This window comes from Ruegeria sp. BJ6 (genome assembly GCF_056537885.1).
The window spans coordinates 518524-574640 of record NZ_JBQFSG010000001.1; the positions used below are offsets into that span (position 1 = coordinate 518524).

55 protein-coding genes, 3 tRNA genes and 1 pseudogene (2 of these 59 only partly in view) are annotated in these 56117 nt (G+C 58.8%); 22 read left to right on the forward strand and 37 right to left on the reverse strand.

The window, feature by feature from the left end; genetic code table 11:
- A protein-coding gene (locus ACR0D6_RS02430; RefSeq protein WP_480764330.1) for a BaiN/RdsA family NAD(P)/FAD-dependent oxidoreductase crosses the window boundary here: on the forward strand, positions 1–907 show its 3' portion. The gene continues 275 nt to the left of window position 1, outside the view; only the last 907 of its 1182 coding nucleotides appear in the window; its start codon lies off the left edge, out of view; its stop codon occupies positions 905–907.
- 99 nt (positions 908–1006) lie between these two features.
- Here the strand turns inward: ACR0D6_RS02430 and murD are convergent, their stop codons facing one another.
- The 8 genes from murD to mraZ form a co-directional block, all read right to left on the reverse strand.
- Entirely contained in the window at positions 1007–2407 is a 1401-nt protein-coding gene (gene murD / locus ACR0D6_RS02435) for a UDP-N-acetylmuramoyl-L-alanine--D-glutamate ligase (RefSeq protein ID WP_480764723.1), read from the reverse strand.
- Positions 2408–2559: 152 nt separating this feature from the next.
- Positions 2560–3642: a phospho-N-acetylmuramoyl-pentapeptide-transferase gene (gene mraY, locus ACR0D6_RS02440; protein ID WP_170650768.1), complete on the reverse strand. Its 1083-nt coding sequence runs from the start codon at positions 3640–3642 to the stop codon at positions 2560–2562.
- A gap of 24 nt (positions 3643–3666) precedes the next feature.
- On the reverse strand, positions 3667–5061 hold the full coding sequence (locus tag ACR0D6_RS02445; protein WP_480764331.1) for a UDP-N-acetylmuramoyl-tripeptide--D-alanyl-D-alanine ligase: 1395 nt from the start codon (positions 5059–5061) through the stop codon (positions 3667–3669).
- Positions 5058–6539: a UDP-N-acetylmuramoyl-L-alanyl-D-glutamate--2,6-diaminopimelate ligase gene (locus tag ACR0D6_RS02450; protein WP_480764332.1), complete on the reverse strand. Its 1482-nt coding sequence runs from the start codon at positions 6537–6539 to the stop codon at positions 5058–5060. Before ACR0D6_RS02450 ends, ACR0D6_RS02445 begins: the two co-directional genes overlap by 4 nt.
- 20 nt (positions 6540–6559) lie before the next feature.
- Positions 6560–8347: a peptidoglycan D,D-transpeptidase FtsI family protein gene (locus ACR0D6_RS02455; protein WP_170650771.1), complete on the reverse strand. Its 1788-nt coding sequence runs from the start codon at positions 8345–8347 to the stop codon at positions 6560–6562.
- Positions 8344–8712, reverse strand: a complete 369-nt coding sequence (gene ftsL, locus ACR0D6_RS02460; protein ID WP_170650772.1) for a cell division protein FtsL — start codon at positions 8710–8712, stop codon at positions 8344–8346. Before ftsL ends, ACR0D6_RS02455 begins: the two co-directional genes overlap by 4 nt.
- Positions 8709–9701, reverse strand: coding sequence for a 16S rRNA (cytosine(1402)-N(4))-methyltransferase RsmH (gene rsmH / locus ACR0D6_RS02465; protein ID WP_480764724.1), 993 nt, complete (start codon positions 9699–9701; stop codon positions 8709–8711). The genes ftsL and rsmH overlap by 4 nt, the downstream gene beginning before the upstream one ends.
- Before the next feature lie 4 nt (positions 9702–9705).
- Positions 9706–10173, reverse strand: a complete 468-nt coding sequence (mraZ, locus tag ACR0D6_RS02470) for a division/cell wall cluster transcriptional repressor MraZ (protein ID WP_480764333.1) — start codon at positions 10171–10173, stop codon at positions 9706–9708.
- 939 nt (positions 10174–11112) lie between these two features.
- On the opposite strand from mraZ, the gene ACR0D6_RS02475 reads away from it, so the two are divergent.
- Positions 11113–11337: a DUF1127 domain-containing protein gene (locus ACR0D6_RS02475; RefSeq protein WP_170650774.1), complete on the forward strand. Its 225-nt coding sequence runs from the start codon at positions 11113–11115 to the stop codon at positions 11335–11337.
- A gap of 366 nt (positions 11338–11703) precedes the next feature.
- Positions 11704–11994: a DUF1330 domain-containing protein gene (locus ACR0D6_RS02480; protein WP_480764334.1), complete on the forward strand. Its 291-nt coding sequence runs from the start codon at positions 11704–11706 to the stop codon at positions 11992–11994.
- Here the strand turns inward: ACR0D6_RS02480 and ACR0D6_RS02485 are convergent.
- Positions 11991–14387: an ATP-dependent helicase gene (locus ACR0D6_RS02485; RefSeq protein ID WP_480764335.1), complete on the reverse strand. Its 2397-nt coding sequence runs from the start codon at positions 14385–14387 to the stop codon at positions 11991–11993. The genes ACR0D6_RS02480 and ACR0D6_RS02485 overlap by 4 nt on opposite strands.
- Positions 14388–14521: 134 nt before the next feature.
- Here ACR0D6_RS02485 and ACR0D6_RS02490 point away from each other — a divergent pair, with 134 nt between their 5' ends.
- Together ACR0D6_RS02490 and ACR0D6_RS02495 are read left to right on the forward strand one after the other, a co-directional pair.
- Positions 14522–15685 (forward strand): alpha-hydroxy acid oxidase, encoded by a 1164-nt coding sequence (locus ACR0D6_RS02490; RefSeq protein ID WP_480764336.1) that lies wholly within the window; start codon positions 14522–14524, stop codon positions 15683–15685.
- Positions 15686–15805: 120 nt separating this feature from the next.
- The gene (locus ACR0D6_RS02495; RefSeq protein ID WP_480764337.1) at positions 15806–19243 is read left to right on the forward strand and encodes a pyruvate carboxylase; all 3438 of its coding nucleotides are present in this window, start codon (positions 15806–15808) and stop codon (positions 19241–19243) included.
- 82 nt (positions 19244–19325) lie between these two features.
- Here ACR0D6_RS02495 and ACR0D6_RS02500 read toward each other — a convergent pair whose 3' ends face one another.
- Complete coding sequence (locus ACR0D6_RS02500; protein ID WP_480764338.1) at positions 19326–20306, reverse strand: hypothetical protein; 981 nt, start codon at positions 20304–20306, stop codon at positions 19326–19328.
- A gap of 276 nt (positions 20307–20582) precedes the next feature.
- Between ACR0D6_RS02500 and ACR0D6_RS02505 the strand changes: the two genes are divergently transcribed.
- The 3 genes from ACR0D6_RS02505 (at position 20583) to ACR0D6_RS02515 (ending at position 21718) form a co-directional block, all read left to right on the forward strand.
- Positions 20583–20657 (forward strand) — tRNA-Gly (locus tag ACR0D6_RS02505).
- Between the two features lie 34 nt (positions 20658–20691).
- Positions 20692–20766, forward strand: a tRNA-Gly gene (locus ACR0D6_RS02510).
- A gap of 85 nt (positions 20767–20851) precedes the next feature.
- Positions 20852–21718, forward strand: coding sequence for a GNAT family N-acetyltransferase (locus ACR0D6_RS02515; protein WP_480764339.1), 867 nt, complete (start codon positions 20852–20854; stop codon positions 21716–21718).
- A gap of 3 nt (positions 21719–21721) precedes the next feature.
- Here the strand turns inward: ACR0D6_RS02515 and ACR0D6_RS02520 are convergent, their stop codons facing one another.
- Complete coding sequence (locus ACR0D6_RS02520) at positions 21722–21961, reverse strand: Lrp/AsnC family transcriptional regulator (RefSeq protein ID WP_170650781.1); 240 nt, start codon at positions 21959–21961, stop codon at positions 21722–21724.
- A 163-nt stretch (positions 21962–22124) separates the two neighbouring features.
- Between ACR0D6_RS02520 and hisB the strand changes: the two genes are divergently transcribed.
- On the forward strand, positions 22125–22712 hold the full coding sequence (gene hisB / locus ACR0D6_RS02525) for an imidazoleglycerol-phosphate dehydratase HisB (protein WP_480764340.1): 588 nt from the start codon (positions 22125–22127) through the stop codon (positions 22710–22712).
- A complete protein-coding gene (gene hisH, locus ACR0D6_RS02530; protein ID WP_480764341.1) occupies positions 22713–23351 on the forward strand; it encodes an imidazole glycerol phosphate synthase subunit HisH in 639 nt (212 codons plus the stop codon).
- Positions 23352–23372: 21 nt separating this feature from the next.
- Here the strand turns inward: hisH and ACR0D6_RS02535 are convergent, their stop codons facing one another.
- Entirely contained in the window at positions 23373–23777 is a 405-nt protein-coding gene (locus ACR0D6_RS02535) for a DUF2147 domain-containing protein (protein ID WP_170650784.1), read from the reverse strand.
- A 133-nt stretch (positions 23778–23910) separates the two neighbouring features.
- Here ACR0D6_RS02535 and hisA point away from each other — a divergent pair, with 133 nt between their 5' ends.
- Positions 23911–24639: a 1-(5-phosphoribosyl)-5-[(5-phosphoribosylamino)methylideneamino]imidazole-4-carboxamide isomerase gene (gene hisA / locus ACR0D6_RS02540; RefSeq protein ID WP_480764342.1), complete on the forward strand. Its 729-nt coding sequence runs from the start codon at positions 23911–23913 to the stop codon at positions 24637–24639.
- Positions 24640–24664: 25 nt separating this feature from the next.
- On the opposite strand, the gene ACR0D6_RS02545 is transcribed toward hisA, so the two are convergent.
- Complete coding sequence (locus ACR0D6_RS02545; protein WP_480764343.1) at positions 24665–25039, reverse strand: hypothetical protein; 375 nt, start codon at positions 25037–25039, stop codon at positions 24665–24667.
- 118 nt (positions 25040–25157) lie between these two features.
- Entirely contained in the window at positions 25158–25604 is a 447-nt protein-coding gene (locus ACR0D6_RS02550; protein ID WP_480764344.1) for a DUF302 domain-containing protein, read from the reverse strand.
- 117 nt (positions 25605–25721) lie between these two features.
- On the opposite strand from ACR0D6_RS02550, the gene hisF reads away from it, so the two are divergent.
- The 3 genes from hisF to ACR0D6_RS02565 all read left to right on the forward strand — a co-directional run bounded on the left by hisF (position 25722) and on the right by ACR0D6_RS02565 (position 27450).
- Positions 25722–26483, forward strand: coding sequence for an imidazole glycerol phosphate synthase subunit HisF (gene hisF, locus ACR0D6_RS02555; protein WP_480764345.1), 762 nt, complete (start codon positions 25722–25724; stop codon positions 26481–26483).
- Positions 26480–26797 carry a phosphoribosyl-ATP diphosphatase gene (locus ACR0D6_RS02560; RefSeq protein WP_480764346.1) on the forward strand — a complete coding sequence of 106 codons (318 nt, stop codon included), beginning with the start codon at positions 26480–26482 and terminating at the stop codon, positions 26795–26797. The genes hisF and ACR0D6_RS02560 overlap by 4 nt, the downstream gene beginning before the upstream one ends.
- 77 nt (positions 26798–26874) lie before the next feature.
- Positions 26875–27450, forward strand: a complete 576-nt coding sequence (locus ACR0D6_RS02565) for a hypothetical protein (RefSeq protein WP_480764347.1) — start codon at positions 26875–26877, stop codon at positions 27448–27450.
- 11 nt (positions 27451–27461) lie between these two features.
- Here ACR0D6_RS02565 and ACR0D6_RS02570 read toward each other — a convergent pair whose 3' ends face one another.
- From ACR0D6_RS02570 to rlmB, 4 genes are all read right to left on the reverse strand, one after another.
- Positions 27462–27932 carry a CoA-binding protein gene (locus ACR0D6_RS02570; protein ID WP_480448848.1) on the reverse strand — a complete coding sequence of 157 codons (471 nt, stop codon included), beginning with the start codon at positions 27930–27932 and terminating at the stop codon, positions 27462–27464.
- Between the two features lie 200 nt (positions 27933–28132).
- Complete coding sequence (locus tag ACR0D6_RS02575; RefSeq protein ID WP_480764348.1) at positions 28133–28579, reverse strand: YHS domain-containing (seleno)protein; 447 nt, start codon at positions 28577–28579, stop codon at positions 28133–28135.
- Between the two features lie 103 nt (positions 28580–28682).
- Entirely contained in the window at positions 28683–28967 is a 285-nt protein-coding gene (locus ACR0D6_RS02580; protein ID WP_480764725.1) for a hypothetical protein, read from the reverse strand.
- A gap of 12 nt (positions 28968–28979) precedes the next feature.
- Positions 28980–29753, reverse strand: coding sequence for a 23S rRNA (guanosine(2251)-2'-O)-methyltransferase RlmB (gene rlmB / locus ACR0D6_RS02585; protein WP_480764349.1), 774 nt, complete (start codon positions 29751–29753; stop codon positions 28980–28982).
- Between the two features lie 117 nt (positions 29754–29870).
- Between rlmB and ACR0D6_RS02590 the strand changes: the two genes are divergently transcribed.
- A tRNA-Tyr gene (locus ACR0D6_RS02590) sits at positions 29871–29954 on the forward strand.
- A 362-nt stretch (positions 29955–30316) separates the two neighbouring features.
- On the opposite strand, the pseudogene ACR0D6_RS02595 reads toward ACR0D6_RS02590, so the two are convergent.
- The 5 genes and pseudogenes from ACR0D6_RS02595 to ACR0D6_RS02615 all read right to left on the reverse strand — a co-directional run.
- Positions 30317–30439: pseudogene (locus ACR0D6_RS02595) on the reverse strand (IS6 family transposase); the annotation flags it as partial.
- Positions 30440–30498: 59 nt separating this feature from the next.
- Complete coding sequence (locus tag ACR0D6_RS02600; protein ID WP_480764350.1) at positions 30499–31647, reverse strand: acyl-CoA dehydrogenase family protein; 1149 nt, start codon at positions 31645–31647, stop codon at positions 30499–30501.
- A gap of 19 nt (positions 31648–31666) precedes the next feature.
- Entirely contained in the window at positions 31667–32833 is a 1167-nt protein-coding gene (locus ACR0D6_RS02605; protein ID WP_480764351.1) for an acetyl-CoA acetyltransferase, read from the reverse strand.
- Positions 32834–32836: 3 nt separating this feature from the next.
- Positions 32837–34042, reverse strand: a complete 1206-nt coding sequence (locus tag ACR0D6_RS02610; protein WP_480764352.1) for an acetyl-CoA acetyltransferase — start codon at positions 34040–34042, stop codon at positions 32837–32839.
- A gap of 39 nt (positions 34043–34081) precedes the next feature.
- Positions 34082–35521 (reverse strand): hydroxymethylglutaryl-CoA synthase family protein, encoded by a 1440-nt coding sequence (locus ACR0D6_RS02615; RefSeq protein WP_480764353.1) that lies wholly within the window; start codon positions 35519–35521, stop codon positions 34082–34084.
- 132 nt (positions 35522–35653) lie between these two features.
- Here ACR0D6_RS02615 and ACR0D6_RS02620 point away from each other — a divergent pair, with 132 nt between their 5' ends.
- From ACR0D6_RS02620 to ACR0D6_RS02650, 7 genes are read left to right on the forward strand one after another with little or no spacing between them, the layout of a single operon-like run.
- Entirely contained in the window at positions 35654–36574 is a 921-nt protein-coding gene (locus ACR0D6_RS02620; protein ID WP_480764354.1) for an SDR family NAD(P)-dependent oxidoreductase, read from the forward strand.
- An 8-nt stretch (positions 36575–36582) separates the two neighbouring features.
- Complete coding sequence (locus tag ACR0D6_RS02625) at positions 36583–37446, forward strand: MaoC family dehydratase (protein ID WP_480764355.1); 864 nt, start codon at positions 36583–36585, stop codon at positions 37444–37446.
- 32 nt (positions 37447–37478) lie between these two features.
- Positions 37479–38615 carry a CaiB/BaiF CoA transferase family protein gene (locus ACR0D6_RS02630; RefSeq protein ID WP_480764356.1) on the forward strand — a complete coding sequence of 379 codons (1137 nt, stop codon included), beginning with the start codon at positions 37479–37481 and terminating at the stop codon, positions 38613–38615.
- A 23-nt stretch (positions 38616–38638) separates the two neighbouring features.
- The gene (locus ACR0D6_RS02635; RefSeq protein ID WP_480764357.1) at positions 38639–39124 is read left to right on the forward strand and encodes a MaoC family dehydratase; all 486 of its coding nucleotides are present in this window, start codon (positions 38639–38641) and stop codon (positions 39122–39124) included.
- Positions 39121–40269, forward strand: a complete 1149-nt coding sequence (locus tag ACR0D6_RS02640; protein WP_480764358.1) for a CaiB/BaiF CoA transferase family protein — start codon at positions 39121–39123, stop codon at positions 40267–40269. The genes ACR0D6_RS02635 and ACR0D6_RS02640 overlap by 4 nt, the downstream gene beginning before the upstream one ends.
- A complete protein-coding gene (locus ACR0D6_RS02645) occupies positions 40269–41075 on the forward strand; it encodes a citrate/2-methylcitrate synthase (protein ID WP_480764359.1) in 807 nt (268 codons plus the stop codon). The genes ACR0D6_RS02640 and ACR0D6_RS02645 overlap by 1 nt, the downstream gene beginning before the upstream one ends.
- Before the next feature lie 3 nt (positions 41076–41078).
- Positions 41079–41546, forward strand: coding sequence for a MaoC/PaaZ C-terminal domain-containing protein (locus ACR0D6_RS02650; RefSeq protein ID WP_480764360.1), 468 nt, complete (start codon positions 41079–41081; stop codon positions 41544–41546).
- Here ACR0D6_RS02650 and ACR0D6_RS02655 read toward each other — a convergent pair.
- The 14 genes from ACR0D6_RS02655 to ACR0D6_RS02720 form a co-directional block, all read right to left on the reverse strand.
- Positions 41543–42352, reverse strand: coding sequence for an enoyl-CoA hydratase/isomerase family protein (locus tag ACR0D6_RS02655; protein ID WP_480764361.1), 810 nt, complete (start codon positions 42350–42352; stop codon positions 41543–41545). The genes ACR0D6_RS02650 and ACR0D6_RS02655 overlap by 4 nt on opposite strands.
- Positions 42352–43881, reverse strand: a complete 1530-nt coding sequence (locus ACR0D6_RS02660) for an AMP-binding protein (protein WP_480764362.1) — start codon at positions 43879–43881, stop codon at positions 42352–42354. The genes ACR0D6_RS02655 and ACR0D6_RS02660 overlap by 1 nt, the downstream gene beginning before the upstream one ends.
- Positions 43878–45470, reverse strand: a complete 1593-nt coding sequence (locus ACR0D6_RS02665; RefSeq protein WP_480764363.1) for an AMP-binding protein — start codon at positions 45468–45470, stop codon at positions 43878–43880. The genes ACR0D6_RS02660 and ACR0D6_RS02665 overlap by 4 nt, the downstream gene beginning before the upstream one ends.
- 3 nt (positions 45471–45473) lie before the next feature.
- Entirely contained in the window at positions 45474–46445 is a 972-nt protein-coding gene (locus tag ACR0D6_RS02670) for a DMT family transporter (RefSeq protein ID WP_480764364.1), read from the reverse strand.
- 3 nt (positions 46446–46448) lie between these two features.
- On the reverse strand, positions 46449–47792 hold the full coding sequence (locus ACR0D6_RS02675; protein WP_480764365.1) for a TRAP transporter large permease: 1344 nt from the start codon (positions 47790–47792) through the stop codon (positions 46449–46451).
- A gap of 6 nt (positions 47793–47798) precedes the next feature.
- Entirely contained in the window at positions 47799–48347 is a 549-nt protein-coding gene (locus ACR0D6_RS02680; RefSeq protein WP_480764366.1) for a TRAP transporter small permease, read from the reverse strand.
- On the reverse strand, positions 48347–49405 hold the full coding sequence (locus tag ACR0D6_RS02685) for a C4-dicarboxylate TRAP transporter substrate-binding protein (RefSeq protein WP_480448826.1): 1059 nt from the start codon (positions 49403–49405) through the stop codon (positions 48347–48349). Before ACR0D6_RS02685 ends, ACR0D6_RS02680 begins: the two co-directional genes overlap by 1 nt.
- A gap of 152 nt (positions 49406–49557) precedes the next feature.
- A complete protein-coding gene (locus ACR0D6_RS02690; protein WP_480764367.1) occupies positions 49558–50346 on the reverse strand; it encodes an IclR family transcriptional regulator in 789 nt (262 codons plus the stop codon).
- 118 nt (positions 50347–50464) lie between these two features.
- Entirely contained in the window at positions 50465–51253 is a 789-nt protein-coding gene (locus tag ACR0D6_RS02695) for an SDR family oxidoreductase (RefSeq protein ID WP_480764368.1), read from the reverse strand.
- Positions 51254–51255: 2 nt separating this feature from the next.
- The gene (locus tag ACR0D6_RS02700) at positions 51256–52056 is read right to left on the reverse strand and encodes an enoyl-CoA hydratase/isomerase family protein (protein WP_480764369.1); all 801 of its coding nucleotides are present in this window, start codon (positions 52054–52056) and stop codon (positions 51256–51258) included.
- A 12-nt stretch (positions 52057–52068) separates the two neighbouring features.
- Positions 52069–52983 carry an SDR family oxidoreductase gene (locus tag ACR0D6_RS02705; protein WP_480764370.1) on the reverse strand — a complete coding sequence of 305 codons (915 nt, stop codon included), beginning with the start codon at positions 52981–52983 and terminating at the stop codon, positions 52069–52071.
- Positions 52984–52993: 10 nt separating this feature from the next.
- Entirely contained in the window at positions 52994–53848 is an 855-nt protein-coding gene (locus ACR0D6_RS02710) for a MaoC/PaaZ C-terminal domain-containing protein (RefSeq protein ID WP_480764371.1), read from the reverse strand.
- 9 nt (positions 53849–53857) lie between these two features.
- On the reverse strand, positions 53858–55015 hold the full coding sequence (locus ACR0D6_RS02715; protein WP_480764372.1) for an acyl-CoA dehydrogenase family protein: 1158 nt from the start codon (positions 55013–55015) through the stop codon (positions 53858–53860).
- Positions 55016–55019: 4 nt separating this feature from the next.
- Positions 55020–56117: the 3' portion of an acyl-CoA dehydrogenase family protein gene (locus tag ACR0D6_RS02720; protein WP_480764373.1), read on the reverse strand. 24 nt of this gene lie beyond the right edge of the window; 1098 of the gene's 1122 nt are visible here — the last part of the coding sequence; its start codon lies beyond the right edge, outside the window — the gene reads right to left on this strand; the stop codon is at positions 55020–55022.

Sequence of the window (56117 nt, forward strand, 5' to 3'; positions counted from 1 at the left end):
GACACTGGGGCAACTGTTCTGCGATGGCTCGTCAAAACAGATCATCGCCATGCTGCTGGCCGAGATGGAGCGCGCCGGGGCCGAGCTTTGGGTGCGCACCGAGGTCTGCGACCTGCGCAAGATGGAAACCGGCTTTGCGCTGGAACTGGAGCGCGACGGCAAGCGGCAAAACCTGACATGCACCAATCTTGTGCTGGCGACTGGTGGCAAATCGATCCCCAAGATGGGCGCGACCGGACTGGCCTATGACATTGCCCGCCAGTTCGGCTTACGCATGACCGACACCCGCGCCGCCCTTGTTCCCTTCACATTCCCAGATGGCCGGTTCAAAGACCTGTCCGGTGTTTCTCTGCCCGCGCGCCTTTCAAACGCCCGCACCGGTTTTGACGAGGCGTTGCTGTTCACCCATCGCGGCCTCAGCGGACCTTCAGTTTTGCAGTTGTCATCATACTGGCGTGAAGGCGAAGCCATTACCGTCAACCTGATCCCCGACCTGCCGCTACTGGACCTGCTGCGCGAGCAACGACAGGTTTCAGGGCGCAAGGCGCTGACGACGGAACTTGCGCGTCACCTGCCCACCCGGCTGGTGGACTACCTTCAGGGGGAAATCCCGATGAACGGCAATCTGGCGGACCAGTCCGATACCAGCCTGACCGAGCTTGCCGAGGCTCTGAGCGCGTGGTCCCTGACCCCATCCGGAACCGAGGGCTATCGTACCGCCGAGGTCACGCTGGGCGGGATCGATACGGATGACCTGTCATCAAAGACCATGGCGGCAAAGAACGTACCGGGTCTATATGCCATCGGAGAAGCGGTAGATGTCACTGGCTGGCTGGGCGGCTACAACTTCCAATGGGCCTGGTCGTCGGGCCATGCCGCCGGAACAGCAATAGCCTCGGGGCCCTGATCCCTCTTCTTCTCGCAACAAAATACGGCGGGGTGAATTGGCCGAAGGTCAAGACGGGGGCAGCGACCCCGGTGGCGTTTCAGAGCAATCAGACGCGTCTTAGCCCGCCAGCCGCTTACGAACCTCGGCCACAAAATCCTCGCCCCGCTGCTCGAAATTGTCGTATTGATCAAAACTTGCGGCTGCGGGTGCCAGCAGTACGGTTTCGCCTTCCTGAGCATCCGCCATCGCGCGGTCCACTGCCTCGGCCATGGTGGTGCAGACTTCGGCCTCGGCCTCCAGCTGCATGGCGAACCCTGCCGCCTCTCGCCCAATCACATAGGCTTTCAGCACTTCGCTGCTTGCGCCATTCAAGGCCGACAGCCCACCCTCTTTCTCCAGGCCGCCGCAGATCCAGCGTATCTTCCTGAAGGCGCTCAGTGCCTTTACCGCGCTATCCACATTGGTCGCCTTGGAGTCGTTCACGTAAGTCACGCCCTCTGCCTCCGCAATGATCTGGCTGCGATGAGGCAGGCCCGGATAGCTATGCAACGCAGCCTCGATCACCCGCGGCGCCAGCCCCAACGAGCGGCAGGCCGCATAGGCGGCGCAGGCATTCTGGTGATTATGGGAACCCGGCAACCCCTTGATGCCGCGCAGGTCGATCGATCCGGTCTGACGCCCTTTGCGGTATTCCGACAGAAACCCCTTGCGCGCAAAAACCTGCCAGCCGGGGCCGGTCAGTTTCCGCTCGACCGAGATGCGGATGACCCGATCATCCGACGGCCCCTCGGACATCTGCCCCGCCAGAAAGGCGCCTTCGGCCTCATCAACGCCAATCACGGCACGATCCGGCCCGCCTTCGGAAAACAACCGGCGTTTGGCGGCAAAGTACCCACCCATACCGCCATGCCGATCCAGATGATCGGGGGAAAGGTTGGTGAACACAGCCACATCCGGCGTCAGCGCGCGCGCCAGCTCGGTCTGATAACTGCTGAGTTCCAGCACCACGACCGATCCGTCGTCGCCGGGGTCGATATCTAACACGCCGCGCCCGATATTTCCGGCCAGCTGTGCCTCGCGCCCCGCCTCGGTCAGGATGTGATGGATCAGGGCGGCGGTGGTCGATTTGCCGTTCGAACCGGTCACGGCAATTACCCGCGGTGGCGTGTCGAACTTTTCCCATTCCGGCCCCGCAAACGAGCGGAAAAACAGGCCGATGTCGTTGTCCACCGGCACCCCGGCATCCTGCGCGGCTGCCACGACCGGGTTGGGTTCGGGATAGAGGTGCGGGATGCCCGGCGACACGATCAACGTCTCGATATCCTCAAAAGCGCCCTGCCGCCGTAAATCGGCGCAATCGAACCCTTCACCCGCAGCCGCATCCCGCGCCGCCGGATTGTCGTCCCAGCATATTGGCGTGGCGCCCCCAGCGCGCAGAGCCCGCGCCGCCGCCAGACCTGACCGGCCAAGCCCCAGAACCGCTACTTTCTGCCCTGAAAACCCTTTGACCGGGATCATATTGCCCATCCTTAAACTCTGAGAATTCCGCCGCCACACTGCACCGGGGCGATTTCGCTTGGCAAGATGTGAAAAGGCTCACGCGACAGCGTGAGCCGGGCCCAACAGGTGGCAGGCGGGCGCCAGCCCGCCGAACCTGGCGGGAGATCCCCTCACCGTACCTTCAGCGTCGCCAGACCGATCATCGCGAGGATCAGGGAAATGATCCAGAACCTGATCACGATGGTCGGCTCTGCCCAACCCTTTTTCTCATAATGATGGTGGATCGGCGCCATCAGAAACACGCGTTTGCCTGTACGTTTGAAGTAGAGAACCTGAATGATGACGCTCAGCGCCTCGACTACGAACAATCCGCCGACGACAGCCAGCACCAGCTCGTGCTTGGTCGCAACGGCGATAGCCCCCAGCGCGCCGCCCAACGCCAGCGATCCGGTGTCGCCCATGAACACGGCAGCTGGCGGGGCGTTGTACCAAAGGAATCCCAGCCCGGCGCCGAACAGGGCTGATGTGAAGATAAATATCTCACCCGTTCCCGGCACGTAATGCACATCCAGATATTCGGTAAAGTCGACCCGACCCACAGCATAGGCAATGATCCCGAGCGTCGAGGCCGCAATCATTGCGGGCATGATCGCCAGACCATCCAGACCATCTGTCAGGTTCACCGCATTCGCGGCACCGACGATCACGACGATGGCAAACGGAATATAGAAAAGACCCAGATTGATCAGCGTGTCCTTGAACACCGGCAGCGCCAGTTGGTTCTGCAAGTCAGCCGGATGGTGAAGCGTGGCCCAGAATGCGGCCAGCACGGCAATGATGACACCCAGCGCCAGACGCAACCGGCCCGGAACACCACTGGTGTTCTGCTTGGAAACCTTTGCGTAATCATCGGCAAAGCCGATAGCCGCATAGGCGAGCGTCACAAATAGCACCATCCAGACATATGGGTTGTCCCACCGCGCCCAGATCAGGGTGGATGTGACCAGCGCGCCGACGATCAGCAACCCGCCCATGGTTGGTGTGCCTGCCTTGGAAAAATGCGCCTCGGGGCCGTCGTCACGGATCGGCTGGCCCTTGCCCTGTTTCCTGCGCAACACGTTGATCAGCGGCTTGCCAAAGAGAAAGCCAAAGATCAGTGCGGTCAGAAAGGCGCCCCCTGCACGGAACGTGATATAGCGGAAGAGGTTCCAGAAATCCCCTCCGTCCGACAGGGCGGTCAACCAATAGAGCATCTCAAAACCTTTCCCAAACGCCGATCATGGTTCAAGCGCGCTCCCTTGCCCCATTTTCCGCAAACCGTCAACAATCCGCGCCAGCCCCATGCTGAGCGACCCTTTGGCCAGAACCGTGTCGCCCGCGCGGATCAGGTCCGGCAGGTGCCCCGCCATCTCGGTGCTGGTCTCGCTCCACCGCCCGCGCTTTTCGGCAGGCAGCGCGTCGTGCAGCGCCTTCATCAGCGGGCCAATGCAGTGGACCTGATCGACCTGAGCCATCGCCGCGACATCCGCCATACCGGCATGCATCGCGACTTCCTCCGCGCCCAGCTCTTTCATGTCACCCAGAAACGCAATCCGGCGCGCGCCTTGCGAGGCGGCCAAAACGTCCAGCGCAGCCTCCATCGAGGTCGGGTTGGCGTTATAGCTGTCGTCCAGCAACTCGATCTGCCCACCTGTCGTCAAAGGCAGTGTTTCGCGCACGCCGCGTCCTTTGACCGGTGACCATCGGCGCAGACCGGCAATGGCCTCATTCAGATCGACACCCGTCTCAACGCAGGCCGCCAGAGCGCCCAGCGCATTCATGGCAAAATGAGTACCCGCGGATTGCACGTCGTAGGTAATCAGCGTGTCCCCGACCGAAGCGCTTGCCTGAACCGAGTCGCCCCCTTGTGTCACATCCGTCAGACTGTAGTCTTTGGCATCGCGGCCAAAATCGACGATCCCGGCACCATGGTCCTGTGCGGTCTGACGAAGAATGTCCGCATGTTCGATGTCGGCGTTCACAATCGCGGCCCCGCCACTTTCCAGCCCTTCGAAAATCGCCGCCTTTTCATGGGCGATGCCCGCAACCGACTCGAACGCCTCAAGATGAACCGCCGCAACGGTCGTGACCAGCGCCACATGCGGGCGGGCCTGTCGGGCCAGAGGCGCAATCTCACCCGGATGGTTCATGCCGATCTCGATCACCGCGTATTCGGTGTCGCGCGGCATTCGCGCCAATGTCAGCGGAACGCCCCAATGGTTGTTATAGCTGGCGACACTGGCATGGGTCTTTCCCTGCATGGACAGGATTGTCGACAGCATTTCTTTGGTTGAGGTCTTGCCGACACTGCCGGTCACGCCGATGACGCGCGCATCGCTTCGGGCGCGGGCAGCCTGCCCCAGCGCCTCAAGCCCGGTCTGAACGTCGTCCACGATCAGCAGCGGCGCGTCCTCGGACACTCCGTCCGGAATGCGTGAGACCAGTGCAGCGCCCGCGCCTTTCTCAAGCGCCTGCGCCACAAAGTCATGGCCGTCCCGCACGTCCTTCAGCGCGACGAACAGATCACCCGGCTGGATCGTGCGGGTATCGATGGAGACGCCGTTTACCACCCAATCGGCGGTGGCACGTCCGCCGGTTGCATCGGCGGCCTCGGCTGCGGTCCAGAGCGTCATGCCACCCTCCCATCCAAAGCGGCCACGGCTATGCTGGCCTGTTCGGCATCGTCGAATGGCAAAACCTGATCACCGACGATCTGACCGGATTCGTGCCCCTTGCCCGCGATCAGCAACGCGTCTCCCGGCTGCAGGGCATCGACGCCGCGCAGGATCGCCTCGGCCCGATCTCCGACCTCGGTCGCTTCCGGTGCGCCCTGCATCACGGCAGCGCGGATTGTGGCAGGGTCTTCGCTACGCGGGTTGTCGTCGGTGACAAAGACGATATCCGCATTCTCAGCCGCCGCCTGGCCCATCAGCGGGCGTTTGGTGGCGTCGCGATCCCCGCCTGCGCCGACGATGGCGATGAGACGCCCCATCACATGTGGGCGCATGGCCCTGAGCGCGGTCGCCACGGCATCCGGCGTGTGCGCGTAATCGACAAAAACCGCCGCCCCGTTGTCGCGGGTCGCGGCCAGCTGCATTCGCCCGCGAACAGTGGTCAGGTGCGGCAGGGTTTCAAAGACCCGTTCCGGATCATCCCCGCTGGCAATGGCCAGACCACAGGCCAGCAACACGTTTTCGGCCTGAAACCCCCCGATCAGGTTCAGACGGGACTGGAGTGTTTTACCGCGCCATGAAAACCGCAGGTCCTGCCCGGTCGCGTCGAACCGCTGGTTCAGCAGGCAGAGGTCCGTGTCCGCCTGTCCGACCGTCAGCACCTTTTGTCCGCGTGACAGGGCTATGTCGCGCATCTCGGGGCCTTTGGGATCGCTGATGTTGATGACGGCCGTGCCATCGGGCGGCAGGACCCGCGTGAACAGGCCGGCCTTGGCGATGAAATAGGCCTCGAACGTGTCGTGATAGTCCAGATGATCCTGCGTGAAATTGGAAAACCCAGCCGCTGTCAGGTGCACGCCATCAAGGCGACGCTGTTCCAGCCCGTGGGACGATGCCTCCATCGCGGCGTGTGTCACGCCATTGTCTGCCGCCTCGGCAAGGCAGCGATGCAGGGTGATCGGCTCGGGCGTAGTATGGGCCAGCGGTGCGGTCCATGCCCCTTCGACACCTGTCGTGCCGAGGTTCACCGCGGCATGGTCAAGTTCGGTCCAGATCTGGCGTACGAAGGTTGCCACGGATGTTTTGCCGTTGGTCCCCGTGACCGCAACCATGGTCTGAGGCTGCGCCCCGAACCACAGCGCCGCCGTGTAGGCGAGCGCCTGCCGCGGGTCCTCGACGACAATCAACGCGGCATGGGATGCGGCCAGTTCGTCAGCCGCGATTTCTGCACCCTTGGCATCGGTCAGTATGGCAGCCGCCCCCATACGCAAGGCATATTGGATGAATTCACCGCCATGAACGCGCGTTCCGGGAAGGGCCGCGAACAGATAGCCATCCTTGACGTCGCGGCTGTCCACCGCCAGTCCGGTAATGTCCGGGTCCTTGCCGCCCCGCGCGGTCAGGGCCAGTTGGCTAAGTTTCGTTGACTTTGCGCCCATGACCCACCTTTTCGGACTGCCTAATTCGAGGTCAGCGTTATAGCAGCGCCCGCATCAGGCTCAAGCCGGGGACGCAGCCCCAGCAACGGAGCAACCCGACCGATCAGTTCTGCGGCCACGGGCACAGCGGTCCAGCCAGCGGTGCGCCGCTTTTCGCCGTAGGCCACGATCGAGGGTTCGTCCAGTGTAACCACCAGAACGTATTTCGGATCATATGCCGGGAAGATCGTGGCGAATGTCGCGATCACCCTGTCGTCGTAATACCCACCACGCGGTTTGGGCTTGTCGGCAGTGCCGGTTTTACCCGCAACGTCATAGCCCGGCACTTCGCCAAAGCTGGCGGTGCCGCTGGTGACGACCTTGCGCAGCATTTTCTGCGCCTGACGGGCTGCATTCTCGGACATCACGCGCGGGCCGTATTGCGGGCCGTTCCGGCGCAGGATCGTCGGGCTGACATAGTGGCCACCATTGGCGATGGCGGCATAGCCCGCCGCCAGATGCATCGGGCTGGTGGAAAGACCGTGGCCGTAAGAGATCGTGACGGTGCTAAGTTCGCCCCATTTTTTTGGCTTCAGAGGCTCGCCACCCGCAGCCTCGACAATCTCAAACGGGGTTGGTTCGAACATGCCCAGCCCGGCCAGAAAATCCTGCTGACGTAGCCCGCCGATTTGCAGGGCCAGCCGTCCGGTGCCCCGGTTCGAACTTTTGACGATGATGTCAGCGACGCTGAGATCGCCATAGTTCTTGCCCTGAAACTCGCCAATCGGGAACCGCCCGATTTTCATCGGGCCCGACGTGTCGATGATGGTTTCCGAGTTGACCAGACCCAGATCAACGGCCTGTGCCGCCGTGAAAATCTTGAAAACCGAGCCCAGTTCATAGACGCCCTGCACATAGCGGTTGAACAGCGGGCTGTCGGACGGATCAAACCCCGATGTCGGCGGTCTGGGCCGGTCATTCGGATCGAATGACGGCAGGGAAGCGGCGGAAATAACTTCACCCGTGTGGGCATTCATCAGCACTGCCGAAGCGCCTTTGGCGTTCATGATCTTCATGCCGCCATAGAGAACCTGTTCGACCGCCGCCTGAACGGTCAGGTCCAGCGAAAGCTGTAGGGGCTTGGTGCCGTTGGCGGGATCGCGAAGATACCCGTCGAACTGCTTTTCAATACCGGCAACGCCAATGACTTCAGCAGCATCCACCCCCTCGCGGCCAAACCCGGCCCCACCAAGGATATGGGACGCAAGGCGGCCATTGGGATAAAGGCGCATTTCACGCGGACCGAACAGGATGCCCGGATCGCCGATGTCGTGCACGGCCTGCTTCTGTTCCGGCGAAATGCGTTTCTTGATCCACAGAAACTTGCGCTTGCCGGTGAAATCCTTGACCAGACGATCCTTGTCCAGATCAGGGAATATCCTGACCAGCTGGTCTGCGGCTGCGACCGGGTCGATCATCAGAGGCGGCTGGGCGTAGACCGAATAAGTCTCGAGATTCGTTGCCAGAATGCGCCCTTCGCGGTCCACGATATCCGCGCGCTGCATCGCGATGGTTGCACCCGAGGCACTGGCAAGGGGTTCCTTTGCCTCGGACGTCGCCAACATGCCCATGCGTGCGCCGACCACCGCAAATGCCACAAAAAAGAATGCACCCAGAACCAGCAACCGGCCCTCGGCGCGGGCGCGGGACCGGTCCTTCATTTCCTCGTGGCGCTTGTGGATGTTCTCGCGCTCGATCAGGTCGGGGTTTTCGCCGCGCGCTCGGGCATCAAGCACCTGCGCCAGAGGACGGAGCGGTGTACGCGTCATGGGATCTGCACCTCACCCAGGGCCTGAACATCGGTGATCGCAGTCAGGTCATTCGGATCGATCTCCGGCAGGTCAGGATCTTCGGCATAAGCGATCTGATCCGCGCGCCCGAACTGTTCGGCACGCAGCGGCAGCAGGCCAAGGCGTTCAAAGTTCAGGTCTGCCAGCTCGCGCAACCGGTCGGGGCGGTTCAGATAGGCCCATTCGGCGCGCAATACGGCCAGCCGGGCCTGCGCGGCTCCGATCTGAGTTTGCAGAGACCGGGTTTCTTTCAGAACCTGCTGCGTACGGTAGTTTTCCTGATAGGCCCAGAGGGCCAGACCAAACACGGACAGAGCGGTCAACACATACAGAATACTCTTCATCTTGCCCTTCCCCCCAGTTGCGGCATGCCGATGGCGCGGGCGTCTATTTCCCCCGCCGGAGCGTCGGTGCGAACCGCGACCCGCAACTTGGCAGACCGCGCACGTGGGTTTTCATCCAATTCCTGCGCATCCGGTCCTACGGCCTTGCGCGTTTTCAATGTAAATTGCGGCTGTTCCTGCTGCACCTCGGGCGCATAACGGTTCGCACGGCCGGTTTTGCCCGCCCGAGACTGGAAAAACCGCTTAACCATCCGATCCTCGATGGAATGGAACGTGACCACCGCCAGTTGCCCGCCGGGTTTCAGAGCACGCTCAGCCGCCATGAGGCCCTGAAACAGCTCTTCGTACTCGGCGTTCACCGCGATGCGCAGGCCCTGAAAGCTGCGCGTCGCGGGATGCGACTGCCCCGGTTTGGGACGCGGCAGACAGGATTCGATAATCTCAACCAGTCGCAGCGTTGTGGTTATCGGCTCCTCAGCCCGTGCCTTTATGATCGCCTTGGCAATGCGGCGGCTGGCGCGTTCTTCGCCGTAGTGGAACAGAATATCGGCCAGCTGCGCCTCGGTCGCGGTGTTTACCAGATCGGCGGCGCTTTCGCCTTCCTGGCTCATCCGCATGTCCAATGGACCGTCCTTCATAAAGGAAAAACCGCGCTCGGCCTGATCCAGTTGCATGGACGAGACGCCAAGATCCAGCACAACGCCATCCAGGTCCTGGGCGTATTCATCCATACGCGAAAACACACCGGGCTGCATCACCAGCCGGTCGCCATATTCACCGGCCCAATCTGCCGCCATATCAAAGGCCAGCGGATCGCGGTCAACGCCGATAACCGTATCGGCGCCAGCCTCCAGCAAGCCGCGTGTATAGCCGCCGGCGCCAAAGGTTCCGTCAAGCCAGGTGCCCGAAACAGGTTCAACCGCGGCCAGCAACGGACGCAACAGAACAGGAATGTGAGGTTTGTCGGAAGGAGTTTGCGTACCGGCCATGCCGTCACGCATCCCCGGGACCATCGAGGAACTCCATCGGATCGAAATCGTCCGGCAGTTCGTCCAGCCATTCTTCGGCTTTGGCCAGTTCTTCGGCCTCGTAAGTCTCGGGTTTCCAAATCTGAAAGGTATCACCGGCGGCGATAAAGAACGCCTCGCCCTCTAGTGCGATCTTGCTGCGCAGCTTGGCGGGCAGAACCAGACGACCGGTTTCGTCTACGTTGGTCGGAAAGGACTGACCATGGAACATGCGCTGCAGCATCTTGCGCTGCATGGATCCGCGCGGGAGTGCATCGATCTTGGCGTCAACTTCGTCGATCGCTTCCATCGTGTAGCACTCAAGATATTTGCGGCGGTGGTCGCCATAAACAATCACGAGTTCCGGATTGCTACCTGACTGCCAGTTGGGATCGGAGGCTTCAAGCACACGGCGAAAAGAGGCCGGGATCGACACCCTGCCCTTCGTATCCACCTTATGGTGGCTTTCGCCTCTGAACCTGCGCGCCAAGACGACTGTCCCTTTCGCTTGCGCCCCACTTGAAATTCACGTTCCCCCCGAAGGTAAAAACGGCGGGTTGATCTGCTGCCACTGATCAACCCGCCGCATTCGCCCGCTTTGCGGGAAGTCCAGCTGCGCGCGCCACCTGGGGGGATGTCTGCTCGCTCGCGCGCCGGATCTTGGTGTCTGATGAAAAGCGAGATGCCTGTATGAAACCTGTTTGTTTTTGGTCGGGGTCGTTTAGTGCCCCATCTGCCTCGTCCTCATCGGATGTATTAGGGATGACATGGGAATTCATGGAAATCAACTGATTTATTCAATGAATCATGTCTCTCAGCGTCAATTTGAGCGCCAACAGCACAACAAATTGTACCATTTTGTCCACAAATAGAATTATCAGAACAGCCGATCACTATATATGGTGTGTTTATGGCAGGTGCAATTTTTTCCCACGATTTCCCAGAAAAATGAGCATTCCGCCAATTCCCTCACGCATGTTCGTTTTTTGTTCCCATTTGTCGCCGCGAATCATTGCCCAGAACTAGTCCACTTCGCGACAAATAACCAAGAGATCGCCCCCTAAATACCGCTTCCCATAAATTCCCGTAATTCCCTCCATCAAGATCAGGAGGGGTTGTCAGAACGCTGAAACTTCCACCGGGGTCGCCCAAATTTTCAACAGTCAAAAGGAAAATTTCCGAAAGGGCATCACGTGGGTTTTTAAGAAATGCGCCAGGAAGCCTTATTTTCCTGCACCTATGCGCCTCGTTGGATTTTCCCCCTTCAATCTATGCACTTGCTGCATAGCGGCATTGATCACGAGAGGTATTGTGCAGTTGCAGCATTTGCCTATTTTGATGCTCAAGCAAGCGCCGCAACATGGTGGCGAAACGAAAGATACGGAATACGAAAATGGCAGTAACAAGCGCACAGAGCACGCTGAAAGGCGCACATTCATTTGGCATCGCGTCGCTGTTCGAAGCAGCGAAGGATCGCTTTCTGCGGAACCGGATGTACCGCCAGACTGTCAACGAACTTTCGTCGCTGTCGAACCGTGAGCTGGCCGATCTGGGCCTGCACCGCTCGATGATCCGGCGTGTGGCCCAGCAGGCGGCCGAAGACCAGATCGCGCGCTAAGCGCAATAGAAACAACCGAGATCAGGCCCTCCTCCTCCCTGAGGGTCTGTATTTCAGCGGCGACGTCTCTCCTCCTCCCTGACGTTGCCGCACCCTATACCGGCCCTGAACGCCGGAGCTGATACGCCGGGCTTCCTCCTCCCTGTCCCGGTGTTGCAAGCGCGCGGCGATGCCCTCCTCCTCCCTGGCGTCGCCGCGACTTCATACCGGGATCAAACCCGGGTTCGGATACATCGGGGCTTTCCTCCTCCCTGCCCTGATGTTGAAAAGAACGGCGGTTCCCCTCCTCCTCCCTGGGAACCGCCGTTTTTGTTTTATGCAACTGTGTGTAGGATGAAGCTCTGACCGGGATTATCGGAGCTTCCAATGGCCGCTTATTTCATCGCCCAGATTACCATCCACGATCCCGACGGGTATCAGGGATACCTTGAAGGCTTCATGCCGATCTTTGACCGGCACGGGGGCCGCCTGCTTACAGTGTCATCCAAACCCGTGGAGGTGATCGAAGGTACATGGCCCGAGGACGGAATCGTCCTGATGGAGTTTCCGTCGCTTGAGGCCGCAAAGGCATGGAAAGACGATCCCGACTATGTCGAACTGGCGAAAATCCGGCATAAGACAGCGACTGCAAACATGGTTCTGGTCGAAGGGTTTTAAAACGGAACGTCGTCCTTGGCGGTCAGGTACTGAGATACAACCTTCTTGAGACCCGCCTTGTCGAAATCAACCTCGACCTTGTCGCCTTCAATACCAGTCACCGCGCCATAGCCGAACTTCTGGTGGAACACGCGTTCGCCCAGTGTGAAACTGGCCACTGCAGTTGCGTCGATCACGGTATTGCGGGATTCGCGCGGCTGCGACATGCCGTATTGGCCCTGCCGGGCCTGCATCCGTTTCCAGCCGGGCGAGTTATAGACGTTTGCTTCGACCGCACGGGTTTCGATTGTTGTCGTAGTCTGCCCGCCACCATAGAGACCCGGCGGTGTCAGCACTTCGACATGATCCTCGGGCAGTTCATCTATGAATCGGGACGGCATCGCGTTCTGCCACTGTCCGAACACCCGCCGGTTGGCCGCGAAAGAGATAGTGCAGACCTCTTCAGCGCGGGTAATGCCGACATAAGCCAGACGTCGTTCTTCTTCGAGGCCCTTGATCCCGGATTCGTCCATTGACCGTTGTGAGGGGAACAACCCATCCTCCCAACCCGGCAGGAAAACGGCGGGAAATTCCAGCCCCTTGGCTGCGTGCAAGGTCATGATCGAGACCTTGCTGTCTGCGTCCTGAGAATCGTTGTCCATGATCAGGCTGACATGTTCCAGAAATCCTTGCAGGTTCTCGAAACTCTCCAGCGCCTTGACCAGTTCCTTGAGGTTTTCAAGACGCCCCGGTGCCTCGGGTGTTTTTTCGTTCTGCCAGTGGGCAGTATAGCCGGATTCGTCCAGAATGATCTGCGCCAGTTCGATATGAGAGGTCTCGGGTTCGCCGTATCGGGCCGGTGCCGCCCCGTCATCGATGACCGAATCGTCGTCCAATTCAATCCGTGGCCCGCGCGTCATCGCGTTCCAGCGCGCCAGCCCCTCGAGCAATTGCCGCAAAGCAGCGCCGCCCTTGCCCTTGATCAGCCCCTGATCAACAGCGATCCGGGCCCCATCAACCAGCGACAGGCCGTTTTCCCGCGCGGTCATCTGGATGGTCTGCTGCGCCTTGTCGCCAAGTCCGCGTTTGGGCGTGTTCACGATCCGCTCGAAAGCCAGATCATCCTCGGGGCTGATGACCAGCCGGAAATAGGCCATGGCATCGCGAATCTCCATCCGCTCATAGAATCGCGGACCACCGATGACACGATAGGGCAGACCGATGGTCAGGAACCGATCCTCGAACGCGCGCATCTGGTGTGATGCGCGGACAAGGATGGCGATTTCGTCGAGGTTCACGGGCCGCACGCCACGGGTGCCGCCCTGCATGGCGTCAATTTCCTCGCCGATCCAGCGCGCCTCTTCCTCGCCATCCCAATGGCCGATCAGGCGGACTTTCTCTCCGTCCTGCGCGTCGGTCCAAAGCTCTTTGCCCAGACGCCCCTCATTGCCGCGAATGACGTTCGAGGCCGCCGCCAGAATATGCGGGGTCGAGCGATAGTTCTGTTCTAGTCGCACCACAAAAGCGCCGGGGAAATCCTTTTCGAACCGCAGGATGTTGCCCACCTCGGCCCCGCGCCAGCCATAGATCGACTGATCGTCATCGCCCACGCAGCAGATGTTCTTGTGCGCCCCTGCCAGCAGGCGCAGCCACATATATTGGGCGACGTTGGTGTCCTGATATTCGTCCACAAGGATATAGCGGAACCAGCGCTGGTATTGCTCCAGCACGTCTGTATGGGTCTGAAAGATCGTGACCATGTGCAACAGCAGGTCACCGAAATCCACCGCGTTCAGCTCGCGCAGACGGATTTGGTACTGAGCATAAAGCTCGATACCCTTGTGGTTATAGGCCCCTGCATCCGCGGCGGGCACCTTATCAGGCGTCAGGGCGCGGTTTTTCCAGTCATCAATGATTCCGGCCAGCATCCGCGCGGGCCAGCGTTTGTCGTCGATATTGGCGGCCTGAGTGAGTTGTTTAAGCAGCCGCTTCTGATCATCCGTGTCCAGAATGGTGAAGTTCGACTTCAACCCGACCAATTCCGCATGACGCCGCAACAGCTTGACGCAAATCGAATGGAAGGTGCCAAGCCACGGCATCCCTTCGGCGGGCTGGCCCAGCATCCGGCCCACACGCTCTTTCATTTCGCGCGCGGCCTTGTTGGTGAAGGTCACCGCCAGAATCTCGTTCGGGCGGGCCTTACCGCTGCGCAGCAGGTGAGTGATGCGGGCGGTCAACGCCTTGGTTTTACCTGTCCCCGCCCCCGCAAGCATCAGGACCGGGCCATCAAGCCGTTCGACCGCCTCGCGCTGCGCGGGATTGAGATCGTTCAGATAATCCATCTGACGCGCAGGCATGGCCCGCGCCGACAGCGATGCGCCTTCAAAGGCGTCCATTTCGTCGAAACTGCTCATGGCTGCAAACTACGCCGGAAACGGGGAAAGGGAAAGGGTTTGTTCATGCCTTGTTCCGACTCTGAAAGGTCGCATCCGGTGTCGGCTTTCCACTGACGGCTTGCCGAATCGACGGGCAGGCCCGATCAAATGTCATGGACCTTGGCAACAGATATCCGGGCATAGAAGACCTGAAAAGGCGTGCGCGTCGTCGGGTGCCTCATTTCGTGTGGGAATATCTGGACAGCGGCACTGGCAGCGAAACGGCAAGGGCCAGAAACCGCGCCGCGCTGGATCGGATCGGCTTTGCACCTTCGATCCTGCACGGTGAGTTGGAGTTCAGCACTGCCACCAAGTTTCTGGGGCGAGATTTTGCGCTGCCATTCGGCATCGCGCCGATTGGCATGTGCGGGTTGATCTGGCCGGATGCCGAAAAGTCACTCGCCCGTCAGGCCGCGGCTGCAGGAATTCCGTTTACCCTGTCGAAAGTTGCCAGCCAGAGCCCCGAAGATCTGTCGCAATGTCTGGGTCCTGATGCGTGGTTCCAGCTTTATCCGCCAAGGGACCCCGACATTCGGATGGACGTTCTGAAGCGGGCGCGTGCGGCCGGCTTTTCGACCTTGGTGCTGACAGTGGACGTTCCCGTCGCATCGCGACGCGAGCGTCAGACTCGGTCGGGCCTGACACATCCGCCAGAACTGACGCCGCGCCTGCTGTCGCAGATCGCATTACGTCCGGCCTGGGCGTTTGGGATGGCACGGGCGGGGATGCCGCGGATGCGGACACTGGACAAATACATACAGAACCGGGGGAACCTGCCGCCGACGGCCCATATCGGTTATCTGCTGCGAACCTCTCCGGACATGGACTATGTCCATTGGCTGCGCGATCACTGGGACGGGCCATTCATCGTCAAAGGTGTGATGCGGCCCGAAGATGCCGAGCGGCTGGCCGCAGCAGGCATCAATGCGCTGTGGGTGTCGAATCACGGCGGGCGTCAGTTCGACGGTGCCCCCGCCAGTATCGAGGCTCTTCCCGACATACGCGCCGCGACGAACCTGCCTGTGATATTTGACAGCGGCGTCGAGGGCGGGCTGGACGTTTTGCGTGCATTGGCGCTGGGGGCTGATTTCGTAATGCTGGGGCGGGCGTTCCTGTATGGTCTGGCCGCATTGGGTGAGGCCGGGCCTGCCCATGTGATCGACATACTGAAACAGGACATGATATCAAATATGGGACAGTTGGGCGCGACCACGCTGGCCGATTTACCGCCTGCCATTGACCTCGGATATGCTGCATTGCAGCAACTCCAGACATAAATCTGTTACTGAACGGCGTTTGCGAGCGATAACATGCCGGTTCTACCCAGAACTACAGATGTACGTGCGCGTATTGTCCGCCTATTACCACGGCCAAGCTAGAAAAGACCGGGACCTGCCATGACCGACTTCAAGAAAATCCTGATCGCGAACCGCGGCGAGATCGCCATCCGAGTGATGCGCGCGGCGAACGAGATGGGTAAACAAACCGTTGCTGTCTTTGCCGAGGAGGACAAGCTGGGCCTCCATCGCTTTAAGGCGGATGAGGCGTATCGCATCGGCGAAGGGATGGGGCCGGTTGCCGCCTATCTGTCCATTGACGAGATTATCCGCGTTGCCAAGGAATGCGGCGCGGATGCGATTCATCCCGGTTACGGCCTGCTGTCCGAGAATCCGGACTTTGTGGATGCCTGCGTCAAGAACGGTATCACCTTCATCGGCCCCAAGGCGGAAACCATGCGTGCACTTGGCGACAAAGCCAGCGCGCGGCGTGTTGCCATCGAGGCTGGCGTTCCAGTCATCCCCGCGACCGAGGTTCTGGGCGATGACATGGATGCGATCCGGGCCGAGGCGAAAGAGATTGGCTATCCGCTGATGCTCAAGGCATCCTGGGGCGGCGGCGGACGCGGCATGCGTCCGATCGAATCCGAGGATGAGCTGGAAGAGAAAGTTCTGGAAGGCCGCCGCGAGGCCGAGGCTGCATTCGGCAACGGCGAAGGGTATCTGGAAAAGATGATCACCCGCGCCCGCCACGTCGAGGTGCAGATTCTGGGCGACAAGCATGGCGAGATCTATCACCTGTACGAACGCGACTGCTCGGTCCAGCGCCGCAACCAGAAGGTCGTCGAACGCGCCCCTGCCCCTTACTTAAGCGAGGAACAGCGTGCCGAGATCTGTGAACTTGGCCGCAAGATCTGCGCCCATGTGAACTATGAATGCGCTGGCACCGTCGAATTCCTGATGGATATGGAGACGGGCAAGTTCTACTTCATCGAGGTGAACCCCCGCGTGCAGGTGGAACATACCGTCACCGAAGAGGTCACCGGCATCGACATCGTTCAGGCACAAATCCTGATTGCCGAAGGCAAGACCCTGGCCGAGGCTACGGGTGCGGCCAGCCAGGCTGATGTGCATCTGACCGGTCACGCGCTGCAGACCCGGATCACCACCGAGGACCCGCAGAACAACTTTATCCCCGACTATGGCCGTATCACCGCCTATCGCTCGGCCACTGGCATGGGTATCCGTCTGGATGGCGGCACCGCCTATGCGGGCGGTGTGATCACGCGCTATTACGACTCGCTGCTGACCAAGGTGACCGCCAAGGCGCCGACGCCTCAGGCCGCGATTGCCCGGATGGACCGCGCCCTGCGCGAGTTCCGTATTCGCGGTGTCTCCACCAATATCGACTTTGTCATCAACCTGCTGAAGCACCCGACCTTCCTGTCGAACGAATACACCACCAAGTTCATCGACACGACGCCGGACCTGTTCACCTTCAAGCGTCGCCGCGACCGGGGCACCAAGGTTCTGACCTATATTGCGGATATCACCGTGAACGGGCATCCCGAAACCAAAGACCGCCCGGAACCGCGCGCCGATCTGAAAGAGGCCAAGGCCCCCGCGCCCAAGGCCGAACCGATGATGGGCACGCGCAACCTGTTGGAGCAAAAAGGTCCGCAGGCGGTTGCCGACTGGATGAAGGCGCAGCGGCAGTTGCTGATCACCGACACCACCATGCGTGACGGCCACCAGTCGCTGCTGGCGACCCGGATGCGCTCGATCGACATGATCAAGGTGGCGCCGACCTATGCGGCCAACCTGCCGCAGCTGTTCTCGGTCGAATGCTGGGGCGGTGCGACGTTCGACGTGGCCTACCGCTTCCTGCAGGAATGCCCGTGGCAGCGTCTGCGCGACCTGCGCGAGGCGATGCCGAATCTGATGACCCAAATGCTGCTGCGTGGTGCAAACGGGGTTGGTTACACCAACTATCCCGACAACGTGGTGCAGGAGTTCGTGCGTCAGGCATCCAAGGGGATCGACGTCTTCCGCGTGTTCGACTCGCTGAACTGGGTCGAGAACATGCGCGTCGCCATGGACGCGGTGATCGAGAACGGGAAAGTCTGTGAAGGCACCGTATGCTATACCGGCGACATTCTGGACCCGGACCGTTCCAAGTATGACCTGAAATACTATGTCGGTATGGCGAAAGAGCTGCGCGACGCAGGTGCGCATATTCTGGGCCTGAAGGACATGGCGGGCCTGCTGAAACCGGCCTCGGCCAAAATCCTGATCCGCGCGCTGAAGGAAGAGGTCGGCCTGCCGATCCACTTCCACACGCACGACACTGCCGGTATCGCCAGCGCCACCATTCTGGCCGCTTCCGAGGCGGGCGTGGACGCGGTGGATTGCGCGATGGACAGCTTCTCGGGCAACACGTCTCAGGCAACGCTGGGCACAGTCGTCGAAGCGCTGCGCCATACCGAGCGTGACACCGGGCTGGACATCAAGGCCATCCGCGAGATCAGCGATTACTTCGAGGCCGTTCGCGGCCAGTACGCGGCCTTTGAATCCAGCCTTCAGGCCCCGGCCTCCGAGGTCTATCTGCACGAGATGCCCGGCGGCCAGTTCACCAACCTCAAGGCGCAGGCGCGTTCGCTGGGGCTGGAGGAGCGCTGGCACGAAGTGGCGCAGATGTATGCCGATGTGAACCAGATGTTCGGTGACATCGTGAAGGTGACACCGTCGTCCAAGGTGGTCGGTGACATGGCGCTGATGATGGTCAGCCAGAACATGACCCGCGAACAAGTCGAGGACCCGGCAACAGATGTGGCCTTCCCAGACTCGGTCGTCGACATGATGCGCGGCAATCTGGGCCAGCCTCCGGGCGGGTTCCCGGACACGATCATCAGGAAGGTTCTCAAGGACGAGGCACCGAACACCCAGCGCCCCGGCAAGGACGTGCCCGCGGTCGATCTGGAAGCCACCCGTGCCGACCTGTCGAAGCAGTTGGAAGGCAAGGATGTCGATGACGAGGACCTGAACGGTTATCTGATGTATCCCAAGGTGTTCCTGGATTACATGGGCCGTCACCGGACCTATGGCCCGGTCCGCACCCTGCCCACGCGCACCTTCTTCTACGGCATGGAGCCGGGCGAAGAGATCACCGCCGAGATCGATCCGGGCAAGACGCTGGAAATCCGTTGTCAGGCCATCGGCGAGACCGATGAAAAGGGCGAGGTCAAAGTGTTCTTTGAACTCAACGGCCAGCCCCGCGTCATCCGGGTGCCGAATCGTCTGGTGACCTCATCCACGCAAGCCCGGCCCAAGGCCGAGGCCGGCAACGCCAACCACATCGGCGCACCGATGCCGGGGGTCGTGGCGACCGTCGCAGTGACCGCCGGGCAAGAGATCAAGGAAGGCGACATGCTGCTGACCATCGAAGCAATGAAAATGGAAACCGGCATCCACGCCGAGCGTGACGCGGTGGTCAAGGCCGTCCACGTCCAGCCCGGCGGACAGATCGACGCAAAAGACCTGCTCGTCGAACTGGAATAATTTGGGCGGCGCAAGCCGCCTACAATCAACAAAATCGCAAAACGCCGCCGGCACTCAATCCGGCGGCGTTTTTTGTTTGGACTTATTCGGAAAGCATGTCGTTAAGCGCCGAAACTGCTTCATCGGAAAGCTCCTGATCACCGGTCAGATCTGCAAGCGCCTCTTCGCTGGTTTCTGATGCGGTATCTACCGCATCCTGCGCTTCGGCCACTTCGGATTCGGCATCCTCCACCGACTTTTGTGCGTCACTGACTGCATCGTTATAGTCGTCCACCGAGTCGAACTGGTCGGCAATTTCGTCATCCGTAAGCCCTTCGAGAGCGTCCAGTTCGCTTTGGGCTTCAGCGAGGCTGTCGAGGGATTCGGCAAGGTCGTCTTCGGCAATGCCAAGTTCCGCTAGCGAGTCACGATAGTCGACCATGGAACCAACCCGGCTGTTGGGGGCTGCATTCGCAAAAGCCTGCGCGCTGGCGTGCGCGGCATTCAGCCCTTTGAGTTCCGAGGCTATCTTGCCCTGAGACTTCGTCACTGTGTCAGATTTTACAGCAGCCTTCGATCTGGAAGTGCGATCTTTTGATTTGCCATTGAATAAACCAGAGATTTTGTCTCCCAGGCGATCCGCACTGGCGGCCAGTCCGCGTTCGCTACTCTTCGATTTTCCTTTGCCCAGTCCGAGCCCGGCAAATACGCCCTTGCCGTTGTTGGACTTACCAGAGCTTTTGCCTAAACCGAGACCGGAAAACACTCCCTTACCGCCAGAGGATTTACCGGAGCCTTTACCAAAACCGGCCTCTGCGCTTTTGCCTTTGCCGCCGCCATTACCGCCTTTTCCAGCACCGTTGCCGCCCTTGCCACTGGCACCATCACCGCCTTTGCCGTTGCCACCGCCGTTACCGTTGCCGCCGCCGTTACCGTTGCCACCGCCGTTACCACCCCCATTGCCGCCGCCGTTGCCATCCTTGGCATAGGCAACGTCCGGCGCAACAAACCCGGCTGCAAAACCAAAAACCCCCGCGAACATCAGCGAGGTCATCGCAATTCGAAGCACCGAACCCGTTTTCATAAAGCCTCCAACATCCATCAGTTCCAACCAAGCTCATCGCAACAGTAACAATAAGAGTGGGGTTAAAAAAACAATACCATTATCATTACTCATTATTATGGCGAAATTGTGCTGCTCTACAGATGCCCACCGCCTGCGCGTCTGCTTGTGACGGGATTGAGAAAACTGCTGTCTGCCCGCGCGTCATCCTCGGACACGGGAAATTTTTTTCGTTTCGTGCGTTTTTCCCCTTGCAGCTTTACGCCAGAATTTATACTTCACGCCTCACTCAACGGTGCGGGCGTAGCTCAGGGGTAGAGCATAACCTTGCCAAGGTTAGGGTCGGGCGTTCGAATCGCCTCGCCCGCTCCAATGAGAGACCGAAAGGTCGCTAAAAGTATCTGATGCGGGCGTAGCTCAGGGGTAGAGCATAACCTTGCCAAGGTTAGGGTCGGGCGTTCGAATCGCCTCGCCCGCTCCAGATACCAAACTCTCCGAACATGCTGGTTCTTTGCCGGGCGTTGCGCCATTGTGGCCTGAAACGCAATCGCTACGGAGATGCGCCCATGCCCGAGTATGAAATTCGTGCTTTGACGCCGGACGAACTTCAAACGGCCGTCGACTGGGCGGGGCACGAAGGATGGAATCCCGGACTGCATGACGCTGTATGCTTTCACAGCTCAGATCCGGAAGGGTTCAAAGGCGGTTTTCTGGATGGCCGGATGATCGCATCCGCTTCGGCCGTGAATTACGACGACGCCTATTCGTTTCTGGGCTTTTACATCGTCCGACCCGAATTTCGCGGGTCTGGTTACGGGCTTCAGGTGGCCGAAGCGGTCAAAGCTCATTGCCAGGATCGCAATATGGGTATGGATGGTGTTGTCGAGCAGCAGGACAACTATCGCAAATTCGGGTTCACCCTGGCCTATGACAATTATCGGTTTTCCGGTACGGCCCGCAGCATCCTGAAGGGGCTGGGTCAGACCGGTAATAACAACATTACCCCCTTGAGCACCCTGACAGATGAGGTGCGGACCTATGACCGGCACCTGTTCCCTGCCCCGCGCGATACGTTCCTGCATGGCTGGCTGGACGCGCCAACCCACACCTCTCGGGTATTTCAGGAAAATGGGCGGATAAGGGGCTATGCGACGCTGCGGCGATGCCTGAGCGGATTTAAGGTTGGACCGTTGTTTGCGGACAATACGGATATTGCGCAGGCCCTTCTGGCCTCGCTTTTGGCAACGCTTCCAGCCGATCAGCTGGACTGCGACGTGTTCATCGATATGCCGAACCCCAACGCCGGTGCAATGGAACTGGCCCATAACCTTGGCCTGACCAAGGTGTTCGAGACCGGGCGCATGTATTCCAGCCACGCACCGGATATCGATCTGGATCGGATTTACGGAATCACGACTTTCGAACTGGGTTGAGACTCAGAACGCCTTGAAGGTCATCGTGGTCAGTGACCGTTCGATATTCGGGATCACCAGCAGGTGTTCGTTGATGTAATGGCCCACATCCTCGGTCTCGGGGATGTAGAGTTTCAGCAGCAGATCATACTCACCACTGGTCGAATACAGTTCCGAGTGGATTTCGCGCAGGGCGATTTCTTCGGCCACTTTGTAGGTCGTGCCGGGTTTGCAGCGAATCTGGATAAAAACGCAGGTGCTCATGCCAAGGGCCTTGTTGTTTGATTTGCGGTCAGGCTGACATGACGGCAGGGCGCGTGCAATCCCCTGATTTCATCGCAACACATCGCCGCGTGGGGACCAAGCGGGCTGGATATCTTTTGCGATCCGCGTCTATAAGCACGCCTGTAGCAAAAGGAATTCGCCCATGCGCAGCGCCACGATCAGCCGCCAGACCGCCGAGACCGAGATCACGGTCGAAATCAATCTCGACGGGACCGGTGCCTATGACAACCAGACGGGTGTCGGGTTCTTCGATCACATGCTGGATCAGCTGGCGCGCCATTCGCTGATCGACATGACGATCCGCGCCAAGGGCGATTATCACATCGACGACCACCACACGGTCGAAGACACCGGCATCGCGCTGGGTCAGGCCCTGACGCAGGCCCTGGGCGACAAGAAAGGTATCCGCCGCTATGGCGAGTGTCACCTGCCCATGGATGACGCTCAGGTGCGGTGTGCGCTGGATTTGTCTGCCCGCCCGTTTCTGATCTGGAACGTGGACCTGCCAACGCAAAAGATTGGTACCTTCGACACCGAACTGGTGCGCGAATTCTTTCAGGCGCTCAGCACCCATGGCGGCATCACGCTGCATATCGACCAGTTGCACGGCTTCAACAGCCACCACATCGCCGAGGCGGTCTTCAAGGCCGTTGCCCGCGCATTGCGTCTGGCGGTAGAAACCGACCCCCGCAAAGCGGATGCGATCCCATCGACCAAGGGCGCGCTATAGATGCTGACGGCCATCATCGACTACGAAAGCGGCAATCTGCATTCGGCCGAAAAGGCGTTTCAGCGCATGGCGCGCGAACTGAATGCCGGTGAGGTTGTGGTCACGTCGGACGCTGAGGTGGTTGCACGTGCGGACAGGCTGGTTCTGCCCGGCGACGGGGCTTTTCCCGCCTGTGCCGCCGAGCTGCGTGGCCATAAAGGCATCCACGACGCAATGGTCGAGGCGGTCGAACAGAAAGGCCGTCCCTTTCTGGGCATCTGCGTTGGAATGCAGTTGATGGCTGCAAAGGGCCACGAATACAGCGAAACCGATGGATTGGGCTGGATCGCCGGAGACGTGGTGCGGATTGAACCTTCGGACGATGGCCTGAAAGTGCCCCATATGGGCTGGAACGATCTGGTGATCGAGCACGAACACCCAATTTTTGACGGCGTGAAAAGCGGCGATCACACCTATTTCGTGCATTCCTACCACTTCCGCGTCAACGATCCGGCCCAGCGACTGGCCCACGTGGATTATGGTGGGGATGTCACGGCCGTTGTCGGCCGCGACACGATGGTCGGGATGCAGTTCCACCCCGAGAAAAGTCAGGATGTGGGTCTGCGGATGATCGGAAATTTCCTGAACTGGAAACCGTGAAACCGCAGGTCGGATCGCCCGTTACTCGATTCGCGACCAGACCTGACCGCGACAGATCAGGCCACCAGCGACGCAGCCTTTGACCGTCAGTGAATTGCCGTCGAGAGACATTTTCGAGTTATAGGTCTTGTCCGAATCCGGTGCCCAGATTTTGCCATCCGCATAGGCACCGTTCCCTTCGGGGATCATGTCCCAAATGATGTTCTTGCCAAGATGCTCATAATCGAGCGATTCATTCCCTTCTGCATCGAAGGCGTTGTCGATCGTCCCGCAAATTGCGCTGCCGCAAGGCCCGATGGATACGTGCAGATAGCCACCCGTGTCGCCCGGCTGGGTTTTCCACAGACCGTCAACCGGATCATCCGCCAGAGCCGCCGTGGCAAATACCGAACAGATCGCGGCAACTGCAAATGTCATCTTCTTCATGAAAACTCTCCCAATTTTGGCTCCAGTCTGACCGGAGGCGAAGAATCGAGCAAGCCTGACTTTGGGTCGCGTTGCATCCCCTGCCCCAGCCGTGCCATATCCCCCGCGAATATCAGCAAAAGGCCGCCAGACCATGATCCTTTATCCTGCTATCGACCTCAAAGACGGTCAGGCCGTGCGCCTGCTGCGCGGCGAGATGGACAAGGCCACCGTGTTCAACGAGGACCCGGCCGCTCAGGCCCGCGCCTTTGTCGAGGCCGGATGCGAGTGGCTGCATCTGGTGGATCTGAACGGCGCCTTTGCCGGTGAGCCAGTCAATGCCGCACCGGTCGAAGCCATCCTGAAGGCTTGTGATGTACCTGCGCAGCTGGGCGGTGGCATTCGCGACATGGCGACGATTGAGACCTGGATCGAAAAGGGCCTTGCCCGCGTTATTCTGGGTACGGTCGCAGTGGAAAACCCCGATCTGGTGCGTGAAGCCGCCAAAGCCTTCCCCGGCAAGGTCGCTGTGGGCATTGATGCCCGGAACGGACTGGTTGCCACAAAGGGTTGGGCCGAAGAGACCGACGTTAAGGTGACCGATCTGGCGCGCAGTTTCGAGGACGCGGGCGTTGCCGCCATCATCTACACCGACATCAATCGTGATGGCGCGATGCAGGGTCCGAATATCGAAGCAACTGCTGATCTGGCCCGCGCCGTGTCAATTCCGGTGATCGCGTCAGGCGGCGTTAGCTCTCTGGATGATCTGATTGCCCTGCGCGATTGTGGAGTCGCCTTGAACGGCGCGATTTCCGGTCGAGCGCTATACGACGGAGCAATCGACCTGAAAGAGGCCTTGTCAGCGCTGAAAAGCCAAGCCTGATCTGAACGTCAACAAACAAGAACTGCTACTTCATTTTCCAAGGATTTTTCAAAGGCTTTCCGCCTTTGTAAGGTTGCAGTTCTTTGTTGCCGGTGCGTACGAATTGCCAGCAATCGCTGCCACTTCCCCAGTTCTCGCACCATTGATCGCCGTCAACAAACCATTCAGCCTCGTACTTGTCGCCTCCAAAGTTGCCGGCAATTTTTCCCTTTTTGCGACCTTTTCCATAGGCCTGAGCCCATTGGGTTTTACCATCGTTGTTTGAAATTCCGTAAAGTGTTGAACCCGGAATAGTCGCCAACAGCTCTTTTTGCGTCATGAAATTCTGCGCTTGCGCAGCGCCAGCAACGGTCACAAAAAATGCGCCTGCAATCCAAATCGTTTTCAATGAAGGTTTCATTGATAGCCCCTCTCAAAACATAATTGAAATGCCCGGAATTTAGCATAATCCGGGCAATCAAACAAATTTCGGAGGAGAAGATGTGCCAGCGGCCAATGCATCTGGCACATTCGTTTGATTATTGCGCCGCCACCGAAGTCAGCTTGGCTAGCGCGCCGCGCATCTTTTCGATGACCGGTGACTTCTCGACCTCATCAAACTCGTCCATGGTTTCCTTGGGGTCCTCGTAGGCCAACCAAACCTGACCGTTGGCGTCTTCATAGACCTGCACCTTGAGGGGCAGGAACAGACCAGCGCGCGGGTCAATCTGCATGGCGGGCGTACCCAAAGCCGGGTTGCCGAAGATCAGAACCTGATTAGCAGGAATGGACATGCCAACCTTTTCGGCACCTGCCGCGTGGTCGACACGCGCGAAAACCGTTGCACCGGCGTTGCCTACTGCGGCCTCCAGCGCATCCATTGCCTCGGGCACAGATTTGGCCGTGTTTATCTTGATGATATCGTCCGCCATTGCTGCGACGGTCCCTCCCAGAATGAACGCGGTTGTCAGAAATAGTTTGCGCATCGCAATATTCTCCTGATGAATTTGCCGATAGTTTTCACAGCTTTGACCGATGTGACAATCACAAGTCTGGCATCGGCAAGGCTTTGCCGTTAGGAGTGCCGCAACAAAGGATACCCCATGCTGAAAACCCGCATCATTCCCTGTCTGGATGTCGCTGACGGCCGAGTCGTCAAAGGTGTGAACTTTGTAGGCTTGCGCGACGCGGGCGATCCGGTGGAATCGGCCAAGGCGTATGACGAGGCAGGCGCGGATGAGATTTGTTTTCTCGACATCCATGCCACGCATGAAAATCGCGGCACGATGTTTGACGTGGTGCGTCGGACGGCCGAACAGTGTTTTGTTCCGCTGACCGTTGGCGGTGGCGTGCGAACGCGCGAGGATGTGCGTGCCCTGCTGCTGGCAGGCGCGGACAAGGTCAGCTTCAACTCGGCAGCAGTCGCCAATCCGGACGTGGTGGCCGAAGCGGCCGGTCAGTTCGGCAGCCAGTGCATTGTGGTTGCCATCGACGCCAAGACCGTCAGCCCCGGCAAGTGGGAAATCTTTACCCATGGTGGGCGCAGGTCGACCGGCATCGACGCGGTCGAGTTTGCCAGAACCGTCGTCGCCAAAGGGGCTGGCGAAATCCTGCTGACTTCGATGGACAGGGACGGCACCAAGGCCGGGTTCAACCTGCCACTGACACGCGCCATTTCGGATGCGGTTGACGTGCCGGTGATTGCCTCGGGTGGGGTTGGAAATCTGGACCATCTTGTCGATGGCGTAACAAAAGGCGGCGCAAGCGCGGTACTGGCCGCGTCGATCTTTCATTTTGGCGAATACACCATTCAGGAAGCCAAGGAACATATGGCCGCCGCCGGAATCCCCATGAGGCTGACATGAGCATCCTGCACGATCTTGCGACAACTATCGAAGACCGCAAAGGGGCCGATCCCGACTCAAGCTGGACCGCCAAGCTGCTGGCCAAAGGCCCCGAGAAATGCGCCGAGAAGTTCGGCGAGGAGGCGGTGGAAGCCATAATCGAAGCGGTAAAGGGTGACACGGCCGGATTAACCTCTGAGGCAGCGGATGTGCTTTACCATCTGCTGGTCATGCTGGCCGCACGTGACGTGCCACTGGATGCCGTGTTGCAAGAACTCGCTCAACGTCAGGGCATCAGCGGCATCGCGGAGAAGGCAGCCCGAAAGGGCGATTGAATCCCCGATGGCAGGCCGTTAACCTTTATGGCCACCGGGCACGTTGATCCGGGGCGCGAACAATCGGGAATACTTGGATGATCGGTAAATTTACTTTTGCTGTGATGGCGCTTGCGCTGGTGCTTGTCAGCGGCTGCACGGGAAAGCCAGAAGTTGATCAACGCGACATCTACGGGCTTGCGCAAGAGTTGCAGCAACTGGGCCCTGAAGTGGACCCGAAAGAGGCTGAGCGCGCCGCTCGGATCGCCTATGACTATGCTCTGCAATTGCGCGAGGAGTATCAGGTCACCGATTCACCGCTTGTGCATAACGCCAAAGTCAATAACGGGTTCCGCGATCGTGGCCTGTGCTGGCACTGGGCGGAAGACATCGAAAGACGCCTCAATCAGGAACAGTTCCGCACATTGCAGATGCACCGCGCCATCTCCGACCCTGAAAACCCGTTTCGGATCGACCACAGCACCGCAATCATCAGCAAGCGTGGCGATGACATGTATGATGGCGTCGTACTGGACGGGTGGCGGAACGGCGGAGCCCTGTATTGGGCGCCGACACGGGAGGATACGCGGTATAACTGGGCGCCCCGCATAGAGGTTCTCAGAAACAAAGAGCAGAAACTGCTAAAACAGCGGGCATCCCTGACAACGGGCTGACCCGGTTACGGTCAGAGTTTCGATGAGATGATGCCGGTGGCGAATCCACCCATGCGCAGCTCTCCGAACAGGCGCTGATATTCGATCTTAGGGCAGCGGTTCATCACCACGTCAACGCCCCGCGCCTGCGCCTTGGCGCCTGCATCCGCGTGCTCGACTCCAATCTGCATCCAGATCGTGCGCAGGGCCGGAAACCCTTCAAGCGCCTCGTCCACGATGGGCGGAACCGCTTCTGAGCGGCGGAAAATATCGACCATATCCACCGGCTCGGTGATTTCGGACAACGTGGCCCGCACTGTTTCCCCAAACAGCTGTTTCCCCGCATGGCCGGGGTTGACCGGTATGACCCGAAATCCCTTAAGCCCAAGGTATCGTGCCACGTAGTAACTGGGACGCACCGGGTTCATGGAAACGCCAACAACAGCGACCACTTTGGTGCGCTGCAATACGGTCTTGAGAAAGGTATCGGAATAGTCGGACATGTCGGCACCCTACCCGCCCGAAGGGCAAGAAAAAAGCGCCCAGGAATATCCTGGGCGCCAGTTATGGAACGAGGGACAGTGAAATGACCCGCGGCAGTTCCGTTCCGCGGTCACTGTGACATTTAGGCATAAGTTTCGAAAAAAGAAGAGGGGTCGAGTAAAAATGTGATGACAAATCACAATTGGCGGAAATCAGCCGGTTATTTATAAAGAACGCGCGGCCAGTTTCCTTCGGCCGAACGGATATTTCCTTCGACATCCCGGCTCCACAGCCTTTCGATCTGCTGCGAGTGAACCAGATACAGCCTGTCATCCACTATCTGCCAGGCATTCGGATCCGTACTGGTCAGATACCCGCGCGCAACGGCATAGGCACAATACCCACCGAACTGCGGCGCAAAGGCTCTTGGGTTTGCCTCGAACACTTCGCGGTTTTGCTGTGACGCAAAATGCCAGGTCGCCCCCTTCCACATCACGGCAATTTCCGGCGCGCCGCGAACGGGTGTGCCGGCCTGAAAGTAGGATACCGTATCGTATCCATGAATCGCCGCACCGCCATCTGTGAAATACATCGGCGACTCGGCTCGGGCAACGTGGGGAACAAGGGTGGCCGTCATACCGGCCAGCAGGGAACGTCTTGAGATCATCGTATTACGGGTACAGTTACTTGGAGACCCGTAAAATGCAGCTTTTTGGCAGATTTATAAACCCCGTTGACAGGGAAGTGATTGGACCGTGTGCACCGGCGGTTTAATCGAAGATATCCTCGATCGTGTCCCATGCCTCGTCCACGAAACGAGAGAACATGCTTTTGCGCGGCTTTTTCTTTTTCTGCTTCGGCTTGGCATAGCCCCGACCGGCAGAAACGCTGTGCTCTGCTTTCTTGGTGGTTTTGGATTTCGGCAGCATTTTCAGATTATGCAGCGGAGCGCCACAGCTGGAACAACTCAGTTCATGCCGCTCGCGGCCACGCAGAACCAGCGCCGCGCGGCTGCCGCAATAACAGCAGGTTACGATCTTGGACGGGCCTGAAATGGTCGCCTCCTGTCACTTGTGCCTTGAGGCATATAAGGCGATCGCCGCCGCGTTTGAGACGTTGAGCGAACCAAACCCGCCCGCTGCGTCAATTTTCACCAGTTGATCAACGGTTTCCTTGGTCTTTTGCCGCAAACCCGGCCCTTCGGCCCCAAGAACCAGAGCGACCGGACTGTCGCGCCTGCCATCAACTGCAGCTTCGATGGTCTGTTCCGCCTCGCCGTCCAGACCCAGCACGAGAAACCCCATGCCCTGAAGCTCAACGATAGTGTCGGCAAGGTTGCGAACACGCAGGTAAGGTTGCCGCTCCAGCGCGCCGCTGGCCGTCTTGGCAAGCGCCCCGGTCTCGGGCGCCGAATGATGCCGCGTTCCGATCACGGCGCTGGCCCCAAGTACCTCGGCCGAGCGCAGAATCGCACCGACATTATGAGGGTCGGTCACGCGATCCAGAAGAATTACACGCGGATGCTCGCGCCCGATACAGTTTTCGGCTAGCCCACCCCAATCGAGCGGCCTGACTTCAAGTGCGGCCCCCTGATGCACCGAACCCGGATCAATCGGAGCCGTGAATTTGCGCGGATCAACAACCTCGGGATCGATTCCGGCGAAATCAATGGCTTCATCCAGTTTCCCCTTGGCGTTAAGCGTCACGATCAGCCGGATTTTCTGCCGCTTTGGGTTCATCAATGCGTCACGAACGGCATGCAGGCCAAACAGCCAGACCGTCTCGGCTGCTGCCGCCTTGCGCGCCTGTTCTTTTTCCACGACCCATTTGGGTTTTTTCATCTGTACCGGCCTCCGGGCCCTGGAATGAGTTTCATGCGCCAAAGCGGAATTTTCCTGTTGACGCTCCTTTGGCGCGCTAGTAATCACGCCTCCACGTCAGGTGCAACGCCTGACAGTGGGCGACAGGCCGCAAGGTGTGGCAGGGGACTGTAACTCCCTCGCGGAGACGCACGCCTGGTTCGATTCCAGGGTCGCCCACCACTTTCTACCCCATGAACCTGAGCTTTCTCAATTGCCACCAATAGTGACTTAATTTCAATAGGTCACGATCAACCAGAGTGGCAAAGACCTCAAGGTTGAGCTCTAATCTGAGAATTTTGCGGGTGTTTTCGGCGAAAGTCTCAGCGCGTCAGTTTTGCGTGAGATCTTGAGACCTATCGGTGGTTTCGAGTCTGTTGAAACCCAAGAAACTTAAGCTGTTTTTCCCAGTGCAACGGTAACTCAGGAAGGTCGCGAAGAACCTTCGCCGTTAGATGCGCTGGTTAGCGACCTTCCGGGATGACCGAGACGAAAGACACCCTGCCCGAGCTTTGATGTTCGGGGCTGCAGGCCTTTTGACGCCAGCGGTCATGCAATATATCTTCAATGTTCCTGAGCGACAGAGGAAACCGGATATACATCATCACGGTCTAGCGGATTACTTTTGGTTACGTTCTAAAGTAGCGAAATGGGCTGCGTTTGGTGATGAAACGACGCTACGCAACTGCCCTGCCGCTCTCAAGCACCATCGCTCTGACAGTGCCCCCTAGAGAGATCTTGCCACCAACTCTTTCATCACCTCGTTCGCTCCGCCATAAATCTTCTGGATTCGTGCGTCAGTGTACATCTGAGCGATCGGATATTCCGTCATATAACCATAGCCGCCGTGCAGCTGCAGGCATTCGTCGATCACATCGCACTGCATCTGACTGCACCACCATTTCAACATGGCAGCCGTCGCGACATCGAGTTCCCCGCGCGCGTGCTTTTCGACGCAATCATCGATAAATACGCGGGCGATATGGGCGATGGTCTTGGCCTCGGCAAGCTTGAAGCGTGTGTTTTGCAGATCAAAAAGAGTACCACCAAAGGCTTCGCGCCCTTGCGTGTATTCAACGGTGCCCTCTACCGCACGCTCCATCACGGCAACAGCCTTGAGACCAAGAACAAGGCGCTCTTGTGGCAATTGCTGCATCAACTGGTAGAAGCCCTGTCCTTCGACGCCCCCGAGCAAATTGTCCGGGCTGACCTGAACATCGTCAAAGAACAACTCCGACGTGTCCGAGCTTTTCTGGCCGATCTTGTTGAGGTTGCGCCCACGCCGAAACCCTTCGGCGCCCTCTGTTTCAACCACCAGAAGCGAGATACCTTTTGAGCGCGCATTTGGATCGGTCTTGCAAACGACAATAATCAGATCGGCCAGCTGCCCATTGGTAATGAACATTTTGGATCCATTCAGACGATAGGCATTGCCTTCCAGCCTGGCCGTCGTCCGCACGCTTTGCAGATCCGATCCTGCTCCGGGTTCAGTCATGGCAATGGCGGCAACCATCTCGCCACTCGACATTTTCGGCAGCCAGCGGCATTTCTGCTCTTCGGTGCCATAGTTCAGGATGTAATGCGCGCTGATCTGGGAATGCACGCTGTTGGAAAAACCCGACACGCCGGTGGCGCGGAACTGTTCCGTGATCAGAACGGCCTCATGAAAAAACGATGCACCCGCACCGCCGTATTCCTCCGGGACCGACGCGCAAAGGATGCCTGCCGCGCCCGCCTTGCGCCAGAAGTCGCGATCCACGTGACCCTGCTCTTGCCAGCGGGCCTCGTTCGGGACCATCTCCGCGGCATAGAAACGGGCGGCGTGATCGCTGAGAATATCCAGCTCTTCGGTCATCCAGCTAGGGCGTTGGGGCATGATTGGTCCTTTCAGGAATTCAGGAGCGGCGTTCGAGGATAGAGCAGTAGTTGGCCACAGCGGCCCCGCCCATATTGAAGATGCCACCAAGTTTCGGGTCCGCAGCGGCCAGTCCGGCAGGGTCTCCGGCCAGCTGCATGGCCGCAAGGACATGCATTGAGACACCGGTGGCCCCGATGGGGTGCCCCTTGGATTTGAGCCCCCCGGACAGGTTGACCGGCAGACGACCTCCTGGGTGGGTAACGCCTCCTTCAAGAAGCGTCGCACCTTTACCGGCCTCGGCCAGCCCCATTGCTTCGTAATGGATCAACTCGGCCACGGTGAAGCAGTCGTGGGTTTCAACAAAGTCGAGATCATCCAGCGTGAGCCCCGCCTGATCCAGAGCATGGACCCATGCCAGAGCACACCCCTGGAACCGCGTCATGTCGCGGCCCGCCATGGGCAAGGCGTCATTCACCTGTGCCATGGCCCGGAACCGAATATCAGGCGCGACAGGCGTCCCCATGGCGGGCGAAGTCATAACCAGCGCCGCCGCACCGTCGCTCACCATGGAGCAATCCGTGCGCTTCAACGGTTTTGCAACATAGGGGTTGCTGTTCGTGGCCGTGTTGCAAAAATCAAAGCCCAAATCCTTGCGCATGTGCGCCAAAGGATTGTGCACCCCGTTGGCATGGTTCTTGGCGGCAATCAGGGCTAGTGCCCGGGATTGATCACCATGTTCGGCAAAGTAGCTCTGTGTAATCGTGCCGAAATGCCCCGCGAAACTGTCCTGCGGTCCGGCCTCGGTTGCGACATGACTGGCCGATATCAGCGCCTTGCGAATATCTTCACCAGCGGCCGCCGTCATTTTTTCCACGCCAATCACCAGAACAGCCCGTGACTGTCCCGACGCAATGGCCCGCGCCCCCAGATGCACAGCCGCCGACCCACTGGCACAGGCATTTTCAACCCGGATCGCGGGTTTGAACCGCAGTTCTGGCACGGAGGAAATCGGCAGGGAGGCCGGAAAGCCTTGCGGGTCCATGCCAGAGTTAAAGTTGCTGACGATCACCTCGTCAATTGCCTCGGGTGCAATCGCGGCATGGACAATCGCGGCACCCGCAACCTCCGCAATCAGATTCTCCATGGATCGCCCGTCCAGACGCCCGAAGGACGTGTGGGCCCAGCCTGCGAGACGCACTTCCATAGTTCAGGCCCCTTTCCGTCCGACAATTGTGATCGAAGCCACATTCTGATGCGGGAAGCCGCCCAGATTATGGGTCATGCCGAACACCGGATCCTGCTGGCACTGACGATCTCCGGCGCGGCCCTGCAACTGCAGATACATCTCATAGACCATGCGAATGCCTGACGCGCCGATCGGATGGCCAAAGCACTTGAGACCACCATCGATCTGGCAGGGCACCTTGCCATCGGCATCAAAGAAACCATCCATGATATCGTTCACCGCGCGCCCTTCTTCCGAGATGAAGAGGTCTTCCATGGTCACCAGTTCGGTCACGGAAAAGCAGTCATGAACTTCGAACAGGCTGACCTCGTCGCGTGGATTGGTGATTCCCGCCTCGGCATAGGCGCGTTTGGCGGCCTGACGGGTGGTCACCAGATGACTGCCGTCCCAGTCATTGAACTGGGCTTCCGCCCCCGAAGACACCGCCAGTTGCAGCGCCTTGATGGTTACAAGGTCGGATTTGCCTAGCGATCTGGCGATCTCGGGCGTCGTTACGATGGCGCAGGCGGCCCCGTCACTGACGCCGCAGCAATCAAACAGACCCAGCGGCTCGGCCACCATTGGCGCGTTCAAAACCGCCTCTTCCGTGATTTCCTTGCGCAAGTGCGCCTTGGGGTTCTTGACCCCATTGGCGTGGCTCTTGACCGACACATGCGCCATGGCGCGCTTGAGATCGGACATACCCACGCCATGTTTGGCGGAATAGGCACTGGCCAGTTGCGCAAATGCACCCGGACCCGACAGGCTGGGCCAGTACAGATCATTGACCGAGCCGCGTCCGCGTTGCGGCAAACCGCCATATCCGGTGTCCTTCAGTTTTTCGACACCCACGGCCAGCGCAATGTCGCAAGCGCCCGAGGCCACGGCATAGGTCGCCCCGCGCAGCGCTTCGGTCCCGCTGGCGCAGAAATTTTCGACGCGCGAGATCGGGATATAGGGCAACCGCAGGGTCGTGCCCAAGGGGATAGCCCCCTTGCCCAGATGCTGCTCATCAATGCCCGTGCCTAACCATGCGGCCCCGATCTCGGATTTCTCGATGCCCGCATCTTCCAATGCCTCGGTAAAGGCCTCGACGATGAGGTCTTCGGCATTGTCCATCCAGCGTTCGCCAAACCGCGAGCATCCCATGCCCAGAATGGCGACCTTGTCCTTGATCCCTGTTGCCATGATGCAATCCCTATTTGGCGTGAAACACGAACCGGCCACTCAGGCCGGAGCCGCCTTCCAGAAGTAACGACGAAACCCGCGCTGATGGTCATAATCCTTGACCCTGAACACCATGCGCATCGGCAGGCCAACACGCAGGTCCGTGTTAGGTGTGATATCGGTCATGTCGCTCATCAAGCGACCGCCGCCCTCGAACTGGACCATGCCGTAGTAGTTTGGCGGGTTTGGTGAAAAGGTCAGCGCATCGCCGGTGAATGAATTCAGCACCGCAGGTTTGTCCGCAAAAGGCTCGTCTACCTGACTGTCCGTGGCACCGCAGTCGGGGTTGGCACAGATACGGGCCTTGGGGAACTGATTGGTGCCGCACTCCTTACAGCGCCCACCGATCATGCCCTGTGTCATATCCTTGTTGCGATAATGCGTGGTCAGGCCCGTGTTTTTATCGACCTCGGCCCGAATGCCCTGATCCATGTCGATCAGGCGATTGAAAGCGAGAAACTTGTGATAGTTTTTTTCCGGCTTGCCCCGATCCAGCCAGCCGGAAATGCCGCGCGCTTCACGGTCTGCCGAGATGGCATCGGTCACCTGAAAGATCAGAGCGTCGCAGCCCTGACCAAAACCCACCACCAACAGAATGTCGCCTGAACTGGCGGCTTCCAATGCGCGTGAGAGCAAAACCAGCGGATGCGCCACCCCCGCATCGCCACACTGCATCTGCAAGGTGTCGGCCAGCGCGTCCGGGGACAGTCCCAGTTTTCGCACAACGGCCGCGCCGACCCGTGCCGACGGCAACGGGCAGCAAAACGTGGTGATATCCGATGCATGCAAACCCGTTTGCTCCAGAGCCTGCCTGACAGCGGCGGGCAAAATCCCGAGGTATCCCTCATCCCTGACCCAGCGTTCCTCCCAAGTATAGTCGAACGTGCCGTCCTCTCCCCGGAAATGGTCAACCATGTCCACGCTGTGCGAAGCCCCGCCCAGATACCGCGCAATCCCGTCACCCTGATCCAGCAACAATGCCGCCGCCGCATCCCCTGTGGTCAGTTCCAACGGGTGTCCGGCTTGAGTTTTGCGCTTTTCCGAACCAATGACCAAAACCCGTGCGCCCATCTGCAATCCGACCATAAGGGCCGATGTGCCCGCACGTTGCGACGCCGCAAGGTCCAGCGTCATCAAATCACGCCCCAGAGACAAGGCATCGCTGACGACCCCGGCATTCTGGCGGTCCCGAAAAGGAAAGCTCGTTGATGCGAGGGCCAGCGCCGTAATTCCGTCGCGCGCCGTACCAGCAAGGCAATCACGCCCCGCCTCGACAGCCATAGTGACCGTGTCCTCGTCCCAGTTGGCCACGCTGCGCTCGCCCTTGGCCAACGCCTGCAATGACGGCGAGAACCAGCTATGTGCCCCGGCGATCACCTCGCGCGACAAACGCGACTGCGGCACATATCCCCCGAACCGGTGTATGCCTACCACTGCCATTTCCTCCCCTTTTCGCGCCATCCCGAGACCTGACCCGAAGATTCCGATTGATAATACCGAGAATCCAAGTAGGGTCTAGCGTATATTCGAACAATAGCCGAATAACTGAACACAACAATACTCGAGGTAATGATGCCATCACAGGATTTGCTGGCCGGAAAAGTGGCCCTGATCACCGGAGCAGGCCGAGGCGTTGGGCGCGAGATCGCGCTGCTGATGGCAAAATGCGGCGCCAAAGTGCTGGTTAACGATCTGGGCGGCAGCCCACAGGGCGAAGATGCGGACATGTCCCCTGCGAATGAGGTGGTCAGGGAAATCAGGGCTGCTGGTGGCGAAGCTGCGGCCAACTTTCATTCGGTCACTTCGTTCAGCGCTGCCGCGGAAATGGTGGAACAGGCGCAGGATGAACTGGGGGGACTGCATATTGTGGTCAACAACGCCGGTATCCTGCGTGACAAGATTTTCCACAAGATGACCGAAGACGACTGGGACATGGTGGTAGATGTCCACCTGAAAGGGTCATTCAACGTCGCCCGCCATGCGGCGACCGTATTTCGCAAACAGGAATCGGGCCGCATGATCCACATGACCTCGACCAGCGGGCTAATCGGCAATTATGGCCAGGCCAGCTATGGTGCGGCCAAGATGGGGATCACGGCACTGTCCAAATGCATCGCGTTGGATATGGCGCGCTACAATGTGACGTCGAACTGTATCGGCCCCTTTGCCTGGAGCCGTCTCGTGGGCACGATCCCCGTGAACTCGGAGGCGGATCGTATCCGCGTCGAGCGGATGAAAACCATGACACCGGACAAAATCGCTCCGCCCGTGGTGGCGCTGTCTTCGGATGCGGCACAGCACATTACGGCCCAGATACTATGTGTGCGCTCGAACGAAATCTTCCTCATGGGTCAGTCGCGCCCCTTGCGTGGAATGCAACGCGAAGAAGGCTGGACGCCGGAAACCGTCCTCAACCACGCTTTACCGGCGCTTGAGAGCACCATGTATCCGCTTGAGCGTTCGCCAGAAATCTTCAACTGGGATCCGGTCTGAGGCTCAAGATGACATTTTCGCCTGACACCATCATGAATTGGCCTTTTGAAGAAGTCACACAAAGCTACACAGTGAAGGACTCGATCATCTACGCACTCGGGGTCGGATTTGGGCAGGAATCGCACGACGCCGGTCAGTTGCCCTTTGTCTTCGAAGAGGCAGACATGACAGCTGTGCCAACCATGGCGGCCGTTCTGGCGGGGCCGGGCTTTTGGGTGCGTGAACCTGCAACGGGAATTGACTGGCAAAAGATCCTGCACGGCGAACAAGGCATGGTCATACACACGCCCCTCCCGCCTGCAGCAACGCTCAGGGCACGCACGCGTGTAACCGGCCTGATCGACAAGGGCGAAGGCAAGGGCGCACTGATTTTCACGGAACGTGACCTGATCAACGCCGAGACCGGCGAAAAACATGCCACGCTTTCAAGCACTTCTTTTGCGCGGGGCAATGGCGGCTGTGGAGGGCCAAGTGGACCACAGCCAGCGCCCCATGCCCTGCCCGAAAGGAAGCCGGACCAAACGTGGGACTTCAAGACCATCCCGCAAGCCGCCCTGCTCTATCGCCTGTCAGGTGATCCGAACCCCCTGCACGCCGATCCCGAAGTTGCCAAGGCGGCAGGGTTCGATGCTCCGATCCTGCACGGACTGTGCTCGCTCGGAGTTGCCGGGCATGCCGTTTTGCGCACTTTCTGCGATTATGACGTCAGCAGGTTCCGAGCGCTGAAGCTGCGTTTTTCAGCACCTGTCTATCCCGGGGAAACCCTGCGTACCGAGATGTGGAGGGACGGCAACGTCGTTTCGTTCCGCACCCGCGTGGTCGAGCGGGATGTGATCGCATTGAACAATGGTCGCGCGGAAATTCTGGCCTAACCCACTGGACGCATTAAGAAAGTGAGAATGACATGGGACCTCTGAGCGGTCTTCGCATCATCGAATTCGCAGGACTTGGGCCGGGGCCCTTTGCCGGAATGATGCTGGCCGACATGGGGGCTGAAATTCTGCGCATTGAACGGCGCGGAGGAGGGCTGCAACCCAAGGACGCGTCTCGCGACATCGCGGCGCGCGGACGCCAGTCAATCACCCTAAACCTCAAGGCGCCGGGATCGGTCGAAGCCGCCCTGCGCCTGATCCGAGAGGCCGACGCACTGATCGAAGGGTATCGTCCCGGGGTTATGGAGCGGCTGGGATTAGGGCCAGACGTCTGCCTCGAGGCCAATCCCGCACTTGTCTACGGGCGCATGACCGGCTGGGGGCAGACCGGCACTCTGGCACAGTCGGCGGGGCACGATCTGAACTACATCGCCCTGTCCGGGGCGCTATGGGCGATGGGCGAACAGGATCGAAAACCAATGCCGCCCCTGAACCTCATCGGCGATTTCGGCGGCGGCGGCATGTTTCTGGCTTACGGGATGGTTTGCGCCCTGTTGCGCGCAAAGGCGACAGGACAAGGTGACGTGGTGGACGCCGCTATCAGCGATGGTGTGGCTGCCTTGATGGCCCCGGTCTATGGCTATCGCGCGCAGGGCGGCTGGGTGGATCAACGGCAATCCAACCGGCTGGACGGAGGCGCACCCTACTACGGGGTGTACGCGTGTAAGTGCGGCGGCTGGATCACGCTGGGACCGATAGAACCGCAGTTCTGGACGCTGTTCGTGGAAACCACAGGGCTGAACGAAGCGCAGTTCGGAGATCGCCATGATGCCTCCCAGTGGCCTCGGATGCGCGACGAACTGACAGCTCTGTTTCTCGGGCGCACACGCGCTGAATGGTGTGACCTGATGGAAGGCACGGACGTCTGCTTTGCCCCAGTGCTGAGCATGGCAGAAGCCCCCGAACATCCTCACAATCAGGCGCGAGAGACCTTCGTAAATGACAGGAATGGCGTCGAACAACCGGCCCCCGCGCCCCGGTTTCAGAATGCCCCGGTCCAACTACCCTCACCACCCCCCGAAAAGGGACAGGACAACGAAACCGCCCTTTTGAACTGGGGTTTCTCAGCAAATGAAATCAAAAGCATGCTTGAAAAAGGCATGTTGTGAGCAGCTAAGAGGACAAGACCGACATGACCCGTGTTGACGAAAGCTTTGACCCGACTGCCCATGAAATGTGCGCGCACCGGAGTTTCGACGAACTCAAGATCGGCGACCGTTTCGTAATCCCGTCGCGCACCATCGGCGGTGAGAATTTCGCAGCCTTTCAACTGGCCTCGGGGGACAATCACCCCATCCACTACGATATCGAGTATTGCCGTGCACGTGGACATGAGAACCTGCTGGCTCATGGCTATCAGGTGCTGATCCAATGCGCACCCGGCGCGGGCACCCTGCCCCATGTATTGGGGGATGACCTGATCGGGTTCATCGAACAATCTGCCAAGTTCCTGAGGCCGCTCTACCTCGGGGACACAGTGTATCCTGCATTGGAGATCACAGAGCTGACGCGCCAACGCTCGACCGGCGTCATCACCCTGCGAAACACGGTTCATAATCAAAGACGAGAGCTGATCCTGGATGGTTGGCAGAAATTGCTGGTGAGGTTGCCGAAATGAACTCGCGTCCTCTGACAGGTTACACGGTCTTTGAAATGGGATCTGCGCTTGCTGGCCCCTATGGCGCACGCATTCTGGCCGAACTTGGCGCGCGGGTGATCAAGGTCGAGCCGCCCGAAACGGGAGAGGCAGCGCGTTCCTGGGGAGAACCGCTTCTCAAAGGGGCCGGGGCACTTTTTCACGCCATCAACAAGGAAAAAGACTCGCTGACGGTGGACTTCACCAACCCCAAGGAGGTGGCGGCGCTGAAATCCCTGATTGCGGAGCATGCGGATGTGGTGATGCAAAACCTGCGCCCTGACGTAACGCTCAAGGTCGGGCTGGATGCCGCCTCTTGTCGTGCACTGAACCCAGGGCTGATCTACTGCAACATATCGGCTTTCGGACCTGACGGCCCGCTGGCCAAGGACGCAGGCTACGAGGCGCTGGTGCAAGCATTTTCCGGCATCATGGAAATGACCGGCGATGCTGACGGCCCGCCGTCGCGCGTGGCGTTCTCGGTCAATGACTTTGGCACGGCCATGTGGTCGGCCATTGGCATCCTCTCGGCCCTGTTGTCTCGCGAGAATACCGGCGAAGGCTGCACCATCGAAACGTCAATCTTTGATACTTCGATGGCATTCCAGACTATCAGCGTGGCATCTTTTCTGGCGACGGGCGAACTGCCAAAACGCACCGGACTGCGCGGTCCCCTTCTGGCACCGAACCGCGGATTTACCTGCGCCGACGGCATGTTGATGGTCACGGCTGGCACGGATGGGCAATTCGCCAAACTGTGTCGGGTGCTGGACTGCGAAGAGATGCTGAGTGATCCGCTGTTTGCAACGAACAACGCCCGCATGGCAAACGATGCAGCCCTGACACAGAAGCTGAACGCACTGTTTTCCACACAAGACCGGGACTATTGGTGGCAAAGGCTGCGCGCCGCAAACGTGCCTTCCGCCCCTATCCAGACACTCGATGAAACCGTCGCCCATGACCATACGAAGGCATCCGGCGTGCTGCAGCCATCACCGGATGGCGCACAGACGGTGGTGGGGTTGCCACTCCGTATTGACGGCGAACGCCCCGACTATCGTCGGTCAGCCCCTGCGCTGAACGAAGGCACCGATGATCTACAAAAAGAACTGAACAAGGACACGTGATGGAAACCCGCACCCTGCAAGGCTGGAACACCTCGATCAGCCGCGTCGTCAGTGAAGGCGACACAGAAGACACCTTGATCCGGGGGCACAGCCTGAACGACCTGATTGGCGGCGCGACATTTGCCGAAACCATGTTTCTTTTACTGAACGGTCACAGGCCAACCCGCGAACAGGGACTGGTTCTGGACGCACTTTTGGTTGCCTGCATCGAACATGGCATCGCACCGCCTTCCCTGATCCCTCGCCTCTACGCCTCTTATGGAACCGGCCTGCAACATGGGATTGCGGGTGGCATCAGCGCTTTTGGCGAAAAGATGGGCGCGCTTGGGGAGAAGATGGCCAAGTTGATGGTGGACAAGCTGGGCGAAAACGCGAGCCAGGACGACGAGACGCTGGCCCGGATCGCCGAAGAGACAGTTGCCGGGATTATGGGTGCTGGCGAGCGGGTGCCGGGCTATGGCATTCCACTGCATTCCCGTGATCCGCGTGCCGACCGTGTGATCGAGATCGCCAAAGAGAACGGCGTCTTTGGCACCTATTGCCGCTTTGCCGAGCTTTTGGGCGACGCGATCACCGAATACCGCAATGGCCGACCTGTGCCTTTGAACATTGATGGGGTATGTGCCTGTATTGCGCTTGATCTGGGATTTGACTGGCGCACGACGCAGATGTTTCTTCTGACTTCGCGCAGCGTTTCCATGGGCGCGCATTATCTCGAAGAGCTTTCACAAGACACAATCTGGCGCCACATTCCCGCCGATCAGATCGACTATCATGGCGCGGTGGCCAAAACGGACGAGGACTAAGGTATGAAACTAGTAGGCACAGGCTTTCACTGGGACGATTTGACGGCTGGGGACAGGTTCAAGACCTATGGCCGCACGATCACGGAAACAGATGTGGTGAACTTTGTCTCGTGCGTGGGAATGCTGGAATCGCTGTTTCTGGATGCAGAGTACCGAAAATCGCATTCGGCCATGACAGGCCACGCGGCCCCTGCCATGCTCACATTGTCACTGGCTGAAGGGCTGGTTCTGAACGCGACCGGACAGGGCACCGGGTTGGCATTTCTGAACATGGAAATGTCAGTGAAAAAGCCGGTCTTTGTCGGCGACACGATCCATGTGGAGATCGAAGTCGAAGAGTCGCGCAAAACCTCAAAATCTGAACGCGGACTGGTGCGCACTCGCAACCGGATCGTCAATCAGAACGGGGATGTGGTGATCGAGTATACCCCCCAGCGCCTTATGGCCTCGAGCGGAGAAAGCCCGGCCTAGTCCTCGCGGGCCAGCCTGTCCCAGTCATAGAGTAGCGGCTCCTTGTCGACGAAACGTCTGATGGCGTCGCGGTGATAGGGGGTCTCCATGCAGACGGCCTGGGCCCATGCCTCCATTTCGGCCATGGCTCTCTGATCGAGGTGGAACGACTGGTTCAGCATGACCTTGGCCTGCCCTGCCGCCAGACGTGACGCCTTGCGGAACCTGCCGGCAAAGGCCATCGCCGCCTCAAAGAGTTGTTCCTGCGGGTGAATCTCCAGCACGATCCCCAGATCTCTGGCTTCTTCGGCATCGACCGAGCGTGCTGACATGACCAGTTCTTTCGCACGCGCCAACCCGACGATGCGGGGCAACATGTAAAGACCACCCAGATCCGGAACCAGCCCGATACGCCCGAAAACCGCACAGAAACGGGCTCGTGGCGAGGCCAACACAAAGTCGCAGCCAAGAGCCAGATTGAAACCAGCACCAAAGGCGGGGCCATCCACGGCGGCGATCACGGGCAATTCCAGGTTGGAGAACTCGATGAACCATTTGTGCAGCCGCAACACGCGTTCGCGGTTATGCGCTATGGGTTCCGGATCAGCCTGAAGCCCCTTCAGGTCTCCTCCTGCACAAAAAGACCCACCGGCCCCCGTCACCACCAGCGCCCGCAAATCGCGATCGTCGCGAATGATCGGCACCAACGCAGCGATTTCCTCACGCATGGTCAGAGACAGCGCGTTGCGGTTTTCAGGGCGGGTAAAGGTCATCACGCCGATCTGGTCGATGACTTCATAGCTCAGGGTTTCAAACGCCTGCTTCATCACAGATCCATTCCGGCAATTTCTGCGCGCAGCTCGGTTTTGACCACTTTGCCATAGTTGTTCTTGGGCAGAGCCGGCATCGTGACATAGTGTTTAGGGCGTTTGAAGCGTGCGATGTTTTCGATGCAAAGCCGGTCCAGCTCTTCGGCTGGCACCTCTTTGTCGGGCTCTGTCACGATACAGGCCACGACAACTTCACCCCACTCATCATGTGGCCGCCCCACAACGCTGGCCTCTGCCACGTCCGGATGAGTCAGCAGCACTTCTTCGACCTCCCTCGGGTAGATATTGGAGCCACCAGAGATGATCATGTCTTTGGACCGGTCATGCATGGTCAGGAAGCCATCCTGATCCAGAGACCCCATGTCCCCTGTCCAGAGCCATCCGCCCCGGATCGTTTTGGCCGTGGCTTCGGGATTGTTCCAATAACCCTTCATCACCGCGGTCCCCGCGACCACGATCTCGCCAATCTCATCGGGCGCGACATCCGCGCCGCTCTCATCCACTACACGCACACGGCTCACCGATTGCTGATAGCCGACGCCGGTCAGACGCTCTTTCCAACGCGGGTGGCTCCGGTCCGACACATAAGCTCTGGGCAAGGTGGTGATCGCCATCGGGCATTCACCCTGACCGTAGATCTGGGCAAAGCGTGGGCCGAGGACATCAACCGCCTCAACGATGTCAGCGAAGTACATCGGGCCACCGGCATAGATCACCGTCTCGATCCCCTCGCCCGTAGCCCCCGACACCTTGGCGTGATCAATCATGCGACGCACCATCGTCGGGGCGGCAAACATCGTGATGCGCCCAACCGATGGCGCCATTTGCAGGATTTCGGCTTCGTCAAAACCACCTGATTTCGGACAGATATGACGCGCACCTGCCATGACGAACATGAAGTTATAGATCCCGGCGCCGTGGCTCATGGGTGCGGCATAAAGGGTTGCATCGTCTTCATCATGGGTGCCGACCCCATCATGGTACCCCATCACCATGGCCATCAAGTTACCGGCGGTGATCATGACTCCCTTGGGGCGCCCCGTGGTACCAGAAGTATAAAACATCCAGATCATATCATCACGGCCGACATCAGCAGGCGCTGGACGGGGAACAGCAGAACACATCGCGTCAAACGCCGGAGTACCCGCAACAACGACCTGCTCCACACATTCAGGCAGGACCGAGCCCAACCCCTGCGCATTACCTTCCGAGGCAAAGACCAGCCGCGCACCGGAATTTTCGATGATCCAGGCCGCTTCTTTTTCGTGCAGCTTGGCATTGATCGGCACCGCTGTCGCTCCGGCCCACCAGATGCCGTACATCGCCTCGAGGTATTCCGGACGGTTTTTCATCAGGATCGCAACCCGATCCCCCTTGCCAATCCCCTGCGCATTCAGCGCGCCTGCAATTCCGCTGACACGTGTTGCGAACCCCGCGTAGTCAGAAACGAGATCTTCACCAAGAAACAGCGCCGGGTTGTTGGGCTTGAGTGCCGCGGTGCGTTGAAGCCATTCAGCCGGGTTCATGTCGTACTCTCCGCATTCTTGTCGGGGATTTCTGCCTTGGGACGCTGTGTTTCCCAGAACGGTTTTCTCAATTCCGTTTTCAGCACCTTGTTCGCCGCAGTCAGCGGCATTGGGTCACTTCGCCAGCTGACGCTGCGCGGTATCTTGTATCCGGCAATCCTGCCGCGACAGAACTCTATCAGCTCCTGCTCGGTCGGTGACTTGCCCTCGGCCGGAATGACGATGGCATGCACGGCCTCGACCCAGGTGTCATCCGGAATGCCGATCACGGCCACATCCGCCACATCCGGATGGCGGGACAAGAGGTTTTCTACCTCTGCCGGATAGACGTTTTCGCCGCCAGAGATAATCATGTCCTTGACCCGACCCGAAATCCAAAGGCAGCCGTCATCATCCATATAGCCCGCATCTCCCGAATGCAGCCAGCCGCCGCGCAGTGTTTCTGCCGTCAGTTCAGGCTGACCGACATACCCTTTCATGACGTTCGGCCCACGCAAGACAATCTCGCCCACGACGCCCCGTGGCACCTCGTTGTCATCTTCATCGACCACACACACATCAACGTGTTTCGCAGGCCAGCCAACCGCACCCAGCTTGCCCGTCTCGGCAAAGTTCTTGCGATGGTACGCCGGACCAAGAGTGGTGATCAAAGGCGCGGCCTCGGTCATACCGTAACCATTCGAGATATCGACATGCGGAAAAGCTTCGATGATCCGGTGCAGTAAGTCCTCAAGCGCGGCAGAGGCGCCGTAACTCATCTGACGCAGGCTGGAGAGATCAAACGTGTCAAAGTCAGGCTCGTCCAGAACCATTTGCAGCATGGTCGGCACAAACGAAGTCGCGTTGATCCGGTACTGTTCGACCCCTTCAAGGAAACCGCGCGGTGTGAATTTCGGATGAATAACAAGGGTATATCCCATGTAAACCGCGCAAAAAACGCGTGCCCCCGCAGCGAGGTGGAACATCGGCCCCATCAGCAGATGGGTCTCGTCTGCACGTACATCGTAGGCCGCAGCGTGGCCGGCAGAATTGGCATACATGTTCCAGTGGGTCAGCATGATGCCCTTGGGCTGTCCGGTCGTCCCGCCGGAGTAGAAGATAACCAGCGTATTGTCACCCTGCCCCGCCGGATGGCGCAAAGCCTCGGCAACGGCCAGCAGACTCTCGTATGCGATTTCGGTTGGTGCGGGCTTAGTACCGATCACAACAATGCGGAAATCGCTATCTGCCAGAGACAGCGCCTTTCGCGCCGCATCCACGTTCTCCGCATCCGCAATCAGCAATCGTGCGCCGCTGTCATCCATGCAGGCGGCCAGCTCATAAGCACTGAGACGCCAGTTCAGCACAACGGTCTCGGCACCAATGAAAGAGGGCGCAAAGTAGTTTTCATATAGGTAGTCGGAGTTCAGTCCGACAAATGCCACGCGCTCTCCCGGCGCGATGCCAAGTCCCTGATACCCTGCCGCCAGCGAACGGCACCGATCATGCAACGCCGCCCAGCTGGTCTCCCGCCCCTCGCAGATGATGGCCGTCCGGTCCGCCAGCTGGCGGGCATTACGCTCGATCAAATGGGGAAACGAAACAGTCATTTGCTATGGTCCTTCACCAATACCACGTGCACCCCGGCGGGTCGGGCGGGCCACGCCCTGAGCCAACAAAAGGCCCATACTAATCACACAAAACGCCGCAACCTTGCGCAAGGTGATCTCCTCTCCCAGAAACACAACCCCAAGGACCGCCGCCCAGACGGGTACGATATATCCAACGATCGAAAAGAACGCCGTTCCGTGCTTTTGAATGAGGCCGGTGCGCATGGCTTGCCCCAGACCGCTTAGCCCCGTCCCCAGCATCACCACGCCAAACAGTGGCTGGAATGTCTCCCAGCTAGTGTTGCTCTGAGAAAACAACCCCTTGGTAGATGTTACGAAACCCGCAAGTCCGAGCGGCGCAAGCGCAATGCCCCCCACCAAAAGCGACAGCGACGCCACCTGTAACGCGGGCATAAATGGCATGCGCTGAACCATCAGCCCGGACACGGCAAAGCACAGACAGGTCACGCAAAGCGCAAGGTATGGCAGCACGCCCACGCCATCCGCCGACAAAGCGGCTCGCGGATTGATCATGATCACCAGCCCGAGAAAGCCCAGAAAGAATCCGGCCCATTTCTTCCAGCGATATCTTTCCTTCAGCACCACCCGCACCAGAAACAGAGTGAACAACGGCAGCGCTGCAATGAACAAGGCCGCGGCCGTGGTGTCGACACGTTGCTGCGCCCATGCCATTGAGAATTGCGGCAGGGCATAGCCGATCAGGCCAAGCGCCAGAACCCAGGACCAGTGATGGCCCGTCATTGGGATCAGCCCGCCCGTTGCCCAGATCGGCAGGAACAGCGTGACGCCCCCGATCAGCAGTTTGGCACAGCTCATCTCGGCGGGGCTGTAGCCCTCGAGCGCCAGTTCGTTGAACAAAAAGACCGAACCCGCGATGAAACTCATAACCAACAGGCTGGCATAGGCGCCTGCCCCCTGAGAGGGCGCAGGCGCATTCTGGGCCTCAGCCGACATGTGTCACCACTTGCTATATGGCAATAGCAACGAGATTGCCGGGAACAGAACGATCAGTCCAAAGACCAGAATATCCACCGCTAGGAAGTTGATAACCCCCCGGAAAATCTTGTGCACTGGCGCATCGGGTCCAACCACCGAATTGATGATAAAGACGTTCAACCCGACAGGTGGCGTAATCAGACCGATCTCGAGCAGCTTGACCACGACAACACCAAACCAGATCAAATCCAGTCCCATGCCTTCGACCAACGGCACCACAAAGGGCAAGGTGAGCAACATGATCCCCAACGGGTCAAGGAACATGCCCATGATCAGGTACAGGACCACAATCACCAGCAGGATCGACCAGTCTGCCATCTGATAGTATTCCGTCAGGGCAATGACTTCGCGGGTCAGGCCCGTGAGCGAGACAAATGCCACGAACATCTTGGCACCCGCAGCGATAAAGAAAATCGATGCGCTCTGCAGGGCGGTGTCCTTCATTGCAGAGACGAAGTTTGCCCAGTTCAGCTTTCGCGCAAAGATGCCGTAACCCAAAGCAATGGTCATGCAGACCGCTGCGGCCTCGGTTGCGGTGAAGATCCCGCCATAAATACCACCAATGATGATGATGAACAGCAACAGTGCCGGCCATGCATCAAACAGTGCCTTCCAGCGTTCCCAGTCGGTGATTTCCTCTTGCGGAATGGGGGCTTGTTCGGGGTGGCGGCGTGTCCAGATGAAGATCACAAGCAGCATTCCAAGCAGGGACAAGATACCCGGCAGAACACCGGCAAGGAACAGCTTGTTCACCGACTGCTCAGTGAACAGGCCATAAAGAATGAACAGAACCGATGGCGGGATCAGCGATCCCAGTGTGCCACCTACAGCCACTGTCGAAGTCGACAGGCGGATCGAGTAGTTGTACCGGCGCATTTCTGGAATGCAGATCCGGCCCATGGCCGCGGCGCAGGCCACCGACGATCCGGTGATCGCTGAAAAGCCACCACAACCCATGACCGATGCCATTGCCAGACCGCCTGGAACCTTGGCCAGCCAGACACGGCCGGCATAGTAGATCTTGGTCGTTATTTCCGCATGATAGGCTATATGCCCAAGCCCTATGAACAAGGGCACCATACTGAGCGGGTAAGAGTGCAGGAACTCGAAAACGTTGTTCGAGATCAACGACATGGTCGGACGCACCGCCTTGGCCATCTGGAATGTATCGCTGAAACGATAGCCATAAAAAAGGAAAGTGCAGACAATGGCCAACCCGGCCAGGGCAACACCAATCGGCACGCGCAGCGCGATCAGGATCAACGCAATGGCAAAGCCAACCATTCCGATCGTTGTGGGATCCATCGGGGACTACCCTTCTTCAGGTGTATTGGATTGAGTTCTGCCTGGGCGGATCACCGCCATCAGATCAATAACGATGAGCGAGAACAGCCGAATTACAAACGCCAGATAGCCGACGAAGAACGCCAGTTTTCCGGGCCACTCGGGGAGATCAAACTCGCCGTAGTAGTAGTTGCCGTCACCCCAAGCAGTGCTGAAACCCTGCCAGCCGCCGTAGGCGATGGGCAACAAAACCAGAAACCCGATCAACGACCCCAACAGATCGCTCCAGGGGCGCACGCCCTTTGGCATCAGATTGATGAAAACGTCCACGGCAATGTGAGCCCGGTCAGCGGTGACATACGCCAGTGGCAGAATAATCGCGGCGATCATCAAGTCGCGCACGATGATTTCGGCATCCGGCAAGGACCAGTCAAACACGGCACGGCTGACCACGCCTGAGAAGATGATCGCACAAATCAACAGGATGCTGATAGCCGCCAAGACAAGAAGCACCCGTTCGACAAGTTGCAACACCCGGGGTCCGGGTGTTGCGGATATGTTGGAGCCAGTGCTCATCAGCGGGTCCAGGGGTAGCCTTTGGCTTCCCGCTCTGCGTCCCACTTCTCGAGCATGCCCATGTAGGCAGCGGCGACGGCGTCCGCGTCGATCCCCGACTCCTTAGCCTTACCTTTCCAGTCATCCAGATAGGCCTTGGATGCGGCCAGAAGCTCGGTTTTCTGCTCGGCCGGGAAATCGTTGAACGAGATTTTGCCAGCGGCCTCCATGTCTGCGACGGCCTTGGCATTGGCTTCACCGATTTTTTGGGCGTAGACGTCCACCATCTCGGAACCGAGTTCATCGATGATCGCTTGGTTCTCAGGGCTCATCGCGTCGTAGGCGTCCTTGTTCATGACAATGGCCAGCCCCATCAGCGCGCCCCAGTCCAGCATTGTCACGTCCGTGGCAACTTCGTTCAGTTTGAACGCAGGAATCGCGTAGCTGTAGAACATGGTGCAGTCGATCAGTCCGGTATCCAGACCCTGATAGGTGTCATAAGCCGTCATCTTGACCGGGATCGCGCCAAGGTCCTTGGCCACTTTCCCGTAAACCGAAATGCCGCGCATTTTGACGCCCGAGAGATCGGCTACCGACTGAATGGCCTTGTCCTTACACACCAGCTGGATCGGGCCGGTGGTGATGTTGGCCACAAAATGCAGGTTCAGAGCGTCCCATTCGGCCTTGAGCACGTCATTGGTGGTGTTCAACTCGTAAAACGCGCGGGTCGACGCCCAGGGGTCACTATACTGCGTCGGCAGGTCCGCCAGCAAAAAGGCCGGATGCAGACCGGGATTGTACACGCCGATGATAAAGCCAATATCCGCCGCGCCATCGCCGATGCCCTTGGTCGCGGCCTTGGCTTTCAACAGCGCGCCGCCCCAGTGAATTTCCATCGTGATCTCGCCATTCGTACGCTTGGCCAGCTCGTCTGCAAACCAGTTGGTCGTCTCGGCCCGTGCACCGCGGTTCGGGCTCTGGTCCGTGAAGTTCAGCTTCATTTCCGCACTGGCTGGCATGGCAAGCGACACCGCTGCAAGGCCAGCGGCTAGAACCGCTGCAAGTTTCGTGGTTTTCATCATGGTTCTCCTCCCAATTTGAATTCTGTTTTTGTCGGACCCTCGTGATCCCATGTGCCGCGCAGAAACCAGGCCAAGTGATGACCGAAAAATCTCCCCAGATCCGCGCCTGGTTTTTGTCAAACCCCAGGCGCACCGTTCTGAACGGTTTTTCAGGCGCTCCCTCTTCTGTTGTATCCAAGAACTTTCGAAATATCGGCGCCCGCCTTTTTGGCTGCGTCGATGTATTTCTGCTTGTCCCTTTCCGCACGCGAAACCGGGACGCCAATGGTGATGGCCGCAATAACCTCGCCGTCGGAGTTGAAGATCGGCGTCGCAAAACCGGCCGCATCCGCCGAGTAAGCCCCCATCGTGATCGAAATTCCCGTCTCGCGAATTTCGCTTACGATCCTTTCAAGCTCGACGCGGTCCGTGGCCGTATTTTCTGTCAGCTTTTCCATTTTCGCGTCGTCATAATAGGCCTCTCGCTGACGATCGGTCAGAAACGCGAGGAACACGCGACCGGCAGCCGAGCAATACAGCGCCCGCCTAGCTGCAATTGGTACGGAAAACCGAATGGACTTGTCCGATTCAATCGAGTCGATATACGAAGAAAACCGCTGGTCTGGATCAAGCTGCGCCAAAAGCACGGTTTCACCGGTCAACTCTCGGGTTTGCTCAAGATAGGGTCGCGCGATCTGTCGAATGGTGCGGCCTGCAAGAATTGTAGACGCCAGTGAATAGGCCTCTGAGCCCAAGAAATATAACGTCCCTTTGCGACTGAGAAACCCTTGATCTGTAAGGGCTTTCAATGTAGACGAAAGCGAGCTTTTGGGGGCGTTCAGATGGCTGGCAATAGCTGACAGGTTCAGACCTTGAGGCTGATCCGCTAGAAGCCTCAAGAGCGAAAATGCACGCGGTAGAACCATTGGACCTTCCATGCGCGTGGTTTCTTTTGCCAAGTTTTTCTCCAGTTCACATTTTGGAATTTCGTTCCTATATAGGAAAAATTCTACTTCCAAAGGCGGATTTGTCAATCCGCAGTGCGGCGAACCGGATAGGTCGGGCGATATTTGAGGGTCAGTCTGCAAGGTAGGACTCGTACCGAACGGGCTGGAGATTCAGACCATTGCCTCCGTCACAGGGGATCGCGCCACCCGTGATATAGGCACCAAGGTCCGAACTCAGGAACATTGCCAGCGCGCCAATTTCATCGTTTCGTCCCAGCCGTCTTAACGGAACTGAATTGAGCTTTGCGTCAAGCAACTCCTTTGTTGGAAACAGTTTCTCCATACCGCCTGAGCCTTCAATCGGCCCCGGCAGGATCGAGTTCACCCGAATGCCTTCAGGGCCCCACTCAAGAGCAAGCGTACGGGTGATCTGGTCGATGCCCGCTTTGGCAGCACAGACATGGACCTGCCCGACCAGTGCCGTGTGGGAATGAGGTGACGAGACGTTGATAACAGAGGCACCGGGCTTGCGCAGATGCGGATAGGCTGCATGCATGACGTGATGAGTACCGAGAAGGTCGATCTCCATCACCGCCCGGAACCCGTTGGATGACAGATCCCTGGCCAGACAAGGGAAATTTCCCGCCGCCCCGGAAACGACAACGTCAATCTTCCCGTAAAGATCGACGGAATGACTGAATGCTGCGGCCACTTTGTCGTAGTTTCTGACATCGGTCGCGCAACCTTCGGCGGCGCCGCCATGCGCACGCAATTGGGCAACGGCTGCTTCAACCTTGTTCGGGTCTCGGGAAAACACGAACACGTTGGCCCCTGCCCTGGCAAAACTATCAGCAATGCCGAGGTTGATGCCATTCGTTCCACCAGCGACCAACACGTGTTTTCCCGAAAAATCAAACATCTCTACTTACCTCTGAACATCGGTTTGCGTTTCTCGGCAAAGGCTGTCACGCCTTCGACCCAGTCATCCGATGCCGCGCAAATGGCAAAGTTGCGGGCTTCCATGGCCAGTTGTGTCTCAATGCTGTTGGCGTGGCTGGCGTACATCATCTCTTTGATGCAGCCGTAGGAAACGGTTGGCCCGTTGGCTAGCCGCTCGGCCAGCCTGAAGGTCTCGGCCTCGATGTCCTCTGGCTCCACAAGGAAGTTTACGAGATTGTAGCGATAGGCCGTTTCCGCATCGAACTTGTCGCCGAGAAAGGCCAATTCCAACGCGCGCCGGGTGCCGATGATCCGTGGCAGGTTAAAACTGCCTGTCCCGTCCGGGCTCGCGCCAATGGCGGAATAGCTGAAGCGGTAGATCGAGTTCGTGGCCGCAATAGTCAGGTCACAGGCCATCATGAACGACATTCCCGCCCCGGCTGCGGCTCCTTCGACCGAGGCCAGAACCGGTTTTTTCATACGCTGTAGCTGGAACATCATCGGATGTAGTGAATGCACGCGACGCTCGAAATAGACTTTGCGCTTTTCACTGGGCATCGGCGCGATATCTTCGGCAAAGGACTTTACGTCGCCCCCGGCCATGAAGTTTCCTCCGGCTCCGCGCAACACAACACAGCGTACTTTGGGGTCGTTTTCGATTTCGTCCACCGCATCGAACATCGCATGGCGCATGTCCATCGACAGCGCGTTCAGCACCTTGGGGCGGTTCATAGTCAGGGTGGTAATGCCGTCCTGATGATCGACAAGAAGATGATCTGTCATGACCTTGGTTCCTTAAACCGGGTCCCAGCTGAAATAGCTGGGCGATGTGTCGGGGGGCGTCATTGAGCGGCTCATCTGCGGGAAGGCCGTGTCGACGATAGCCTTTGCGGTCCACCCCTCTGCCTCATGGGCCGTATGGACCGGGCGGGGCTGATTGAAGCAGTAAAGCTCATTAGCGCGCGCGCCGAAGATTTGGCCCGTCACGTCGCTGGCTCTGTCACTCAGCAAGGCCACCGCGAGTGGTGCCACCTTTTGCCCATGGCTTAGCTTGTCCAGCATGGCCATGCGTTCCTGATAGAGCGGATTGTTTTCGGGGATCGAACCGGTCATGCGGGTAAATGCCCAGGGTGCGATACAGTTCGAACGGGTTTTAAACCGCGCCATATCGATAGAAATCGACCGGCTGAGGCCCGCAATTCCCATCTTGGCCGCGGCGTAATTCGCCTGCCCCAAATTACCGACAAGGCCAGAGGTCGACGTCATATGCACATAAGAGCCGGTGGCGCGCATCTTGAAGTGTTCCGCCGCCGCGCGGCACATGAAAAACGAGCCGTTAAGATGGACGGAGATGACATTGTGCCAGTCTTCCTGAGTCATCTTGTGAAAGATGCCATCCCGCAGCAATCCGGCATTGTTTACGATGCCATCAAGCTCACCAAAGGTGCTGATCGCGTTTTCAACAATGGCGTGGGCCTGATCCCAGTCGGCCACTGAATGTGTATCGGCAATGGCATTGCCACCCTTTGCGCGGATTTCGGCAGCCACCTCTTCGGCGGGGCCGGCGTTGGCTTCTTGATCACTCACACCTGCGCCAAGGTCGTTTACAACAACATTGGCGCCCTCTTCAGCGGCCAAGAGCGCGATGTATTTACCCACCCCGCGACCCGCGCCGGTCACAATGACGGTTTTGCCTTCCAGAAGCCCCATGCTGCTACCCTCAACCCTTTAAAGAGACTGTGCCGCGGTCCAGCACCACTTCGTTTCGGTCTTCAACCGTCACCCGAAACTGCGCACCGGTGTCCGTGTTCCAGATATCTGTGCGCACGGTGTCCCCTGGAAAGACCGGCCGACTGAACCGGCAGGCCATTCCGCCAAAGCGGTTGGAGTCACCACCGGCCACATGCTCAAACAACTGATGCGCAGCGATCCCCATCGTGCAGAGCCCGTGCAGAATAGGCCGGTCATAGCCTGCCTTGGCCGCAACCAGGGGCGATGCATGGATTGGGTTGTAGTCGCCACTCAGGCGATAGATCAGCGCCGAGCGCAGATCGATGGTCTTGCGCAACGACAGATCCGGCGCGGTGTCCGGGGCCGCTGTCAGGGCCTCGGGCACCTCGCCGTGATCGCCGCTTCCCCCGTCTCCCCGACAGAAAACACCGGACGTGACGCGGGCAATTTCCTCGCCATTGTCGACGTCCTGAAGCAGTTTTTCATAATACAGGATGCACCCTTTTTCGGGTCCCTTGTCGACCATTCCCCGCACACGGAAACTGGCCTTGACCTTGCCCGAAGGCGGCAGGGGTTTCGAAACGCTCAGGAACTGTTCCGCATGCAGAACTTTGACCCAGTCAATCTCTAGTTCGGGTTCTTTCAGCCAGAAACCGGGATGTCCCAGCACCATCGCATATGAGGGAAGCACCTTTAGCCCGTCTTCATACAGATATCGAAGATCATCCTCGTCACAAGGATCCTGCCCCAAATTGACCCCAAGACCATAAAGCATGACGTCACGCTCGGAATAGCTGACTTCAGCGTCCTTGAAGGGGTAGTTCAGTACCTTTTCAACCTGCATGATTGGTCCTCAGTATGATTTGGGCAGGCCAAGCACGCGCTCGCCTATGAAAGATGCGATTAGCTGCTCGGACACAGGGGCGATGCGGGTGATCAGCACCTCGCGCAGAAGGCGCTCGACGTGGTATTCTTTGGCATAGCCCATGCCCCCATGTGTCAGCACCGATTGCAGGGCCGCGTTGTAGCCCGCCTTTGCACCCAGAAATTTGGCCGCATTGGCCTCGGCCCCGCAGGACTGGCCACCGTCGAAGAGTTCGGCTGCGTTCATCGCCATGAGCCACGCGGCCTCAAGCTCCATCCAGTTTTCGGCCAACGGATGCTGGATGCCCTGATTTTGTCCAATCGGGCGGCCAAACACCTCGCGTTCTGCGGCATATCCTGCCGCGCGCCGCAGAGCATCCTGCCCGATGCCAACGGCCTCGGCCCCGATCAGCACACGCTCCGGGTTCATGGCGTCGAGGATCTGGTAAAATCCGCGCCCTTCCTCTCCAACCAGATCGCCTTCGGGAATAAAAAGGTTGTCAAAGAAGATCATGTTAGAGTCGACCGCCTTGCGCCCCATCTTGGGGATGCGCTGAACTTCGATCTTGGATCGGTCAAACTCGGTGTAAAACATCGAAATGCCGTCTGTCTTGCGGCTGACATCCTCGCGCTTTTCGGTGCGGGCCAGCAACATAATCCGGTCGACCACCTGCGCGGTGGAATTCCAGATCTTGCGGCCATTCACCACCCAGCCACCATCAACCTTTTTGGCAAAGGTTGTGATTGACGTCGTATCCAGACCGGCGTTGGGCTCGGTCACGCCAAAGCTGACCTTGTGCTCACCCTTGACCAGAGGCGGGATCCACTTGGCCTTTTGCTCCTCGGTCCCGTAGACAAGGATCGGGTGCGGGCCAAACATGTTTATATGGATACAACTAGCCGCCGACATAGCGCCCGTTTTGGCGATCGTGTGCATCATGACCGCCGCTTCGCTTACGCCAAGGCCCGCGCCACCATATTCTTGCGGCATGGTGATCCCCAGCCAGCCAGCCTCGGCCAAGGCGCCATGAAAGTCGTGTGGAAAAATGCCGTCCTCATCCCGCGCCAGCCAATAGTCATCGCCGAAATTGTTACAGACAGCCTGAACGCCATCTCGGATGGATTGCAGATGTTCACTCAACGCCATTGCCTCACTCCCCTTCGGCAAACCGGTTGAGGTGGTGGTTCGCATCACCAAACATCACGTCAATTGCCATCAACCGTTTGAAATAGTGGCCAATCGGGTATTCATCCGTCATTCCGATGCCGCCATGCAGCTGCACTCCTTGTGCGCCGACAAAACGCGCAGCTTCACCCACTTTGGCTTTCATGCCGGAAACCAATCGTGAGACACCTGATGCGCCTTCATCCAGGCGCATGGTGGTCATGTCAGTGATGGCCTTGGCCTCCTCAACGGCGGTGAACATGTCGACCAAACGATGCTGGATTACCTGATTGTCGCCAATCGCACGGCCAAACTGGTTGCGCGTGCCGGTGTACTCTTTGGTGATATCAAGCACCCTCTGCATTGCGCCCACCGCTTCGGCCGAAACCGCGCAGATGGCGGCATCAATCACGGATTGCAACGCGGGCAAGGCCGCGCCTTCCTCCCCCAGTAATTCGGCCGGAACATTTTCCAGCCACAGGTCACTGGCTCGCTGTCCGTCCACCATCGGATAGTCCTGCCGCCGTAGACCCGATGCATTTGCATCGACAAAAAAGGCAGAAATGCCCTCGGGCGAAGCGACACTCCCCGAGGTGCGGGCAATGACAACAATCTGGTCGGCACTCGCCGCATGCAGGACAACCGCCTTATGCCCATTCAGCACATATCCGTCGCCCGCGACTGCGGCTGTGGTTTCGACAAATCCCAGATCAAACCGCGCCGCCGCCTCACCATGTGCGAGAGCTAACTTGCGCGCGCCAGTAACAACTTCGGGCAGAATTGTATGTTTCTGCTCTGCACTACCCAGTTTTTCGACCAGGCCGGCCCCAAGAAGAACTGTCGAGACAAAAGGCTCAAGCGTGATACCTGCGCCCAATGCCTCTGCAACCACGCCGATATCCACTGCCGACCCGCCAAGGCCTTCATTGTCTTCGGAAATGGGCAGCCCCAACCAGCCCATCTCGGCAAATGTTGCCCAGTTCTCCTCGGAATAGCCCAGCGCTGTTTCCGCGAGTGATTTGCGTTGGGAAAACTCGTAGCGGTCCTGCACGAACCGCTCCACACTGTCCTTCAGCATGGTCTG

Bases quoted from the DNA above. Each gene is read 5' to 3' on its own strand.
- ACR0D6_RS02445 (WP_480764331.1), bottom strand. From the start codon at position 5,061: ATGACGCTCTGGACCGCAGCCGAGGCCGCCGATGCAACCGGCGGACGT.
- ACR0D6_RS02640 (WP_480764358.1), top strand. From the start codon at position 39,121: ATGAACTCGCGTCCTCTGACAGGTTACACGGTCTTTGAAATGGGATCT.
- ACR0D6_RS02715 (WP_480764372.1), bottom strand. From the start codon at position 55,015: ATGGCGTTGAGTGAACATCTGCAATCCATCCGAGATGGCGTTCAGGCT.
- ACR0D6_RS02655 (WP_480764361.1), bottom strand. From the start codon at position 42,352: ATGAAGCAGGCGTTTGAAACCCTGAGCTATGAAGTCATCGACCAGATC.
- hisA (WP_480764342.1), top strand. From the start codon at position 23,911: ATGATCCTTTATCCTGCTATCGACCTCAAAGACGGTCAGGCCGTGCGC.
- ACR0D6_RS02710 (WP_480764371.1), bottom strand. From the start codon at position 53,848: ATGCAGGTTGAAAAGGTACTGAACTACCCCTTCAAGGACGCTGAAGTC.
- ACR0D6_RS02450 (WP_480764332.1), bottom strand. From the start codon at position 6,539: ATGGGCGCAAAGTCAACGAAACTTAGCCAACTGGCCCTGACCGCGCGG.
- ACR0D6_RS02695 (WP_480764368.1), bottom strand. From the start codon at position 51,253: ATGTTTGATTTTTCGGGAAAACACGTGTTGGTCGCTGGTGGAACGAAT.
- hisH (WP_480764341.1), top strand. From the start codon at position 22,713: ATGCTGACGGCCATCATCGACTACGAAAGCGGCAATCTGCATTCGGCC.
- ACR0D6_RS02680 (WP_480764366.1), bottom strand. From the start codon at position 48,347: ATGAGCACTGGCTCCAACATATCCGCAACACCCGGACCCCGGGTGTTG.
- ACR0D6_RS02570 (WP_480448848.1), bottom strand. From the start codon at position 27,932: ATGTCCGACTATTCCGATACCTTTCTCAAGACCGTATTGCAGCGCACC.
- hisF (WP_480764345.1), top strand. From the start codon at position 25,722: ATGCTGAAAACCCGCATCATTCCCTGTCTGGATGTCGCTGACGGCCGA.
- hisB (WP_480764340.1), top strand. From the start codon at position 22,125: ATGCGCAGCGCCACGATCAGCCGCCAGACCGCCGAGACCGAGATCACG.
- mraY (WP_170650768.1), bottom strand. From the start codon at position 3,642: ATGCTCTATTGGTTGACCGCCCTGTCGGACGGAGGGGATTTCTGGAAC.
- ACR0D6_RS02610 (WP_480764352.1), bottom strand. From the start codon at position 34,042: ATGGCAACAGGGATCAAGGACAAGGTCGCCATTCTGGGCATGGGATGC.
- ACR0D6_RS02645 (WP_480764359.1), top strand. From the start codon at position 40,269: ATGGAAACCCGCACCCTGCAAGGCTGGAACACCTCGATCAGCCGCGTC.
- ACR0D6_RS02685 (WP_480448826.1), bottom strand. From the start codon at position 49,405: ATGAAAACCACGAAACTTGCAGCGGTTCTAGCCGCTGGCCTTGCAGCG.
- ACR0D6_RS02495 (WP_480764337.1), top strand. From the start codon at position 15,806: ATGACCGACTTCAAGAAAATCCTGATCGCGAACCGCGGCGAGATCGCC.
- ACR0D6_RS02700 (WP_480764369.1), bottom strand. From the start codon at position 52,056: ATGACAGATCATCTTCTTGTCGATCATCAGGACGGCATTACCACCCTG.
- ACR0D6_RS02565 (WP_480764347.1), top strand. From the start codon at position 26,875: ATGATCGGTAAATTTACTTTTGCTGTGATGGCGCTTGCGCTGGTGCTT.
- ACR0D6_RS02620 (WP_480764354.1), top strand. From the start codon at position 35,654: ATGCCATCACAGGATTTGCTGGCCGGAAAAGTGGCCCTGATCACCGGA.
- ACR0D6_RS02475 (WP_170650774.1), top strand. From the start codon at position 11,113: ATGGCAGTAACAAGCGCACAGAGCACGCTGAAAGGCGCACATTCATTT.
- ACR0D6_RS02615 (WP_480764353.1), bottom strand. From the start codon at position 35,521: ATGGCAGTGGTAGGCATACACCGGTTCGGGGGATATGTGCCGCAGTCG.
- ACR0D6_RS02485 (WP_480764335.1), bottom strand. From the start codon at position 14,387: ATGAGCAGTTTCGACGAAATGGACGCCTTTGAAGGCGCATCGCTGTCG.
- ACR0D6_RS02560 (WP_480764346.1), top strand. From the start codon at position 26,480: ATGAGCATCCTGCACGATCTTGCGACAACTATCGAAGACCGCAAAGGG.
- ACR0D6_RS02490 (WP_480764336.1), top strand. From the start codon at position 14,522: ATGGACCTTGGCAACAGATATCCGGGCATAGAAGACCTGAAAAGGCGT.
- ACR0D6_RS02520 (WP_170650781.1), bottom strand. From the start codon at position 21,961: ATGAGCACCTGCGTTTTTATCCAGATTCGCTGCAAACCCGGCACGACC.
- ACR0D6_RS02625 (WP_480764355.1), top strand. From the start codon at position 36,583: ATGACATTTTCGCCTGACACCATCATGAATTGGCCTTTTGAAGAAGTC.
- ACR0D6_RS02575 (WP_480764348.1), bottom strand. From the start codon at position 28,579: ATGATCTCAAGACGTTCCCTGCTGGCCGGTATGACGGCCACCCTTGTT.
- ACR0D6_RS02605 (WP_480764351.1), bottom strand. From the start codon at position 32,833: ATGGAAGTGCGTCTCGCAGGCTGGGCCCACACGTCCTTCGGGCGTCTG.
- ACR0D6_RS02480 (WP_480764334.1), top strand. From the start codon at position 11,704: ATGGCCGCTTATTTCATCGCCCAGATTACCATCCACGATCCCGACGGG.
- ACR0D6_RS02535 (WP_170650784.1), bottom strand. From the start codon at position 23,777: ATGAAGAAGATGACATTTGCAGTTGCCGCGATCTGTTCGGTATTTGCC.
- ACR0D6_RS02635 (WP_480764357.1), top strand. From the start codon at position 38,639: ATGACCCGTGTTGACGAAAGCTTTGACCCGACTGCCCATGAAATGTGC.
- rsmH (WP_480764724.1), bottom strand. From the start codon at position 9,701: ATGGCCGGTACGCAAACTCCTTCCGACAAACCTCACATTCCTGTTCTG.
- ACR0D6_RS02670 (WP_480764364.1), bottom strand. From the start codon at position 46,445: ATGTCGGCTGAGGCCCAGAATGCGCCTGCGCCCTCTCAGGGGGCAGGC.
- ACR0D6_RS02515 (WP_480764339.1), top strand. From the start codon at position 20,852: ATGCCCGAGTATGAAATTCGTGCTTTGACGCCGGACGAACTTCAAACG.
- ACR0D6_RS02705 (WP_480764370.1), bottom strand. From the start codon at position 52,983: ATGGGGCTTCTGGAAGGCAAAACCGTCATTGTGACCGGCGCGGGTCGC.
- ACR0D6_RS02650 (WP_480764360.1), top strand. From the start codon at position 41,079: ATGAAACTAGTAGGCACAGGCTTTCACTGGGACGATTTGACGGCTGGG.
- ftsL (WP_170650772.1), bottom strand. From the start codon at position 8,712: ATGAAGAGTATTCTGTATGTGTTGACCGCTCTGTCCGTGTTTGGTCTG.
- ACR0D6_RS02675 (WP_480764365.1), bottom strand. From the start codon at position 47,792: ATGGATCCCACAACGATCGGAATGGTTGGCTTTGCCATTGCGTTGATC.
- ACR0D6_RS02665 (WP_480764363.1), bottom strand. From the start codon at position 45,470: ATGACTGTTTCGTTTCCCCATTTGATCGAGCGTAATGCCCGCCAGCTG.
- ACR0D6_RS02550 (WP_480764344.1), bottom strand. From the start codon at position 25,604: ATGCGCAAACTATTTCTGACAACCGCGTTCATTCTGGGAGGGACCGTC.
- ACR0D6_RS02600 (WP_480764350.1), bottom strand. From the start codon at position 31,647: ATGCCCCAACGCCCTAGCTGGATGACCGAAGAGCTGGATATTCTCAGC.
- ACR0D6_RS02455 (WP_170650771.1), bottom strand. From the start codon at position 8,347: ATGACGCGTACACCGCTCCGTCCTCTGGCGCAGGTGCTTGATGCCCGA.
- ACR0D6_RS02500 (WP_480764338.1), bottom strand. From the start codon at position 20,306: ATGAAAACGGGTTCGGTGCTTCGAATTGCGATGACCTCGCTGATGTTC.
- ACR0D6_RS02630 (WP_480764356.1), top strand. From the start codon at position 37,479: ATGGGACCTCTGAGCGGTCTTCGCATCATCGAATTCGCAGGACTTGGG.
- rlmB (WP_480764349.1), bottom strand. From the start codon at position 29,753: ATGAAAAAACCCAAATGGGTCGTGGAAAAAGAACAGGCGCGCAAGGCG.
- murD (WP_480764723.1), bottom strand. From the start codon at position 2,407: ATGATCCCGGTCAAAGGGTTTTCAGGGCAGAAAGTAGCGGTTCTGGGG.
- ACR0D6_RS02545 (WP_480764343.1), bottom strand. From the start codon at position 25,039: ATGAAACCTTCATTGAAAACGATTTGGATTGCAGGCGCATTTTTTGTG.
- ACR0D6_RS02660 (WP_480764362.1), bottom strand. From the start codon at position 43,881: ATGAACCCGGCTGAATGGCTTCAACGCACCGCGGCACTCAAGCCCAAC.